Genomic DNA, 57671 nt, shown 5'->3' with positions numbered 1-57671 from the left:
ATGGGCTGCGTTTAGTGGTTATATGGTATTGCGTTCACATATTGTCGATACCTGTATTCGTGGAATGCTGAGAATTTTGGGAACAGTAGTTGGCGCTTTATTGGCATGTTGGATTGAACTTTATATTTCTAAAAGCCTGTGGATGAACAGTCTGGTTTTGGCTTTTTTTGCTGCATTTTCGCTATATTTTGCCATGACTACACGGTATGGCTATGCATGGCTGTTTTTTGGTCTGACTTTTGCGATGGTGATTATTGATGGGTTAATGTATCCCTTTGTCGATATGAGCCAATTTGCCAAAACGCGAAGTATTGAAGTGATAGCGGGTACTGTAGCCTGTATGCTGGTTAGTCTCTTTTTTACCTACCTGATTCGTCCAAGATTTTCCTTAACGGCCAATAAAAGTGGCTTGGTCGAAATCGCAAAGTTTGAGGGTTACAGAAAACTGACGCTCATTCATACCGTACAAGCTGCCTTGGCAATTGCAGTCGTGCCTTTTTTAATCCAGTACTTTTCGGTAGATTTACTGACTCAAACCGCGATTACGATCTTAGCGGTTCTGATGATTCCGCTACCAGATCTAAATAATAAAAAATTGATATCAATGAGAAATTTATATCGATTATTTGGCTGCTTGTTGGGTGCTGGATTGGCATTTATATTATTACCTTTGAGCGCGATAAATTATGCTTTTGCTGCATTGGCAATTGCACTTGGAATTGTTATTGGGCGGCATATTGAAAATAGTGGACAGAGTTTTGCCTATATAGGAACCCAATTTTCTCTGGTGTATATCGTCGTGATGGTGCCTGATCAACTTAGTTTACTGAGCATGGATAATGGCTGGATTCGTTTGGCGGGCATTTTGTTAGGTATTATTCTCATTGAATTAACCCGACTGGTCTTTGTGCCGTTACAACATTGGTTGCTACAGGAACGGTTGAATTCTGAGTAAATGTTTAACGTCAAACGTCTTGGCGAAAACAGATTTAAAAAACCAATATTTGAAATTATAGCGTTTGAAAAAAAGCTCAACTTAAAATGTTATATTTTATAGAAATGGCTTTAATCCAATTTAGAGTTTATAGAGGAATAGGCGAAAGCTAAAATAGCAGCTAAAAAAATAACCCTTTGTAGCAAACAAAGGGTTATTTCGATATTTGGCGGAAGCGGTGAGATTCGAACTCACGGAGGACTCACACCCTCGTCGGTTTTCAAGACCGGTGCATTAAACCGCTCTGCCACGCTTCCAATGGCGGCTATCATATAAATAAAAGCGTGTTTTGGCAAATTATTTCATCAAAAAAAAGAGTGAAAGCTCAAAATTAAAGCAATATCCTAATGACGATGTTTTTTTATTGTGATTCTATAGGATTTGGTTTTTTAAACTTTCCAAACCAGATCCTTGCTTAGAGTGATAGAGCTGGGTCGATGCTTAACTGAGTGGTTATTTATTTTATATCTCTAACCAGAAAACTAGAGCTTATTTCTACCTTTTCAATTGTATATTTACATAATTATCGATATATTTCTGAAAACATATTGAAAAAAGGCAATCATCATGTCGACTCATCACACAAAAAAAATAATAATTTCAATGCTATTCAGTTGTATCGTAGGCTTTGCTATCCAAGCTCATGCAGCCAATGATGTCACTGTATATGCCGCTGCAAGTTTAACCAATGCAATTACAGATTTAGAAAAAGCGTTTGAAAAGCAAACTAAAATTGAAGTTAAAACGTCTTATGCTGGTTCTTCAACTTTAGCTAAACAAATCGAAGCCAGCGCACCTGCTGATGTATTTATCTCGGCAGATGAACAATGGATGAATTATCTGCAAAATAAAAAACTGATTGTGTCTAATCAGCGTATTAATTTATTGGGCAATAAACTGGTTTTAATTGCACCTAAAAATTCGACAATCAACACTATTAAGATGGATAAAAATGTCGATCCAAGTACAGTTTTTCAAGGGAAATGGTGTACAGGAGATACCAAAAGCGTTCCAGTCGGCAAATATGGAAAACAGGCACTTACTTCACTGGGGTGGTGGCAAAAACTTCAGCCCAAATTGGTTGAAACAGAGGACGTCAGAGCTGCTTTAAATTTTGTTGCGCGTGGTGAATGTCAATTAGGTATTGTCTATGCAACTGATGCTGCCATTAGTAAAGATGTTAAAATTGTGGGAGTATTTCCTGAAAATACCCACGCACCGATTATTTATCCACTAGGTCTCATCAAAAATAACCCATCCGCCGTAAAATTTTATCAATTTTTGCAGACAAAACAGGCCAATACCGTTTTTAAACAATACGGTTTTACTGTGTTATTACCAGCTAAATAATGTTTTTTTCTCTTTCGGCAGAGGAGCTTGAGGTTCTCAAGTTATCTTGTCAGGTGGCTGCTTTTAGTTTATTGGTGAATTTAATTCCAGCTTTGTTTGTGGGCTGGTTATTGGCACGAAAAGAATTTTGGGGAAAATCTCTATTTGAGACTTTGGTTTTTTTGCCATTGGTTTTACCGCCTGTTGTTCCTGGATATTTGCTACTACAAGTTTTTGGTAACAATGGCATGTTGGGGCAGTATCTGAATGCTTGGGGTTTAAGTTTAGCTTTTAATTGGAAAGGCGCTGCTTTGGCCGCCGCGGTGATGGGTTTTCCCTTATTTGTACAGTCGATTCGGCTTGCGATTGAACTGGTTGATCAACGTCTGGAAATGGCGGCTAAAACATTAGGTGCATCAGGATTGGGCACATTTTTTAGCATCACATTGCCATTAGCCAGTAGTGGAATTTTAGTGGGTGCAATTTTATGTTTTTGTCGTAGTTTGGGGGAGTTTGGTGCGACGATTACCTTTGTCGGCAATATTGCAGGTGAAACCCGAACTTTGCCTTTGGCGATGTATAGTTTGATGCAACAACCTGATACTGAACATCAAGTTTGGCGTTTGATTATTCTTTCTTTAAGCGTTGCTTTTTTTACGTTGTGGTTTGCGCAATGGTTTCATCGTTATCAAAAAAACAAGCGAGGCTAGAACAACGATGTTGAATTGTCATATCCAGTTGCAACTTGGAAAGTTTAGCCTAGATCAGACTTTTCAGTCGGATCAGCGTGTGGTTGGTTTATTTGGCGCATCGGGTTCAGGTAAAACCAGTATTTTACATGCGATTGCAGGACTGAATACACCTCAAGCAGGTTGGATTAGAGTGCAGGAGCATACATGGTTTGATGCTTCACAAAAGATTAATTTAAGTACTCAACAACGCCGTGTGGGATTGGTATTTCAGGATGCACAGTTATTTCCGCATATGAATGTCAAAAAGAATCTATGTTTTGGATTGAGGCGAATTGCACCTGAAAAAAGATATTTTAAAGAAGATTATATTGTTGACTTATTAAAGCTTGATCATCTATTAAATCGTATGCCTTCTAAATTATCTGGTGGAGAAAAGCAGCGTGTCGCATTGGGGCGAGCCTTGCTGTATTCGCCGCAACTTTTATTATTAGATGAGCCTTTATCCGCTTTGGATGCAGCACATAAAGCTGAAATTATTCCTTTTTTTCAAAAAATTAAACAAGAAATTCAGATTCCAATGCTGTATGTCAGTCATGATATTAATGAGATTCAGCAATTAACAGACAGTATTTGGTATCTGTAAATACTAGACTTCTTTCTTAAGTTCCTTTTATTTCTTCGTATGGAAAAAAATAAACAGGGTTTAAACGATGATGAAAGAAGTCAATTGTTCTAAATGAACTTTTATCTTTTTTCCATAAAGAAAGGCAAAATGTTTATTTTTGCCTTTCTTGGAAGATTTAGAGAATTGATTAATCAACGATTTCAATCGCAATCGCAGTTGCTTCGCCTCCACCAATACACAGCGCTGCAATACCTTTGCGCTTGCCCAGTCGTTTTAGCGCATGAATCAAAGTTACGATAATGCGTGAACCTGATGAACCCAATGGATGACCCAAGGCACAAGCACCGCCATTGATATTCACTTTTTCAGGATCGAGTTTAAATGCATCAATCGCCGCCATGGTTACCATAGCGAAAGCTTCATTGATTTCCCATAAATCGACCTCTTCGGCAGACCAACCGACTTTCTTGAGTAGTTTTTCAATCGCACCTACGGGAGCAATAGTGAATTCTTCAGGTAATTGAGAATTGGTCGTATAAGCTTTGATTTCAGCCAAAACCTTTAGACCGCGCTGCTTGGCTTCCTGCTCAGATGTAATCAGCAGGGCCGATGCACCATCGCTAATGGAGCTTGAGTTTGCAGCAGTAATGGTGCCATCCTTGGCGAAAGCAGGGCGCAATGTTGGAATTTTATCGATTTTCGCATTGCCTGGATTTTCATCGGTATCAACCACAACGTCACCTTTGCGAGTAGTGACCGTAACAGGCACAATCTCAGCTTCAAAATAGCCTTCCTGTATTGCTTTTTGTGCGCGAGTCAAAGAGCGAATTGCAAATTCATCCATTTGTTCTCGTGTATAGCTTTTTTGATCTGCCATGTCCTGAGCAAACGAACCCATTGCACGTCCTGTATACGCATCTTCCAAACCATCCATAAACATATGATCGATGACTTGACCATGCCCCATGCGATAACCTGTACGGGCTTTCGGCAATAAATAAGGGGCATTGCTCATGGATTCCATACCACCCACCACAGCAATTTTAATACTGTCTGCTTTAATGGCATCGCTTGCCTGCATGGCAGCTTTCATACCAGAACCACAGACTTTATTGATCGTGGTTGCACCGACATGATCAGGTAAGCCTGCTTTACGCATTGCTTGACGTGCAGGACCTTGTTTAACGCCCGCAGGAAGTACGCAGCCCATAATGACTTCGTCAATTTCATCGACGGGAATATTCGTCTGTTTGAGAGCAGCTTGAATGGCAACAGCCCCCAGATCAGGTGCGCTTAAACCAGAAAGACTGCCTTGAAAGCTGCCCATGGGTGTACGTGTAGCAGCGACGATCACAATTTTTGTCATGAAATGATTCCTTGAAGTATCAGTTCAGCTTATAAGCTTGAACTTCATTATGATTGTTTAAAATACGGGTGGGGTATAAGTCAAAGTTTGTCCTAATATCCACAGTAAAAAAAGCACTAAAGGTAAATGTACAACCAATTGTGTCACGGTAAAACCAATCACATCCTTAGGTTTGAGTTTTAAAATACCGAGCATCGGTAACATAAAAAATGGATTGATTAAGTTGGGTAATGCTTCTGCTGCATTATAAATTTGTACCGACCAACCCAGATGATATTTCAAATCGTTGGCTGCTTGCATCACATAAGGTGCTTCGATAATCCATTTGCCACCGCCAGATGGTACAAAAAAGCCTAAAATGGCAGAATAAATTCCCATGACCACAGCAAAGGTATCATGTGAAGCAATTGAAACAAAAAAGTGTGCAATATAATGCGAAAGTGATAAATCCTCAGCATTAACAGCCTGAGTCATCATGTAGGCAATACTGCCATAAAGTGGAAATTGAATAAGAACGCCTGAAACAGCAGGAACCGCTTTACTCACTGCATTCAGAAAATTGCGTGGTGTGCCGTGTAAGGCCAGACCAAGCATCAGAAAAATAAAGTTATAAGTATTGAGACTAGAAATCGCAATAATTGGATTGTTTTTAGAAAACTCCAGAATCATCCAGATTAAGCCCAATGCCACCACTAAAATGGTCAGGATGGGTGAATTTTCTAACCAATCTCCCGGACGTTTCGATTTCGTTTGTTCAAGTTCCTGTTTTTCTTCTTCGTCAAAGTTCAGATTAAAATCTTGCATGGTTTTGACATTCTGACCTTTGGGTGCAGACAGGTAGGCAATGACAATCGAAACAATGATCAATATGGCAGTCATCACAATCGATTGCCACAAAAATATAGTTTCCGTAAACGGAATGACACCGGTCAGATTATAAATAGACTCAGGCAAACTGGCTTTATTGGCCTGTAATTGAGCCGCAGAGGAACTAATCCCCAGTGCCCATGTTGCTCCCATACCAATAATCGCTGCGGCGGCAGCAGCTCGATAATCCATGTTGAGTTCTTTACGTTTGGCGAGGGCGATCACCAAAAGTGCAGTTAAGATGGTACTAATGGCCCAATTGACCAAAGAAATGAGCAAACTGACAGTGGCAACTAGCACAATGGCACTGCGTCCCGAATGTGGGATTCTGGCCATCTTCTGGATCAGTTTTTTCATGGGACGTGATACAGACACCACATAACCAACAATAATCAGCATGGTCATTTGTAAGGTAAATGGAATTAAGCTCCAAAAGCCATTACCAAAAGAACTGGCGACTTCTTTGACTGGTGCGCCAATGAACAGTGCAGCAGTAGCCACAATAATCACGCCAAGTAATGCAAAAATATATGAGTCAGGAAACCATTTTTCTGACCAGTTACTAATACTAATCGCAAACCGTTCTAAAATTGCAGGTTGTTTATTCATGATCAAATTCCATCTGATATTAAAGGTGATCATTCATCCAAAAGTGATCACCGCTTTTTTCTAATTCACTTTCTATATGCCAGTATTTCCTTTAAAAGAATATTTAGCTTGCTAGGGCCGTAATGAGTTTGACACCTGAGGCAGCCTGAATTTGCTCAACTGTTACACCATCTGCAAGTTCAATTAGTTCGATACCCTCAGCAGTAATATCCATCACGCCTAAGTCGGTAATGACACGATGTACTACAGCCTGACCTGTCAGCGGCAAACTGCATTCAGATACAATTTTCGGCGTACCATCTTTGGCACAATGTTCCATGAGTACCACGACACGTTGTACACCCACGACCAAATCCATTGCGCCGCCCATGCCTTTGATCTTTTTACCCGGAATCATCCAGTTGGCAAGATCACCTTTTTCAGAGACTTCCATTGCGCCCAAAATCGCAATGTTGACATGTCCACCACGGATCATGGCAAAAGATTCACTACTGGAAAAAAATGCAGCGCCCGCACGTGCGGTGACCGTTTGTTTACCTGCATTGATTAAATCTGCATCCATCGTTTGTTCGGTTGGAAATTCTCCAATGCCCAATAAACCATTTTCGGACTGAAGCCAGACATCAACATTTTCTGGGATATAATTAGCGACCAGTGTCGGTAAGCCAATACCAAGATTGACATAAAAACCATCTTGTAATTCTTTGGCGGCACGTTGTGCCATTTGTTCACGTGTCCATGCCATGATTATGCTTCCTGTGCTTTTAGGGTTTTTTGCTCAATTCGTTTTTCTGGGTGTGCATTAAGTACAATACGTTGTACAAAAATACCTGCCAGATGGATTTCATCAGGATCTAACTCACCAATTTCCACCACTTGTTCAACTTCCGCAATGGTAATTTTCCCTGCCATTGCACATTCGGGATTGAAGTTACGTGCCGTTTTATGGAAAATCAAATTACCTGCTTTGTCCGCTTTATAAGCTTTGACCAATGCAATATCAGCGGTTAAAGAAGGCTCTAAAATATAAGGTTTACCATCAAAATCGCGCTGTTCTTTGCCTTCAGCGATGAGTGTTCCAACGCCAGTTTGAGTATAAAATGCTGGGATGCCTGCGCCGCCTGCGCGAAGTTTTTCTGCCAAAGTTCCTTGCGGCGTCAGTTCAACCTCAAGCTCACCATTAAGATATTGGCGTTCAAATTCTTTATTTTCACCGACATAAGATGAAATCATTTTTTTGATTTGTTTGGTTTGAAGTAAAATTCCCAAACCAAAATCATCTACACCGGCATTATTGGAAATACAGGTTAAACCAGTGACTTGGGTTTGTTTTAATGCATTGATCAATGCTTCTGGAATACCACATAAACCAAAACCACCCACAGCAAGAGTCTGATTATTCTTAACAATATCCTGTAGTGCGAGTTCCGCACTTGCATACACTTTATTCATTGTGTTTACTCAACGTCCCTATGTTTTCTTATTATTAACATCTGTAATTTATTTAATGAAGTTGAAAATTTTAAAGGATTAATGAGAAAAATTAATGAATGTGTTTGATGTGCGAAAATCGTTTTTTGATCGTTGATTTTCTATGGATATTAAAATTGAAGGATTTTTTCATAAGGATAACTTGAAAGTGTCTGAATGAATTCGCTGGAAATATTTGAAAGTTCAGTGTCTTTTTTATAAATAATACCGACCGCTTGGTGTACCTGACTATTTTCAATTTCCAGTAACACATTATGCTCTTTATCGATCGAATGTTGGAAATGACGTGGAATTGCACTCACGCCAATGCCTAAAGCTACAAAACTGGAAAAAGTACTAATCTGGTGACACTCTACTTTTAAATCAAGCACCAGACCTAAACGTGAGGCGTTTTGTTCAAGTAGGTAACGCACGATTGAAGGGTGTTGTAAGGTAATAAATGGATTGCCATATAACTCTTGCCATGTGATTGTTTTTTTACTCGCCAATGGGTGCGTTTTGGGGATTAGAGCTAGAAAATCTTCATCAAATAAAGCTTTAAATTCCAACTGTTCATTCAAAATTGGCTGAAAGCAAATTCCAAGTTCAAAAATTCCGTCCAATACATTTTCAATAATTTTTTCATTGGGAATATCATGAATTGAAAAACTTAAATTTGGGTGGGCATTGGAAAAAGTCTGAATCACTTCGGGTAAAATTGCATGGGTAACAAAGGGCATTGAAGCAATATTTAAAGTACCTCGATTAAGTTTAAATCTTTGTTTTACATCATTTTCCATATCTTCCCAGTTTGCCAGTAACTTTCTGGCATAAGGAATCAAAGATTTTCCTTCCTGAGTGAGTTCGACACGGCGAGTATTACGCTTAAATAACTTTCCACCCAATTCTTCTTCTAATGATTTGATACTCAAACTCAAGGCGGACTGACTTAAATGAAGCTCAGTCGATGCATTGGCATAATTCAGAGTGCGAGCCAGTGCCAAAAAAGCTTTGAGTTGTTTGAGCGTCATTTATAGATTCCATCCTAATCAAAAGTTTTTGATTTTAAAGAAAAATTATATCTAACTCTACGACTGATGTACTTGTTTTTTTGTAAAATTAAATCAGACGTAGTTTTATATTAAAAAATTTTTTTTTAAATGTGACTGAAATGATCCAAATCAAAATCTTAAAATCAGATTTTTTTCATTAAAAAGACTCCTTTCATAATTTTTAAATCCTCTTTATTTTTCTCCTATAGGAAGAAATAAAAGGGACTTATGAAAGAAGACTAATAATTAATGAGTTTTATTAAATAATTCATTTGTTTTTTAAATAAATAGATAAGTCGTTTTACTTAAATAAAAATCTTATATTTCAATGTTTAAATTTTTATTTAACAGTCTTTTAAATAATATTCTTGTATTTTATAAAAATATTGATATTTTAAAATAAATATAAAATCTTATTTTTTGGGTCTATTTAGTGGCTCATTTTTGACAAATTGTATTTATTTATTATTAGGCAAACTGTTATCAAATATTAGGCACAATATTTGAGTTAAACCTAATCTATATTCTTCATAATGGAGTAGGAAAGAATATGTGGGATTTATTTGTTATTCTGCTGTCTTTAGGCTTACTGATGTACACCGCTTATCGCGGGTTTTCAGTCATCCTGATGGCACCGTTATGTGCATTATTGGCGGTTTTTTTAATCAATCCAAGTAATGTCTTGCCTTTTTACTCAGGCGTTTTCATGCCGAAAATGGTCAACTTTATCAAGGATTATTTTCTGGTATTTTTACTCGGTGCAATTTTTGGCAAAGTGGTTGAAATGTCAGGGATCGCTGAGTCGATTGCAAAAACTATTGTAAATCTCATCGGTGCAAAAAAAGCAATCTTGACCGTGGTGATCCTCGGCGCAATTTTGACCTACAGCGGTGTCAGTTTATTCGTGGCGGTATTTGCGATTTATCCATTTGCCAATCAATTATTTCAGCAAGCTAACATTCCTAAACGTCTAATTCCCGGCACGATTGCACTTGGTGCATTTACCTTTACCATGGACGCGCTACCGGGGACGCCACAAATTCAAAACGTGATACCGACAACATTCTTTGGAACCAATATTTATGCTGCTCCATTTTTAGGGATTATTGGTGCGATTTTTGTATTGAGTACAGGTTTGTTATACCTAGAATGGCGTCGACGGGTGGCTGCTCAAGCAGGGGAAGGCTATGCAGGTTTTGTCTCAGATAATTCTGCAAATAGTGTTGAATCTGATGTAAATCCTGTACAGGAAAATGCGCGTGATAATGGTTCGGTTATTCGTCAGATTTTAGCCTTCGTTCCTTTGGTGTTAGTTGCAGTGATGAATAAATATTTATCGACAGCAATTAAAACATGGTACCCAAACGGTTTTGATTTTAATGCAATTGGTCTGGCAAATTATACGGTTGATGTTGCAAAAACGGGTGCGATCTGGGCGGTCGGTTTGGCACTGATTGTCGGTATTATCGCGGCTATTTTATTTGATTATGGTCGTGTGGCGAGCCAATTTAAAGAAGGTGTAAATGCCAGTATTGGCGGTTCGCTTTTGGCTGTCATGAACACCGCGTCCGAATATGGTTTCGGTGCGATTATTGCGGCTTTACCCGGTTTTGCTTTAGTGAGTCATGCATTGGGAACGGCATTTACCAATCCTTTGGTGAATGGTGCGGTGACGACAACTGTATTGGCAGGGATTACAGGTTCAGCATCAGGCGGGATGAGTATCGCTTTGAGTGCCATGGCAGAGCAGTACAATGCTGCTATTTTGGCTGCGGGTCTTCCGCCCGAAGTGATGCATCGTATTGTGGCGATGGCATCGGGTGGCATGGACACACTTCCACACAATGGCGCAGTTATTACCTTACTCGCTGTAACAGGTTTAACACATAAGCAATCTTATAAAGATATTTTTGCAGTTACGATCATTAAAACAGTTGCAGTATTTGTGGCGATAGCTGCATTTACATGGTTCGGAATTGTGTAATTGATTGATCAAAATAAGCTATGAACTTGTTTTGGTTTAAAAAAATCAAGGCATTTTATAAATGAGGCAGGAGAAAGAAAGTGACAAAACAACTCGATGGTAAGGTGGCTTTTATTACAGGTTCTGCGAGCGGTATTGGTCTGGAAATAGCGAAAAAATTTGCATTGGAAGGTGCAAAAGTGGTTATTTCAGATATGAATGCGCAAAAATGTGAAGAAGCTGCACAACAGCTCAAAAGCGAAGGTTTTACTGCTATCTCGGCGCCTTGTGATGTGACCAATGAACAAGCCTATCAAGCTGCAATTGAACTAACGCAAAAAACATTCGGAACACTGGATATTTTAATTAATAATGCAGGGTTTCAACATGTGGCAGCAATTGAGGAATTCCCAACTGAAGTTTATCAAAAACTGATTGCGGTGATGCTAACAGGTTCATTTATCGGCATTAAACATGCTTTTCCAATTATGAAAGCACAAAAATCAGGTCGTATTATCAATATGGCATCGATCAATGGCTTAATCGGTTTTGCAGGTAAAGCAGGCTATAACAGCGCTAAGCATGGTGTGATTGGTTTAACTAAAGTTGCTGCTCTGGAATGCGCACGTGATGGTATTACAGTAAATGCTTTGTGTCCTGGCTATGTAGATACTCCATTGGTTCGTGGGCAAATTTCCGATTTGGCTAAAACGCGAAATGTGAGTGAAACCAGTGCGTTGGAAGATGTGATTTTGGCGATGGTGCCGCAAAAACGCCTTCTTAGTGTTGAGGAAATTGCCGATTATGCGATTTTCTTGTGCAGTGAAAAGGCAGGTGGAGTGACAGGACAAGCTGTAGTGATGGATGGCGGATATACTGCTCAGTAGTTTGTTCTGATAAAAAAGACCACGATGTGTGGTCTTTTTTATCACTCGTGTTTTGCATTTTAAATTTTCTCGGGTTCAGGTCGCCGCCAAACCCAGATAAAAACAAGCAGCATGAATAGAATACATACAAGGTTAAACCAGAAATGAGGTACATGAAGTATCAAGATGCTGCTAGCAAGTGTCATACTAACAGCCATCATATATTTTGATTTTCTGGAAACCTGACGCTTATCTTGCCAGTTACGAATCATGGGACCAAATAATTTATGCTGGTAAAACCATCGATGTAATCTGGAAGAGCCTTTTCCTGCAAAAAAAGCCGCGAGTAATACAAACTCAACCGTAGGTAAACCCGGAACAAACAAACCAATCACACCAATACTCAGGCTCAAGCAAGACAGACCTATAAATACAATCCTTAAAAAGCTGGATTTAGATAAGCTTTCATGATGTATATTTTTAGATGTAGTGAGCTCGATCTGATCATGATTTAGGTGATCAGAGGTTGAGGGCAACTTGGACGGATGGGTTGGTACTGACATTTTACTGATCTGTATTTGCTGTGGTTAATAGCGATGCAAAGCGGGCAAAACCATCCATTGCACCTTGTATGGCCTGATCTTGTTCAGTTTGACTTAAACCTGCATCATCGAGTGCCTGAACAAAGCGTTTCCAGACTTTTGCTCTGCCTTCAGGATAAGCAGCCAGATTTCGTGCACCAAATTCTTCGGAAAGTTCCAGCTTGGTTTTGGCTTCCTTAAATAAAAACGCAGCTCCGAGCGTTGAACCTTCAGAAACGTAAATCCAGCCTAGCGCTTCAAGTGCATTGGCATCCTGACTCGCGATATTAAGATCTGTAGGTGAAACGCCTAAATCTTGTAAATCTTTAAATGCAGCATCTGAACGACCACGAACATCCAGATCAGGAATAAAATCAATAATTTCTGGATATTTAAATAAATACTCAACATCACGCTGAAAATAATATTGAGCCAGTGTAAATTTTGCATAATGCATCAGACTTGCAAAAACATCTGCCTGAGCCATTAAGTGATGCATACGTTCATGTTCTGCTGCTGTTTCAGTTTTTAAGCGAAGTGATAGTGCCGAACTTATATGATGTTGAATGTCTGTTTTGTCAACGGATTGGTTCATATCGTTACCTAAATAAAGATGTATATTTGCGGAGTAAATAAAGGTCTATATACGCTATGACGAAGGAGGATAGAAAAAGACGCAATAAGGAATGCAGCTTTTTTATAGAAAATATCGTTCAGAAATAGTTTACAATAATCACATTAATAAATGATAATAATTCTTGTTTATATTATTCATTCAATATTTTGCTATGGATCAATCTTTCTCCCCAACTGCACAGAAACAATTCATTCATGAAATGTATCTGGATCATCATGATTGGCTTCAAAAGTGGCTTAGCTATCGCATTCGTTATCCTTTTAATGCAGCCGATCTGGTGCAAGATACTTTTGTTAAGTTATTACAAACTCGACAAAAACTACTCGGAATTCAGGAACCAAGAGCTTATTTAGTCAATGTTGCCAAAAATGTACTGATTGATAAGCATCGACGTTATGTATTAGAGCAAAGTTATCTGGAAACTCTAGCAGGAGAGTTACAACTTCAAGAGATTGAATTATCAAATAATCAACTTGAAGAAGTGGTACAAATTTTAGATTTTTTAACAATCGCTTTAAATGAAAGCCCAGTATTGGCAAGAAAAGCTTTTCTGATGTATTACTTTGAAGGTTACAATCAAAGTGAAATCGCTGAACGGATTGGTAAATCTTTAAGGACGACGCAAACTTATCTCGCAGATTGTCTAAGTCTATGTCTTGAAGCACGAGAACAGTTGCTTGAGTCGGAACATGACTGACCCCAAAAAATTACAAAAAGAATTATCTTTATGGATTATTCGTTTAAACACAGATGATCCGATTGAACGCTCTCAAGCTCAACTCGAATTTGAGCATTGGCAACGACAGCATCCCGAATATCATGATCAATTCGATAAAATCAGTCGCTTTTCTGACGAATTAAAACAACTTCAGGAAACACACCGTATTCATAGCCAGACCTTGCAAAAGTCGCTAAAACACACTCAACAAAGTCAACAACAGCTAAAAAAGGCTTTTGGTCGTGGGATATTGGGCATTGGTTTTATTGGGCTATTTAGTATTTTGACCTACCATTATTTTCCTTATGCTTATTACACCGCAGATTATAAAACTTCGACGGGAAATATGCAGTCATTTGTACTTAAAGATGGTTCAAAAATTACGCTAGGAGCTAAATCTGCCATCAAATTGCATTTTAATTCACAGATACGTCAGGTTGAACTGGTTCAGGGTGAGATTTATGTTGATGTCGCAAAAGACAAACATCGACCATTCATCGTGCAATCGAAGCAAGCCGATTACAAGGCATTAGGAACACGATTTATTGTGCATCAAAATCGTGAAAACAGCAGTATTAGCATGTTGCATTCAAGTGTTGAAGCGAGTGCGAAGCAGATCAATCAACGACAGCGTGTACATGCTGGTGAAAAGGTACAAGCTGACGCGCATGGCTTTGGACCGATTCAACCGATTGCAATTCGATCTACTGAATTTGCATGGCAACACAACCAGATTTTAGCCGATAATCTGGCTTTACCTGATTTACTAGAACGTCTAAATCGACAGCATAAAGTTTATTTTATTTATCGTGCATCTGTACTTGAGTCATTCAAAGTCAATGGGGTGATTGATGCTCAGCAGGATGTCGAACAAACCTTAAGCTTAATCAAAGCTCAATATCCACAATTAAATATTCAAAAAATAGGAAGTCATGTTTTTATTATTCAGCTTGAAAGTTAGAAAATAACGACAAATTGCGTGTTTTTGGATGGTGGTGCGTCATATAGGGAAGAACAGCAATTATTTGCTAATTGGCTTAGTTAATGATTATCATTTATATGGGGCTATCGTTTTAATGCACATTTTACCTTCCCAATATTCTCTACAAAAAATAGCGTTGGCCGTTTCTCTGGCAATTTCTGTCAGTTGCGTTTCAGCCCCTATATACGCTGCAAGTAGCAATTCTTCTGCTTTCTTTCAAGTGGAGCGTGGTTCTCTGACTCAGGCGCTCAATAGTGTGGCATTGCAAGCCAATGTTTCATTACTGATGGATGCAAAGAAGACCAATCGTTACCAAGTAAATGCGATAAAAGGCAATTACACCGTTGAGCAAGCATTTGCCAGATTGATTGAAAATACGCCTTTTCAGATGATGAAATCATCGGCAGGTTACTTATTGGTGGATAAGAAACCAGAAAATGAACAGTCTGATGAAAAAAATGGGGGGACTTCAAGTACCATAAAAAAAGGACAACTGAATTCATCTTCAATTTTCAATCAGGATAATCATCAATTATATCAAATGCCAACCCTTTCTACGCAGGCAGAAAATTCAGATACAGTTCAGTTTGGGCAAAGCGTTCTAAATCAGACCGCGATTGATCGTTATCAGGCCAATAATGTTGCACAACTATTAGACACCATGCCTGGGGTATCTTCGGCTGGCTCTCCTAGACCCGGCGGACAAACGATTAATATTCTGGGTATGGGAGGAGTTGAAGATGTTCCCATTACACTGGATGATTCGGTCAAATCTTTTGATAAATATCGACAAGGGTCAGTCTTTATTGAACCTGAAATTTTAAAACGGGTCACGGTCGATAAAGGTCCGCATAATGTTGAAGTTGGTAATGGCGGTTTTGGCGGAAAGGTGACACTGGAAACCAGAGATGCGCAAGATCTATTAAAACAGAATAAAAATGTCGGAGCATTTCTAAAGTATTCGCGATTTAGTAATAACCAGCAAAATACTTATACGGGTGCAGTATATGGAAAAACTGAAAATAATCTGCTAGATGGGCTGTTTTACTATACCAAACGCGATAGCGATAATGTAGAGCGTCCAGATGGAACCTCTTTTTTATATTCAGCTCAGGAACAGGACACATATTTAGCAAAACTGAATATTCGTCCAGATGAAAGCCAAAAGATTTCTTTCAATGCCATGCAAAGTAGCCATACAGGCTGGGAACCTTTTGCTGCAATGCGTGATCAGGATGCTGTTCCGAGTGCCGCAGATATTGCAAAGTATGGCTATGACGAAGCGTGGAAACGCCGTTTAGTTTATCGTGATCAAAAAGATACGAGCTATTCCGCTGGTTATGAGTTCAATCCTGCTGCGAATCCTTATATTAATTTCAAAGCAAATTTTTCTTATTCAAAAACCAAACAACATGATAAACGTTTGGAAGGGGTTTCTTTTTCAGCGGCCAATCTTGGCGATGAAAGCTGGGTGAACTATACCAATACAGCACTAAAACTTTTAAATATCAGTGATATTGATACGGCGTATGGTACACATAAGCTAAAAATCGGGGCACAATATCAAAAGATGAAGCAAAACTCTTTGATGCTGGTTCGCTCTTATCTGAATAATCCTCAATATAATTACGGACTCTATCAACCGAATTATATGCCCGCAGGTGATCAGCAAATGTATAGCGCATTTGTTGAAGACCAATATCAAATTGGGGCAGTCACGATTACGCCGTCTTTACGTTATGACAATATTATCAATCAGGGTTATGGCAATCTGGCGCCACGTTATAGCACGGTTGAAGCAGGTCATGATTATTCAGAAAAAAGTTATACAGGCTGGTCACCCCGTTTAGCCTTGGCATGGAAACAGGCAGATTACCTCACGTGGTTTGCTAATATCAGCAAAACATGGCGTGCGCCTCGTGTTGATGAGCAATATTATAATGATGGCCCAAGTTCTACGGTATCTGCGACCAGTCTGTATTTACGTCCCGAAAAAATGTTGGCGATAAGGCTTGGTAATGAAATGAATTTTGATCAGCTTTTGACAGATGATGATCATTTACAGATTCGTCTTAGCTATTATCATAACCGCGGTTCAGACGAAATTTTCCGTAATCGTTCGGTTTTCTGTCAGGCACAAGCCGAGATTATTGCACAGGGTGGAAGTGCGAATGCCAGTGTTTGTAATGGCCAATATGATCATGGTTTTTACAGAAATATTACTGATTACACCATCAAAGCTTATGAAGCAGAGCTATTTTATAATCAGCCCACCTATTTTGCAGGTTTAACTTATTCTTATGTGCGTGGTCAACGTGATAATTCTCCTGTTAATCCGTGGTTTAATCAAAAAACATGGATTGAACAAATACCTCCACGCAAGGCGACAGCTACGCTAGGTGTCAATGTTCCTGAACATGATTTGACCATGGGCTGGCGTGGAATTTTTGTAGACGCGCAAACCAGAAGTATTTTAAATACGGATAAATCAATTGGTGCTTCTGGTTTTTCATTGCCTCGTACCAAAGGTTATGCTTTACACGGTATTTTTATCGATTGGCAGCCCGTCGGTGAAAAAGGCCCGCAGTTGAATTTCTCTATTGATAATCTATTTAACCGTGATTATAAAATGTATCTGGGAGAATATATGACAGGCACTGGGCGCGACTTTAAGCTGAGTATTTCTCAGCGTTTTTAATAGTAGTGAATAAGTGGTTTGAGAAAGAAAGCAATAGGTTTTCTTTCTCTTTCGCGGAGCAAGCCGAAACTTAAAGCACCATAAAATTAGCTGTACTTCGTGCCAGCATTTTATGGTTTTGCCATGCTTCACTTTCGATATTTAAAATAGATTTACCTTGCTTTACAAAGCGACATTTGGTCTGGACGACACCAACCTGACATGGGCGTAGAAAATCTACTGTCAGATTAATCGTGGTGGCAGGTTGTCGATCATTCGCCAGAAATGCAAATAAGCCCATCACATCATCCAACATTGCGCAAATCATACCCCCTTCAACTGTACCTCTAGGGTTGGTAAAAGTTTCTAATGCGACATAATCAATTTCAAGTTGCTGCGCTTGATCGTTCCATTGAATATGATGCCCGCCTAGCAAATAGTGAATAGGAGGAAGTTTGTCAGTCATATCCATTTTTTATTTTCCCTAAATTGAAGTAGGCTCCCGATGATCTAGAGCCTATCAGTGTTATTTAAATTTCCACGTATAATCAATATTGATACGGGTTTCATTCACAGGTTTGATATTGGCGTTGGCCGACATGTTATTGTCGTAGATGGCATAACGTGCGCGAAGTCCCAGATTTTTGAGCCAACCGCTTTGAATGGTATAGCCCAGATCAAAATCAGTTTCGCGCTCTTTTAAATTGGTTCCACCCAGATTGGGCGCATAAATATTTCGTCCCATGGTATAGCGTGTCATAAAGCGTAAACCCGGAACATAATCCTTAAAATCATATTCATAGCGGAAACTATAAGCTTGTTCTTTGGGATTGAGAAACTCGCCTGGCCATGTATCAATCAGTAGTCCTGTTTCTCCACCACTTAAATAAGGAAACGCAGTTTCACCATGATGCTGAAACGTTCCAAAAATAAATTTATGATTTTGATGCTTCAGTTCAAAATGCGCATGATATAAGTCATTATCGACTAAGCCTGCTTTTGCATTGCCTTCATCACGACTTCGATAATAATGTAAATAACTACTCAATCGTGTGGTTGAGTTGATCTCCCATTTGTGTAAAAAACCTGTTGTCCATTGATCATAAAGATTATTCACATCCAGATAGAATAAACCTAAACGTAAACTTGGATTGACATTGTAATACCCGCCTGCATAGTACAATCCATCAGTTTCAGCATTTTTAAAACGTCCATTCACTGCTGAAATTCTGATATTTTCAAAATTGGTCGAATCACGTTGATTGACTTTATCAATATAAGCAGCCTGTAATTCAAAATCTTTTACATCTTTAGATTCTAGTGAAATTCCACGATAAGTTTGTGGTAACAAACGGGCAGGAGAAGCGACTAAAACAGGATTCATCGGTCTAAGCGTTCCTATTTTAAGTTCAGTCTGGTTAATTTTAGCTTTAGCCGTGATACCGATTTCACCGTAACTTGATGCGGGTTCATTGGTGATGGTGTCTCGCGGTAGATTTCCAGTTCCCGCATATTTGGCACTGGCATCCAGCTTAAAACCAGCGGTGGCGAGAATATCCAGACCAAAACCCACTGTTCCTTCGGTATAGCCTGAATTTGCCTTGAAAATAAAGCCTTGTGTCCAGTCCTTCGCTGCTGGATATTTGGAAAGCTCCTGATAATCGCGGTCAAAATAAAAGTTGCGTGTAGTCAATTCTACGCTACTGTTATCGATAAAATTCCCCGCAAATACAGAACTAGAAAGCATAAGCGTGGAGTAGATCCATAATTTAGACATGGCATTTCATCCTGAAATATCATTGTTGTTTTAAGCAAGACTTGTTGGTTCTTTCTGCCTTGCTTCGTTGTTAAAATTTGAATTATTTTCCCAAGAGTTCACGTGCCACGATTTCTTTCATAATCTCGTTGGTTCCGCCGTAAATTTTTTGCACGCGGGCATCGACAAAGAAACGTGAAATTGGATATTCCTGCATGTAGCCATAACCACCAAACAGTTGTAGCAATTGGTCAATCACTTCACATTGGGTATCGGTGATAAAACATTTCAGTGCGGCGACGTGGTTGACGCTGAGTTGCTGTTGGCTATACATCTCAGCACATTGATCGACAAAGGCTTGTGCAGCTTTGGCTTTAATTTGCGCATTGGCAAGTACAAATCGGGTATTTTGCATTTGGCTTAAGGCTTGACCGAAGGCTTTGCGTTGCAATACATATTCTTTTGTGAGTTCAATTGCACCTAAAATTGACCCAAGTGCCATCATGGAAATGCTCAGACGTTCACGCGGTAATTCTTGCATTAAGTAAGCAAAGCCTTGTCCTTCATTGCCTAAACGTTGTGAAGTGGGAACTTTGACCTGATCAAAAAATAGTTCGGCGGTATCTTGTGCATGTAAACCAATTTTTTTCAGTGAGCGTCCTTTTTTTACGCCTTGTAAATGGGCATCAACTAAAAATAACGATATGCCTTTAGCGCCTGCCTGTGGAGTGGTTTTTGCCACCAATACAATTAAGTCTGCATGTAGGCCATTGGAAATAAATGTTTTTGAACCATCAACGATATAGTCGTCGTCAGTTAATATGGCTTGTGTACGAATCGCCTGTAAATCAGAACCAGCATTGGCTTCAGTCATGGCAATCGCTGTGACCACTTCACCTATCACCATTTTAGGAAGCCAATATTTTTTCTGTGCTTCAGTACCGATATTTTGAATATAGGGTGAAACCAATTCATTTTGCCCACCGATGGCAACTGCCAAAGAGGTAAATCCTGCCTGTGCAGTTTCTTGAACTAGCATCAGTGAGTAATGGATAGGTGCGCCATAGCCGCCATATTCTTCTGGAACATCGACGCATAAAAAACCATTTTCACCCAGATTATTCCAAAGCTTTCGTGGAATTAGGCCATCCTGTTCCCATTGTTCATAATAAGGAGCGACTTGTTCTTTTAGAAAACGTCGATAATTATCTCGAAATAGTTCAAATTCCGTATCGTGTTGCATATTTCACCTTTTTTAGGGCAAAACTAAGGAGGAAGCTCAAAAGTAAATTTGAACTTCTTATGTAATTTCAAAGGATTAGTGGTTTAGGACAGGAATCCGAATAATCAGGGGATTGTCCGTTTGCTTTTGATAAAGTTCTTCAATCAAATCTGCCCGACGCTTAGCGATGTTGCTTTGATTCAGATTTCCTTTATCGGTGACTTCTCCTGCATCAAGTTGTGGCGGTTCGGTCATTAAATACAGCATCGACACTCGATTAGAGCTTCCTGTTGCGTCTTTATTAAAATTTAATAAAAATTGGCGGAACCATTGCTGTACTTTGGGATGTTTTAAAATTTCTTCGGCAAGATGATCCTTAAAAGTTAAACCTGCATATTGTGCACAAGCGTCCAATTTTGGAAAAATCAGAAAACCAATTGCATTTAGGTTAGACCCTGTAATACAGACATCCTGAATCAGTAAATTGCCTTGAATCAGGACTTTATTGCGTAGGGTTCCAACATTAACAAAAGTACCAGTATTGAGCTTAAAGTCCTCTGCAATTCGTCCGTCATACATCAGGCCTTGTGTTGGATCATTGGGGCATACCAAGCACACGGCATCACCCGTATGAAAAAAGCCTTCATCGTCAAATACGATACTTTGTTGATCGGATTTTAAACGCCAATAACCCTGCATGACGTGTTTACCACGCACACAAAATTCCATTTTATCACCGTGTGGCACCAGTTTAATTTCACAACCAGGCGCAGGGTAACCAATAAAGCCTGCCATGACTTTTGGCCCTGTTGTAAAGGCACAAGAAGGCGCAGTTTCAGTCATACCGAGACCACTCATAATCCGAATTTTTTCACCGCAATGTGCTTGTGCAATTTTATCCAGACGATTCCAGCCTGCTTCGGACAATGCTGCACCTGCGAAAAATAGAATTTTGACATCTTTAAAAAAGCGATCACGTAACTCAGCATCTTTTTCCAAAGCATCCGTGAGTTCTTCCCAACCTTTCGGCACATTTAAATAGACCGTCGGGGAGATTTCTTTTAAGTTGCGAATGGTCTCATCAAACTTGCCTGCAACGGGTTTGCCATCATCGATATAAATTGTACCGCCGTTATACAGAGCGATGCCGACATTATGGCTACCCCCAAAAGTATGATGCCAAGATAACCAATCCAGTAATACAGGCGGGGTCTGCTCAAATTCTGGAAAGGTTTGTAATAACATCTGCTGATTCACACACAGCATCAAATGCGTGGTTGGTACAGCTTTAGGCAGTTTAGTCGAACCAGAGGTAAACAAAAATTTGGCAATCTGGTGTTCATCCAGTGTTTGATAAAACTCCTGAACATTGGTCACAGGGGTATCTAGCAGGGATTGAAAAGAGGTACATTGCTGTTGCCCAACAATTCCCGTATTGGTAATAATTTCGATATCGGATGTTGCACACGTTTGGATCGCTTTGCTAAACGCCTGTCCATCACTGGCATAGACCATGCCCGGAGTGAGTGCTTCAAAGATATGTTTAAGCTTACCGAAATCCTGAGAAATTAGAGAATAAGCAGGGGAAATGGCAGAGAATGGAACACCTGCCAACATTGCACCCATCGATAAGGTTAAATGTTCCAGATCATTACCCGACAGAATGAGTAATGGTCGTTCCTGACTTAAATTACGTTGATGCAATGCTTGAGCAATGTGCCAAGCGCGTTGCAAGGTATCGGCATAACTCAATTTGACCCATTGACCCTGAGCGTTACGTTTTGCAGCAAAAATATGATCAGGTTGAGTTTTGGCAAAATGAATCAGGCGATCTGTGAGCTTTTGCGGATAGGGCTTTAACTGCTCTGTAGGTTCAATATAAAGTATCTGACCTTGATATTGATACTGAACATCATGTGATCCAAGTTGAACAAACCGTTCACGATCTTGTGATTGAGTGGCATTCATTTGCATTTCTTTCACTCCGTGGAAAGCGCATCACTGCGCATGTTTTGCGTCATGCAATTTTTTTATTCATTAGATTTCTTTCATAAGCCTTTGTTATTTCTCCCTCAGGACGAAAAATAAAGAGGGTGTAAACAGATATGCAAGAAATCTATTAAAAATTGATTGTTTTCAATTTAACCGCCAAGTTAAATTAACCTTTAAATCGGATAGTGCCGTGATTGAGTTTGAACCGTGATCCATCTCAATTCGGTAAATTCAGCGATGGAAGCTTTACTACCAAAACGCCCATAACCGCTCGATTTGGTTCCACCAAATGGCATTTGTGCTTCATCATGTACAGTGGCACCATTAATATGACAAATCCCTGAATCAATCTGCTTGGCGACTTCAAAGGCTTGAGCAAAGTTTTGGCTAAATACAACAGATGACAAACCAAACTCACTGTCATTGGCCAGTGCAATACCTTCTTCAAGCGTCTCAAAGCGTTGTACTGTACAGACTGGCCCAAAAGATTCTTCGCGGTATAGCAACATTTCAGGCTGAATATTCAGTACCAGCGTAGGTTGCATGGTGGTATTTTGAACTTGAATGCCCAAAGGTAAATCTGCACCTTTGGCTTTTGCATCTTCAAGTAAATGTTGAATACGCTCGGCAGCTCGACGGCTTTCTAACACACCTAACATATTCTGCTGATCAGTTGGATTGCCAGCTTTTAGTGATTTGGTTTTTGCAATTAGTTTTTCAATAAACTGATCGGCTATACCCTGTTGCACTAACACTCGTTCAGTCGACATACAGATCTGACCCTGATTAAAAAAGGCACCAAATGCAACGGCATTGACTGCTTCATCCAGATCAGCTTCATTTAAGATGACAACAGGCGCTTTACCACCAAGTTCTAGCAACACTGGTTTTAAATATTTCGCCGCAGTTTCTGCAATGATTTTCCCAACTTTGGTGGAACCCGTAAAATTAATTCGTTTTACCGCAGGATGTTCGACTAAACGCTGAACAATCTGTGGTGCATCTTCTGGGGCATGGGTAATGACATTGACCACGCCATCACCTAATCCAGCCTCATTTAAAATCTGTCCAATTAAACGATGCGTGGCAGGGCAGGCTTCAGATGCTTTTAATACGACGGTATTACCACAGGCAAGCGGCATTGCTAAAGCACGAGTGGGTAAAATCACAGGTGCATTCCACGGTGCGATTCCAACCACCACACCGCATGGAACACGAATCCCCATCGCCAGATTACCCGGGACATCCGAGGGAATCAGACTGCCATCAATCTGTGTGGTCATGGCAGCAGCTTCACGCAGCATATTGGCGGCAAGATGCACATTAAACCCATACCAAGTCGCAGTCGACCCTGTTTCCTGCATCCCAATCTGAATAAATTGATCAGTATGTTGATCCATTAAATCTGCTGCTTTTAATAAGCGTAAACGACGTTCAGTTGGAGACAGTTTTGACCAAATCTGAAAAGCTTGCTGCGCTGATTCAATGGCACGGTCAACATCTTCAAGCGTTGCGGCAGATGCAATACTTGCCACCTGACCATCAATCGGGCTGATGCGTTCAAAGCTTGCGCCATTAGATGCGTCAAGCGATTGACCGTGGATGAGTAACTGTACATTTTGCATGGGTTGTGTCCTTACATAGCCAATAAAAATCAAAAGTTAACCAGTACGCTTATAGCTCTGTAAACCCGGTTTAATCGATTTTTCGTCCAAGAATTGTTTCAGTCCTTCTTCACGACCACCTTCTGTATCACGGTGGTTACACTGATCCAGTTTGGCATATAAATAGTCTTCGTTTTGATCCCAAGTCAGTTCACGGCAACGTTTAAAACCATTTTTGGCGGTACGCAATACTACAGGGTTTTTTTCAAGCAGGCAGTTTGCCAATTCAGTGACTTCCGCTTTAAGTTGAGCTAATGGAACGCTTTTATTAATTAATCCCATTTGCTCGGCTTCTTTGCCACTAAAGGTTTTACCCGTCATGATGTAATACAATGATGCACGGTGTCCGACAGTATCTGCCATTGCTTTACTCACAAGGTTACCCGGTGGAATACCCCAGTTAATTTCAGATAGACCAAAAGTTGCTTCATCCGCTGCAATCGCAAGATCACACGCCACTAATGGAGAGAAACCGCCACCAAAACACCAGCCATTCACCATCGCAATCGTCGGTTTTGAGTACATTCTGAGTAATTGCCATTGCCAGCGACATGAATCACGGCGAATACGTTCTTGAAAAATTTCAGGTTGTGTATCTACTTCACGGAAGTATTCTTTTAAATCCATTCCCGCAGTCCACGAATCACCTGCACCTGTTAAAACTAAAACTTTGGCATTTTGATCAAGTTCGAGTGTTTCAAGTACATCAATCATTTCACGGTTAAGGGTTGGACTCATGGCATTTTTCTTTTCGGGACGATTTAACGTGACCCATGCAATACCATTTTCAAGTTGTACATCAACGGTTTCCCAGCGTTTTTCATATGTCATGTGTATTCTCCTTGAATGACAATGGTGTTGTTCTGGATTTAATTTAATATCAGTTAAACTTACATTCAAGTCTTTTTTATGAAATATTTTGTGTTTTTTATAATTTAATGAAAAATATAAATAAAAAAATTAAATTAAAAAATATTTATAAAATACTATTGATTTTTTTGTAAGCTTAACTGATATTTTAACGGTGTTATTTAAACACTACACAATAAAAAATGTCATGGAAATATGGTCTAAATAAGGAAAGGACTATGGATAAAGTATTGAATCCGTCAGGAAGGGCGAAACTGACTTTACTACTGTGTTTTGCCATCGCAATCTTTGAAGGTTTTGATCTTCAATCAATGGGTGTAGCAGCGCCACGTATGCGTGCGGAGTTTATGTTGGATAATGCCCAAATGGCTTGGGCATTTAGTGCTGCTATTATTGGAACCTTGCCTGGTGCAATTATTGGTGGACGACTGGCCGATATTATTGGACGTAAGAAAATTTTAATTCTGAGTATTCTCATTTTTGGTGTGATGTCTTTACTCACCGCCTATGCCGAAAATTATACTTTGCTTTTACTTATCCGTTTTTTTACAGGGTTGGGTATGGGCGGCGCTTTACCGATGATGATCACTTTGGCTTCTGAAGCTGTTGCTGAAAATAGAAAAGCGACCGCAGTCAGTATTATGTATAGCGGGATCCCTTTTGGTGGATTGCTGACTTCGGTGGTTGCAATGTTGTTGGCAGGCGATAGCGAATGGCGACATATTTTCTATGTGGGCGGTATTGCGCCTATCTTGTTAATTCCGTTATTGATGAAGTATCTACCCGAGTCAAAAAGTTATTTGCAACAAAAAACACAAGCACCAACGCCTTTTTTTGAAGTGCTATTTGCCAAAGAAAGACGTATGTCGACCTTGCAAATTTGGGTCAGTTTCTTTTGTACACTCGTAGTTTTATATTTCTTGCTGAACTGGTTGCCGCTACTCATGGGCGCACAAGGACTCTCCAAACTAGAAGCTAACTATGTACAAATGGGCTATAACATTGGGGGAATTTTCGGATCAATCCTGATGGGGATGTTATTGGATCAAATGCGCATGGCAACGGTCATCAAATTTATTTATGCAGGAATCTTGATCGCACTTTGCTGTTTATCGATTTCTCCAACAGTCGCTTTACTGGCACTTTCTGCGGTGGGCTGTGGTTTGTTTATTGTAGGCGGTCAATCTGCACTTTATGGACTAGCTGCGATGTATTATCCAACCGAAATGCGAGGTACGGGTGTTGGCGCTGCGGTTGCCATTGGACGAATTGGTTCATTTGCAGGGCCATTGTTTGCAGGATTTTTATTATCATTAGGGCAAAGTGCCACAATCGTCATTGGTTCCAGTATCCCTGTGATTTTGATTGCTGCAATTTCTGCGTTGCTGCTTGTCAGAAAGCCTAAACAGGCAGTACAGTTAGCACATAGCCAAAGTACAACTTAAGTAAAATGAAAAGTATGGGGCAGGGCTTCATACTTTCTTTAAATTTTGATGATCAAACATGATGCCAAACTCAAGTTCAGTTGAAAAAAAACGAGAAGATGAACCAAGACTCAGCTATATGATTGCCCGTGTGGATCGAATCATTAGTAAATATCTCACCGAACATCTCAAAGATTTAAATATTAGTTTGCCGCAATTTACCGCTTTATCAGTTTTGGCGGCAAAGCCGAATCTTTCAAATGCCCAATTAGCAGAGCGTTCTTTTATTAAGCCGCAATCGGCCAATAAAATTTTACAAGATTTGCTGGTCAATGACTGGATCGAAAAAACACCAGATCCAACGCATGGTCGTCGTATTTTATTGACCGTCACTGGAAAAGGTCTGGAAAAATTGGCAGCGTGTAATCAAATTGTTGAAAAACTGGAACATCAGATGTTACAGGGTGTCGATATTAATTTGGCGTATTTAATTCGCAATAATCTGGAAATTATGGTGAAAAACCTAAGTACCACAATTGACGATCACCAAACGTGAACACCTCAGTTTAGTGTTCACTTTTTGCCAGTTCGACATTAATGTAGCTCATAATCATGGTTTTTAAGCCTTGTACCAATTCATCAAAAGTAATATAGGGGTTTGGCAAAATTAAATGGCGGGCAATGTTAAAGATTCCACTATTAATGCTGACATAGGCGGTGACCGCCAGATTATTGACTTTTAGATATTTTGGATTATTCATCATATATTTCATGACAATATTCATGAGTTCGCGTTCAATCTGATTGATATATTTGTCATATTTAAGCTCACTTGCATAGCGTAAACAGATCAAATAACGTTCATTGTTTTGAGTCAATAAATCTCGAAAGGTATAGAAAATAAGTTCAATGACCGATTCTAGCTCCATATCCATAATGATCGGAGTGAGATTTTGAATCATGTCCAGAATTTCCTGCACAAAAGAATGTGCCATCGCATCGTAAATTTCTTCTTTGTTTTTAAAATATTCATACAGTGAACCGACACTCACTCCTGCGATATCTGCAATATGTCGAGTCGTTGTACCACTAGTGCCATGCAAAGCAACAGAGATAAAACCCGCTTCGATAATGGTATCCACCGTGACTTTAGCGCGAGTCTGGCGCGGTTTGCGTGTACTCAACATCACATCCTTGAAATCCGAATATTTATTCAAATTATCATGTCGGGCCATATTTACCAAATTAAAAAACATAAATCCGAACAGCAAAAAATCCTGAATTTTATCCAATTTTATCAAGATAAATAAATGCATGATGTCATTTGCTTAAAAGCTCATTATTGCGATTATTTTTTGCTAATTTATAATTTTGCTCTTAATAAAAACAATATGTTATGGAAATTTAACTGGGGTATTCATTTTAATCGCTTTGATTTTTGCAGATAAGCTCAGCCATTTAGACCCGAATTGAATCCGAACATAAGATCAGATTAGGATGAAATGGTTAGTAAAGTGCGAACAATATTTCAGTTTGCATCATTGAACTTGGTAAATATTGAATGTTGTAACAAATTGAATGCTTTAAGTAGGTGTCGCCATGATCACGACCGCAGTAAAAAAATCAGTCCAAGCTTTCAAATCATCGCCTAAATTTGAACAACCTGATTATGCTTTGAAACAGACTATTCCAATTCGTCATTTAGCCATTGGATTTGAAGGTCAGGAAATTGATATGTCATTTTATATGAATAATCAGCTTGCCACGATTTTTTTCGCCACACTGTCTGTGTTTTTGACTTATGGTGAAGACTTAGTCATTGAAACAGCTCGTTTTCATCGAGATATGGTAAATGATCCTGTTCTCAAACAGCGTGTAACTTCTTTGATTGGACAAGAAGCGATCCATTCCAAATTACACAATGAGTTTAATGATGCGATTGCACACGAAGCCATTAATTATCCCGTTGCTTTATATCGTTTTTTGGGCGAAAAATTCTTTGACAATATTTTCTTAAAGTTTCCACAGCCGCTTAAGCTTTCCATGATGGCGGGAATTGAACATTTTACCGCGGTGCTTGCCGAATACATGATGAAGCATGAAAAGAATTTTTATTATTCTGATGATGCTAAAACACGTGCCATGTGGATGTGGCACATGCTGGAAGAATCAGAACATAAAGATATTGCTTATGATGTTTACCAGCTATTGAATGGCAATTATTCACTTCGCGCTGCTGGATTCTTTATCGCATTGGGGACGATTTTAGGTTTGATTCCATTTTCCACTCTTTTTGTTCCTATGCTACGCAAGCCAAAAGATATGTTGACCCGAAAGTTCTGGAAAGATGCAGGTCGCGGTGTCAGCCTGATTTTTAGTCCGAAAGATGGTGTATTTGGTAGTACGATGGGACAGATATTTGATTATTTACGTCCTGATTTTCATCCGAATGACCATGACACCTCGGCTTATCTCGAATATTACAAAGACAAACTCCTCTCCGAAGGTGGGGCGATTGCGCCTTATCTGATCAAAACATTTACACCACCAGTACGTCATTAAGTCCTACGTTATTCAACAAAGAGATGTTCAGTCAAGATGCTGACAGGAAAAAGGATATGCCATGAAATTATTTGGCTCAAAACATAAAAAGCCAAGCCAACAGTCTTATGCTGTTGTAACAGGCGCAGGCAGTGGTATTGGACGTAGCTTTGCATTAGAGCTTGCCCGCCGTGGCGGTACTGTGGTGTGTTCAGATATCAATCTGGAGGCAGCTCAAGCAACAGTGAGTCTGATTGAACAACTGGGCGCGACTGCATTTTCTGTGCAATGTGATGTGGCCAAAGCTGAACAAGTCGCACAGTTGGCTGAACAAGCTGAGGAATTACTGAAAAATCCAGTCACACTGGTCATTAATAACGCAGGCATCGGTTTGGGTGGTAAGTTTGATGAAATGACGATGGAAGATTGGCAATGGTGTATGGATGTCAATTTATGGGGCGTGATTCATGGCTGTCGCGCATTTGTGCCTAAGTTTAAGCAACTTGGATATGGTGCCATTATCAATGTAGCCTCGGCGGCTTCTTATACTGCGGCGCCAGAAATGACGGTGTATAACGTCAGTAAAGCAGGGGTTCGAGCATTATCAGAAACATTGTCTGCTGAGCTTAAAAAGTTTGATATTAAGGTGAATGTACTATGCCCAACCCTAGTACCCACCAACATTATAAAAAATGGCAAAGTCCCGCATAAAGGTATTTTAGATTATGCATTGACTCATTTGGCATTTACCACCAGCGATAAAGTCGCAAAATTGACACTGGATCGTTTGGATAAAAATCAGCTTTATACCATTCCACAGTTCGATGCCAAGCTTTTTTGGTTGATGAAACGTACAGCACCCAATCTTTATGCAAAATTTCTAGGGACTTCCTACCGATTAATGAAATAACCCACGATGAAATTTAGATAGGAATTCGGTCAAATGCCGTTTTAAAAGATCTATTTTTCAAGTACAAGGATATTGTAAATGACAGCTCAAGCAAAAAAATTAAACTCGGCTGAAAGCAAAGTATTACCCCAGCATATTTATGACACGTTTATTGTCGGTGCTGGTATTTCGGGCATTGCAGCAGCGATTCGACTCGATCAAGTTGGTTATCACGATTATAAAATCATTGAAAAAGCAGGTCGTGTAGGCGGGACATGGCGTGAAAATACCTATCCGGGTTGCGGTTGCGATGTACCATCGGCTTTATATTCTTATTCATTTGCACCAAGTAGCAAATGGAGTCATCTATTTGCGCGTCAACCTGAAATTCTCAGTTATTTAGAAGAAGTTAGCGATACATTTAATGTTCATGAAAAAATTGAATTTGAAACTGAACTTGAAAAAGCAGCTTGGGACAATGAGCGTAATATTTGGGTGCTTGATACCAACAAAGGACAGTATCTTTCTCGTACCGTCGTGTTTGCGACAGGACCAATTACCGAAGCGCAAATTCCAAAATTAGAGGGCATCGAAACCTTTACAGGCGAGATGTTTCATTCGGCGAAGTGGAATCATGGCTATGACTTAACTGATAAACGTATTGCCGTGATTGGGACAGGTGCTTCAGCGATTCAATTTGTGCCACAAATTCAACCTTTAGCAAAAGAACTCTTTGTTTTTCAGCGTACTGCACCTTGGGTCGTGCCAAAACCAGATATGCAACTGGGTGAGTTTGGTAAATCTGTCATTGAAAAATTTCCATTGATTCAATCAACATGGCGTAAAACCGTAGCACAATCACTCAATGCGATTAACTTTGGTTTACGTAATCCTTCTGTATTAAAGCCTGTCGGTGAAGTATTTAAACAAGTGCTGAAAACTCAGGTAAAAGATCCTGAATTACTCAAAAATGTGACGCCAGATTTTACCATCGGTTGTAAACGCTTGTTATTTGCCAACAATTACTATCCTGCTTTACAAGCGGCAAATACGCATTTAATTCCACAGGGTTTGGTCAAAGTAGAAGGCAATACGGTAATTGCTGCCAATGGTGAACGTCATGAAGTTGATGTCATCATCTGGGGAACAGGCTTTGAAGTCTCTCATCCTCCTATTGGTCGCCGTGTTTATAATGACAAAGGGGAATGTTTAAATGATCTTTGGAAAAGTAGTTCTCCAGAAGCTTATCTGGGAACCAATATTGAAAATGTACCGAATGCGTTTTTGGTACTCGGACCAAATGTGTTGGTGTATGATTCATTTATTGGCTTAGCCGAAGCGCAATTGGATTATATTGTTGATGGTTTGCAAAAAATCAAAAAACACAATATTGCCAAATTAAGTGTTAAACCCCAAGTCATCCATGCGCATAATGAATTGGTGCAAAAGCATTTAAAAACCACCGTATTTAATGCAGGTGGCTGTAAAAGTTATTATTTGGATGCCAATGGGCGTAACTTCGCCGCATGGCCGTGGTCGTTAAAAAAATTAAAACAGCGTTTAAAAACTTTGAACCTACGCGATTATGAAGTGACTTACCAAGCTAATCTAAGCAAAAGTAAAGTAGACGCTTAATTTTTTGGTTTATTTTCAAATGAAGCAGTCTATTGTTTTCAATCGACTGCTTTTATTTTGATTTTGCTTTCAAAGGAAGATGACATGAAACAAGGAAGGTCAAGTCGTACCGCAGAAGCCGCTGCAGCATTACGCGCCCACCATTATTTATTCGTGCATGATCCGATTTTTGCCGATGCTTATGCATTTGAAATGACCAATAAAGCGTGGAAAAGCTTATTAAGCTTGCCTTTGGTGAATAGATTCTTTAACTCACCAGCATTTAATCGAACGTTAGGTTTGTTAACAGCTCAGGTCGTGGGGCGTTCGCGTTATGCTGAAGATCAATTGCAACAGGCGATTGAAAAGGGAATTGATCAATATGTACTTGTTGGGGCAGGCTTAGATTCATTTGCCTTACGTTTGGCACAGCATTATCCAGATTTAAAAATTTTTGAGGTTGATCATCCCGATACACAGCGTTTAAAAATCCAAAAACTTAAACAACTGGGTGATATTCCTGCCAATGTCGAATTTGTCGCCATCGATTTTGAAAAGGAAGCTTTGGGAGAGGTTCTAGCTCGTAGTAACTATGCTCAAGATCGTCCTGCTTTTTATTCATGGCTAGGTACAACGCACTATTTACAGCCTGAAACCACCTTACAGACCTTAAGTAGTATTGCCAGTTTCGCAGCGAAGCAAAGTGAAATTGTTCTGGATTATTCGATTAATTTTGATTCACTTCGGGGGATTGAAAAAATAGGAACTCAAGCTGTTGCTCAATTCACAAAAATCTTACGCGAACCATTGATGGGGCAATTTAATTCATTAGAATTGCATGATCTCGTGAATCAAATGGGTTTTCAGATACTTGAAGATTTATCTGGCGATGCTCTATCAGAACGTTATTTTTATGCCCGAATAGATCACATCAGACATACCACTGCGACCCATATGTTGCATTTGATATTAGAACCAAACAAGAAATAAGCAAATATAGATTTCACAATTCATTGAGCATAAAAATTTAAAAATGGATGCTGGTAAAAAATTCGATTTATAAATGACGAGCGTAGTCACGTGCCGAGTGACGCGTTATGATAAATGCCAGCGAGTGATTGGAACAGCTTATGAAGATGATTGCAGATGAAAATCTGGCATTTACCGACTATTTTTTTTCTGAATTTGGCAAAGTTGAACATCGTGGTGGTCGACATTTGCAGCATGGAGATGTCAAAGATGCCGATGCTTTAATTATTCGATCTGTGACCAAAGTCGATCATGCTTTAATCGATCATAGCGCATTAAAATTTGTAGGCAGTGCGACTATTGGTACAGACCATATGGATATTACTGCACTGCAACAACAAGGCATTGCGTGGAGTAATGCCCCGGGATGTAATGCACAGGCGGTGGTGGAATATGTCATTACCGCGTTATTACATTTAAGACCAGAGCTTTTACAACAAGAACAGCAGTTTACCTTAGGTATTATCGGTTTGGGCAATGTCGGTCGTCGTTTGGCTTACATGGCAAAATTGTTGGATTGGCACGTTATTGGCTATGATCCTTATGTAAAGCTTGATCAAATTGAAAATGTTTCATTAGATGAATTACTACAACGTAGTAATGCCATTTCAATCCATGTTCCACTCACCAAAACAGGCGATTATCCGACTTATCATCTCATTAATGCCGATCGACTCGCATGTATTCCAGCTCAAACGATTTTGATCAATAGTGCGCGCGGGCCTGTGATTGAAGAAGCGGCTTTAATTGAAAATATTCAAAAAACGCAGCGTCAAGTGGTGCTGGATGTGTTTGAACATGAACCTGTCATTTCTGAGCGACTATTAGATTTAGTCAGCTTGGTCACACCCCATATTGCAGGTTACAGTTTGGAAGGTAAAGCGCGTGGTACAGAAATGGTGTATCAGGCTTTTTGTCAGCATTTTGGTTTTAAAGCCGAAAAAACATTTGAATCTGAGCTTCCTCTCTGTGAAGCATACTTTAAAGATTCATCATTAAAACAAGTTTTACAACGATATTTAACAGAGATTTATAATATTCAGCGCGACGATCAACATTTACGTGCTTGTGTCAAAGAAGGGCAAGTTGATCAGCAAGCTTTCGATCGATTACGAAAAGAATATCCACTGCGCCGTGAATGGGCTGCGTATGGAGGGCCTGTGGCATGAGTCAACAGTCGGATTTAAATTTAAAAACGTATCAACCGACCTGTTCGATTGAGGCACTTAAAGCACGTGCCAAACTGTATCAGACTATTCGTACATTTTTTGCAGAGCGTGATGTGTTAGAGGTCGAAACCCCGATTATTTCTCAGGCAGGGGTAACCGATGTGCATTTGGCATCCGTTCGTGCATTACGCCATATTGAAGGCAAACAGCGTATTCAATATTTACAAACCTCGCCTGAGTTTGCCATGAAACGCTTGCTGGCCAGTGGCAGTGGCCCGATTTATCAGATTTGTAAAGTATTTCGTGATGATGAACATGGACGTAAACATAATAGCGAGTTTACCATGTTGGAATGGTATCGCCCTGAATTTGATCTTAAAGACTTAATGCATGAAACGGCTGATTTATTACACAGTTGTTTGTATCATCGTTTTGATGAGATTCGCCCGATGATACTCAGTTATAAACATGCCTTTCAGGATCGTCTGGATATTAATCCATTGCAAGCCAATCTAAATCAATTAAAAGATACCGCGCGACGCGTCGGGCTGACGCTAGATTTGGGCGATGATCGACTCGCCTATATGGATTTATTATTTTCGCATTTTGTTGAGCCGAGTCTGGGCTTTGATACGCCCGTATTTTTAACTGATTTTCCTCCAGAAATGGCATCACTGGCTAAAGTGCGTATTGATGATGACGGTGAACAGGTTGCAGCACGTTTTGAGGTTTATATTGAAGGTTTAGAACTGGCCAATGCTTATGATGAATTATTGGATGCACAAACATTAAGACAGCGTTTTGAAGCAGATAATCTTGAACGTAAGCAACAAGGCTTAGCCGAAATGCCACTTGATGAACATCTTTTGGCGGCTTTACCACATATGCCTGCTTGTTCGGGTATTGCTTTGGGGATTGATCGTTTACTGATGATCGCAACAGAAAACATGCGTATTGATCAGGTGATTGCTTTTCCAGCAGAAATAGCGTAGTAAAAGTGTGATTTTAATAACGTATCTGATGATTAATATTAAGATCACAGATAAAAAATAAGCCGCTGATGCGGCTTACTTTATTTTTAGCGAAACGTTAGTCTTGCTGAATCCCAGCCACTTTCCAATCTTCACTTGAACCAGCTGGCTTAACAAAGTGCCAGATTTCAGAGAAGGGTTGCGGTAAGCTATTCAGGTCTTCACTCACTGTGCCTGTGAAACGCACACTGACTACATACTGACCATTTTCCGTTGTGCTATAGACCACCATTGCATTTAAGTTACTAAACTCAGCAACGTCCTGATCTTGATTCGCCATAATGTCGTTATACATCGAGCTATAAAGATCTGGTGTCAAATAACGACGAATTTCTTCAATATTGCTAGCAGAGTTCACCGATTGAATATGATTAAAACGCTGGCGTGCAACACGTAAGAAAGTTGCAGGTTCTGTTCCATCAGGAAGCTGACTACCACTGTTGGTATAAGCACTACCAAACGGTGCAGAAGATGGTGCTGCATTTGCATTGCCACCGACACTTTGTCCAAAAATATTGGTGTTATCACCAGAATTAGCGCGGTTTGTCGATGTGTTTTGTCCAAATGGTGCAGCATTTCCACTATTGTTTGGCGCAAACGGATTATTGCCAGCAACTTTTTGCTTATTGCTAAATCTACGGAAAATAAAGAAAGCAATCGCAGCAATCAAGATAATCCAGATCCAGCCCGGGATGCCACTTTTCTTTTCTTGCTCAGCTTTTGCCTGCTGAGCTGCTGCATCCTGTTGAGTGGCTTGTTGCTCAGGAGAAGTTGAATGACGGTCATCCGCCAGCGCATTGGCAGCAACGGCACCCACAGCAGCACCTGCCACACCCGCAGCAACCATTGAACCGACACCCGGACCAGAACGCTGTGGTGTACCAGCAGGTGCTGTTTGAGGTGCAGGAGTCACTTGGCGAGGTTGTTGGTAAGACTGGCTTGGAGCGGCTGAACGTGACATACCATGACTTTTGCCGCCACCTGCACGTTTTGCTTCAGCAAGCGGTGCAACGACCAAGGCGACCATCAAAACACCTGCCAATAAACTACGCTGTCGTACTTCCATCGAAAATTCCTATATAAATTCAATTTACAAGTGTATTTATGCAGGCTTTTTTGACGAATTTCAATAACAAAAATATGTTTTTTTATGTCAAATCATATCGCACGATTTAATTTAACTCGTCACTTAGTTGCATGGCTTCTGTTAATGCTTCGTGCAACCTTGCAACCGCAATAATTTGTACCCCATCAACGGTCTTTTGCGGAGCATTGCCACGCGGCAAAATGACATATTTAAATCCATGTTTGGCGGCCTCTTTTAAACGTTCTTGACCGTTTGGGACGGGGCGTATTTCACCCGATAATCCAACCTCTCCAAATACAGCCAATTGTTGTGGTAAGGCTTTACCACGTAAGCTAGACGCACAGGCTAAAAGGACTGCCAAATCTGAACCTGTTTCGGTAATTTTTAAGCCGCCCACCACATTGACATAAACATCTTGTCCAGAAGTTTGAACGCCACCATGACGATGCATCACTGCAAGTAACATGTTTAAACGGTTTTGTTCTAAACCTAATGCAACACGACGTGGTTGTCCATGCGCATCATCGACCAGCGCCTGTACTTCGACTAAAAGTGGGCGAGTACCTTCGCGGCTGATCATGACAATAGAACCCGGAATGGCTTCATCATAACGACTTAAGAAAATAGCCGAAGGATTGGCGACTTCACGTAAACCTTTATCGGTCATGCCAAAAACGCCCAGTTCATTGACTGCACCAAAACGGTTTTTTACCGCACGAATCATGCGGTAGCGTGAATCTGATTGCCCTTCAAAATACAAAACACAATCCACCATATGTTCAAGTACACGTGGGCCAGCCAATGCACCTTCTTTAGTGACATGACCCACGATAAATAGGGCTGTTCCGCTATGTTTGGCAAAACGTGTGAGTAAAGCAGCAGATTCACGGATTTGGGAAACACCACCGGGGGCAGATTGTAAAGTTTCTGTATATAAGGTTTGAATGGAATCTAATATGGCAACGGCAGGGCGTTCCTGAGCCAAAATTTCACATATCCGTTCTACACAGGTTTCAGCCATGACTTTGAGTTTATCGGTCGGTAAGTCGAGCCTTTGGGCGCGTAATGCAACCTGAGATAGGGATTCTTCACCTGTTACATAGAGTGCAGAGCTATTACTACTGGCCATATAAGTTGCGGTTTGTAGCAAAATGGTCGATTTACCAATGCCGGGATCGCCCCCAATCAGCACCACTGAACCTGTCACCAGCCCACCACCGAGTACCCGATCAAATTCACCAATCCCTGTTGCAACTCTTGTTTCGTGCGACACAGAGATTTGATTTAAGATGGTGACTGCGGAAGTTTGACCAGCATAACCGCCTAATTTAGGTTTAGCACGATGTGAGGAAGCGGGTTCAACACGCACTTCAAGCAAACTATTCCATTCACCGCATTCTGAGCACTGACCTGACCACTTGGGATGATCTGTACCACATTGTTCACAGCGATAAACCGTTTTAACTTTGCTCATATTCAGTGCATCTTGGAATTAATAAACCAGTGAAATGTAACAATTGGGAACTTTAAACACAAATTTTGCAGGAAAATATCGCCAAAAAATACTTTGGCACGTAAACTGCAATCTCAGGGATAAGTTCAATTACAGCTTAAAAATGGAGTAAGTATGTCTAAAAAAACATCTTATAGGCGTTATTTATTAAAAAAATAAAACAATAAGTTAAAAAAACTTTTTTGTTTTAATGGTTTTAGGCTAATTTTAAAGTACAAAATTTGAGAGTTAAAAAAAACAATGTCAAATGAAAATTTTGGTTCACATTCTGGAGAAGGTGAACTCTCACGCAGCTTATCCAACCGTCATCTCCAATTAATTGCAATTGGTGGGGCGATTGGTACAGGGTTATTCATGGGGTCAGGTAAAACCATTAGTTTGGCTGGTCCTTCTATTCTCTTTATTTATGGCCTGATTGGTATCATGGTGTTTTTCGTCATGCGCGCGCTGGGCGAATTACTGTTATCCAATCTTAAATATAAGTCTTTTATTGATTTATCGACTGATTTGATCGGCCCATGGGCGGGTTATTTTGTCGGTTGGACGTATTGGCTGTGTTGGGTCACGATTGGGATCGCAGATTTATCCGCCATTATTTATTATCTGGAATTCTTCAATGGCGGTGAATCTTTCACTGCGCTAGGAGGGTTGCTGATTAGTACCGTTGCCATTTTATTTGTACTTGGATTAAATCTGGTTACGGTAAAATTGTTCGGTGAAATGGAATTTTGGTTTGCCATGGTAAAAATCACAGCAATTATTGTGTTAATTGCTGTCGGCTTGTGGATGATTTTTACAGGTTTTACCAACTCTTCGGGTACGACCGCTAGTGTGAGTAATCTTTGGACTCATGGTGGCTTTTTTCCAAAAGGACTAGATGGCTTTTTAGCAGGTTTTCAGATTGCCATTTTTGCCTTTGTTGGGGTAGAGCTGGTCGGAACGACGGCTGCGGAGACACAGGATCCAAAACGTAACTTACCAAAAGCGATTAATTCGATTCCAATTAGGATTATTATTTTCTACGTATTGGCATTGTTTGTGGTGATGTGTGTGACTCCGTGGGATCAAATCAATCCTAAAGTCAGTCCATTTGTGAATATCTTCTCACAAGCAGGTATCGCCTCTGCTGCGATTATCATGAATCTGGTCGTACTGTCTTCTGTAATGTCATCCATGAATAGTGGCGTGTTTTCGACTAGCCGTATGTTGTTTGGTCTCTCAACAGATCAAAAAGCACCAAAACTCTTTGCCATGTTGTCTAAGTCAGCAGTTCCAGCAAAAGCGTTGATTTTCTCTTCTATTTGTATCTTCATTGGTGCGTTTGTCCAGTACATTTATAAAGTACAAACAGGCACAAATGATGAAGTCACCGCGTTTACATTAGCGACGACATTGTCGACCATTTTGTTTATCTGTGTGTGGATTATTATTATGTGGAGTTATATTAACTACCGTAAAAATAGACCTGAATTACATGAGCAATCGATCTTTAAATTACCTGGTGGTGTGTTTACTTGTTGGGTGGTGATCTTATTCTTCCTTGCAACCATCTATTTCCTTGCTTTGGATGAAACCACACTTGAATCATTAAAAGTTAGTCCAATCTGGTTTATTATTTTGGCTATAGGTTATTTCTTTGCTAAAAAGAAATAGGTCTGAATAAATCCATAGAACGCCAGTATAAACTGGCGTTTTTTTATGTTTAGACTTTAGCTGCTGAGATGATCACGCTATACTGCTCCGAATTGTAAAAGTTCGGTGTTCAGATGCTTAAAGTCATTTGCTCTATCAGTATATTACTGAGCGGTGCTGCGCTCACGGCATGCGGTCAATCAGGTGCATTACATTTACCTTCTGATCCAAATTATGACAAACGTGCCAAATATTTACTGTATTCATCTAAAGATGCTGAGCAACAAGCTCAGAAAAATGCAACTGAGGAAAAAGAAAAATCCTCAGCTTCAGAACCTACACCATCCCCTTAACGTCTCAAAGATAAGGATACATTCATGAGTTTCTCCCGCATTCAAGGGATATTGCATGCTGAGCAATGTTCACTGCTTCAGCTTGCTGAACGGTTTGGTACACCGTTATATGTTTATTCAAAAGCAGCTTTTGAAAAACATTATCTGGATATGGATCGTGCTTTTGATTTTATCGACCATCAAATCTGCTTTGCGGTGAAGTCAAACTCAAACCTTGCGGTGTTGAATGTATTAGCCAAGCTTGGGGCTGGTTTTGATATTGTGACTGGGGGTGAGCTTGCGCGCGTGTTGGCAGCAGGTGGTGATCCAGCCAAAATCGTATTTTCTGGTTTAGGCAAATCAGAAGCAGATATTGAAAAAGCCTTGCAGGTGGGGATTGCCTGTTTCAATGTTGAATCGTATGCCGAACTGGATCGCATTCAAAAAGTTGCAGCAAAACTGGGTAAAAAAGCCCCAATTTCATTACGTGTCAATCCAGATGTCGATGCCAAAACCCATCCTTATATTTCTACGGGATTAAAAGAAAATAAATTTGGTATTCCAAGTGATACAGTTTATGAAACTTATCAATACGCGACATCTTTATCCAATTTAGATGTTGTAGGAATTGATTGCCATATCGGTTCACAACTGACTGAAACCAAACCTTTTGTGGATGCGCTCGATCGTGTGATCGTAATGATTGACGATTTGAAAAAGTTGGGTATTGACCTCAAACATATTGATATCGGTGGCGGTTTAGGTGTTTGTTATAAAGATGAAACACCACCAAGCGTTGAAGAATATGCCAATGCGTTGAAACCTGCACTGCAAAAATTGGGCTTGAAAGTGTACATGGAGCCAGGGCGTAGTATTAGTGCCAATGCAGGCGTATTACTGACCAAAGTAGATCTGCTGAAACCGACCAATCATCGTAATTTTGCGATTATTGATGCTGCGATGAATGATTTGATTCGTCCATCTTTATATGAAGCGTGGATGGATATCCAATCGGTGGATAGCAATACAGACGTTGATGAAAAAGCTTGGGATGTGGTCGGTGCGATCTGTGAAACTGGCGACTTTCTAGGCAAAGATCGTAAGTTGGCACTAAAAGAAAATGATGTCTTGGCTGTACTGGGTGCAGGCGCTTATGGTTTTGTCATGAGTTCAAACTATAATAGTCGTGGTCGTGCTGCTGAAGTGATGGTGAATGCAGATCAAGCTCATTTGATTCGTGAGCGTGAAACGATTGAATCATTATGGGATAAAGAACGTTTATTACCTGAGGAGTAAAAAATCATGTTGCTTGAATTTACAAAAATGCATGGCTTGGGTAATGATTTTGTCGTGGTTGATTTAATCAGCCAACGCGCGTATCTGGATACTACTACCATTCAGCGTATGGCTGATCGTCATTTTGGGATTGGTTTTGATCAACTTCTGATAGTTGAACCGCCCGATTTTCCAAGTGCAGATTTTAAATATCGTATTTTCAACGCAGATGGCTCTGAAGTTGAACAATGTGGTAATGGCGTTCGTTGTTTTGCGCGTTTTGTGCATGATCGCCAACTGACCAATAAAACCAAAATCAAGGTGCAAACCAAAGCGGGCATCGTTGAACCTGAACTTGGACCAAATGGTTTAGTTCGAGTCAATATGGGCTTTCCAAAATTTTCTCCGAATGAAATTCCATTTGTCACGGAAGAGTTCGAAGCACTTTATCATCTTGAGCTTGCCAATGATCAAAGCCTGAAAATTGATGTGGTCAATATGGGCAATCCTCATGCTGTGACCATTGTGCCAGATGTATTAACTGCGGATGTTGCAACCATTGGACCACAAGTTGAATCGCATGTACGTTTCCCACAACGGGTTAATGCTGGGTTTATGCAAATTCTGGATGAAAAACATGTACGTCTACGTGTTTTTGAGCGTGGCGTGGGCGAAACTTTAGCGTGTGGAACAGGGGCATGTGCCGCAGCAGTCAGTGGTATGCGCCGTGGTTTACTCGCCAATGAAGTTGAAGTTGAACTGGCAGGCGGTAAGTTACAAATTGCTTGGCGTGAAGGTGAAGTGGTTTGGATGACGGGACCAACGTCTACCGTCTATGAAGGTCGTTTGGATTTACGTTATTTTCAAAGTTAATGTATCGGTTTAAAAAATAAAAGCATCCTTATTTCAAGCGGTGCTTTTTATTTTTAATTTTCTATTAAAATGAATAACTTATTATATTAAACAACTTATGTCACATTTAATTTTTCTACCTGGCGCATCGGGCATTACCGAATTTTGGTGTCCTCTCATTAAAAATTTACCCGAAGAGATGACGACACAAATCATTGCTTATCCTGCTTTTGCCAATGAACCTGCCCATCCAGACATTCATAATTTTGAACAGTTACAGCACTATGTGCTCAATAAAATTGATCGTCCATGTATCTTGGTCACTCAATCTATGGGTGGCATTTTTGCAGTCGCAGCAGCTTTACAAAAGCCTGAATTGGTACAGGGTTTGGTCTTGATTGCGACTTCAGGAGGGATTGACCTGAACCAGTTTAACGTTGCAGATTGGCGACAAAGTTATGCCAAAGAATTTTTAAATTATCCTGACTGGTTCATGACGACCAAAATAAATTATGAAGTTCAATTGGCACAGATTCAGCAGAAAATTTTACTGATCTGGGGTGACCAAGATGAGGTAAGTCCAGTTACTGTCGGGCAATATCTGAAAGATCTTTTTCAGTATGCCGAGCTCAAGATCATTCAAGGTGGAGAACATGATCTCGCGAATCGCTATGCCGAACTAGTGGCGAAAGAAATTATGTTATATTTAAATCAAATTGATACCAACACTGAATATTAAACTAGGAGCAATGATGTGAATATTAATAATCATCAACTCCTCGACATGTGGCTCAAAGAGCGTACCATTCAAAATCAGTCTGAACACACCATTCATGCTTATCAACGCGATTTAACTGATTTTTTTATGTTTTGTGAAGTCAAAAAGCTAGATTTGATCGAGATAGAAGCGTCAGATTTACGTGAATATCTGGCTTATAAAGTTGAACAATCCAACTTGACTAGTAGTAGTATTCAGCGAATGTTGTCGGCGATTCGCCAATTTATGAAATGGGCGCAGCAAAGTAATTATCTCAATATGAATCCTACTGAGGATTTTAAGCTTAAACGTAAAGCGCGTCCCTTACCGGGAATGATTGATATCGAAACGGTCAATCAAATACTGGACCAGCCTGCACCAGAAAAAATCAAGGATCAACAACTCTGGATACGTGATAAAGCCATGCTTGAATTGTTGTATTCCAGTGGCTTACGTTTGGCTGAATTGCAAAGTTTACAAATGAATGATCTTGATTTTAAACGACAGCTTTTACGTGTAACCGGTAAAGGTAATAAAACCCGGGTGATTCCATTTGGCAGCAAAGCTAAACAAAGCTTAATCGAGTGGTTAAAAATCTATACGATTTGGAAGGGTCGTGTATTGCCAGATAGCCCCATTTTTGTTTCACAACATGGCGGTGCATTGACCCCGCGACAGATCGAATCCCGTGTTAAAATTCAGGCACAACGCGCAGGCGTGAATGTCGATTTGCATCCGCATCTACTACGCCATTGTTTTGCCAGTCATATGCTCAGTGCTAGTGGTGATTTAAGATCAGTACAGGAAATGTTAGGGCATACCAATTTGAGTACGACTCAAATTTATACGCATATTGATTTTGATCATTTAGCGCAAACTTACGATAAAGCGCATCCGAGAGCGTAATAATTTTGCAATAACCCGACCTATTATGTTTTATTGTTACATTTCGACATGTTTAAGTTTTTTTATAATCGTGGACTGACATTTTTGATCTGACGAGTCAGTATTGAATAAATTTGTACTTTTGTATAAAAGCTAAGCAAAAAAAGTCGCCTATCAGTCAGACTGATGAAATAAATCAAAATAAAACATATTATAAATCAAATATTAATAAATCATAAAAACTGCTGCAATTTCATGGGGAAACAGTCAATGAAAAAAACAATGAACTGACCATTTCAGCCTTTTTAGTGTTTTTTCGCATGGTTGGTGTAATTGTGACTTGACCGAAATGCCAAACACATTGCAAGATAAAGCACCTAAAAAATTCAATATGAAGCGTTAATATAACTCTTCTCAACATTTACTTGCTGAAACAGCCGAGGATTACATGAAGGCTCTTGTTGCTGTAAAACGTGTGGTTGATGCCAACGTTAAAGTTCGCGTTAAGCCGGACAATAGTGGGGTTGACCTTACTAACGTTAAAATGTCAATTAACCCATTCTGTGAAATCGCAGTGGAAGAAGCGGTTCGCCTAAAAGAAAAAGGAACAGTATCTGAAATCGTAGTGGTTTCTGTTGGACCTAAAGAAGCGCAAGAACAAATTCGTTCTGCAATGGCGCTTGGTGCGGATCGTGGTATCTTGGTTGAAACAACTGATGAAATTGGCGCTTTAGAAGTTGCTAAAATTCTTAAAGGTGTTGTAGATCAAGAGAAACCAGAACTTATTCTTCTAGGTAAACAAGCAATTGATGACGACTCAAACCAAGTCGGTCAAATGTTGGCTGCTTTGCTTGGCGCAGGTCAAGGTACTTTTGCTTCAGAAGTAAAAGTGGACGGCGGAAAAGTTCAAGTGACTCGTGAAATTGACGGTGGTTTACAAACTGTTGAGCTTACACTTCCTGCGATTATTACCACTGACTTACGTTTGAATGAGCCACGTTATGCGGCACTTCCAAACATTATGAAAGCGCGTAAAAAGCCGCTCGATACCAAATCACCTGCTGATTATGGTGTTGCTACAGGGACTAAACTTAAAACTGTTAAAGTTGAGCCACCTGCTGAGCGTAAAGCTGGCGTACAAGTGAAGTCTGTAGACGAACTTGTTGAAAAATTAAAAAATGAAGCGAAAGTGATCTAATACAGAAGGATAAAATCATGAGTATTTTAGTAATCGCTGAACACAACAACCAAGCACTTAACGGTGCAACGTTAAACGTTGTTGCAGCAGCTCAAAAAATCGGTGGTGATATTGCTGTATTGGTTGCTGGTTCTGGTGCTCAAGCTGTAGCGGATGCTGCTGCTAAAGTGGCTGGTGTCAGCAAAGTATTACTTGCAGACAATGCATTTTATGCCAACCAATTGGCTGAAAATGTAGCAAAACTGATTGCTGATGTTGTGAAAGAAGGTGGCTATAAATACGTTTTAGCAGCTTCAACTACAACAGGTAAAAACATTTTACCACGCGTTGCGGCATTGCTTGATGTCAGCATGATCACAGATATTATTTCTGTTGAATCTGCAAACACATTTAAGCGTCCAATCTACGCAGGTAACGCGATTGCAACGGTTCAATCTGATGAAGCTGTGATCATTGGTACTGTACGTGGTACAGCATTTGATCCAGTTGCTGCTGAAGGTGGTTCTGCTGCGGTTGAAACTGTGGGTGAAGCGGCTGACGCAGGTGTTTCTTCTTTCGTAAATGAAGAAATTGTAAAACTTGATCGTCCAGAATTAACTGCTGCACGTATCGTTGTTTCTGGTGGTCGTGGTGTTGGTTCTGGTGAGAACTACCATAAAGTCCTAGACCCATTAGCGGACAAGCTTGGTGCTGCGCAAGGTGCGTCACGTGCTGCGGTTGATGCTGGTTTCGTACCAAACGACTTCCAAGTAGGTCAAACAGGTAAAATTGTTGCGCCAGATCTTTACATGGCAATCGGTATCTCTGGTGCGATTCAGCACTTGGCAGGTATGAAAGACTCTAAAGTGATCGTTGCGATCAACAAAGACGAAGAAGCACCAATCAACAGCGTTGCTGACTACTGGTTAGTGGGTGATTTGAACATTGTTGTACCAGAATTGGTATCTAAACTTTAATTCGTTATTGAGTTAAGTTGATAAAACGCTCTTGCGCGATTTATTGCGCAAGAGCGTTTTTTATTGAGAATGATAAAAAAATAATGTGGTTTTTCTGGTCCTTGACTGCTAAATATTTCACAAATTTTCTAAAACAATGTGCGCTAAGTATTTGATTTATTCTATTCCTAATGACAGTTTGGAACTGTCTGTTTTTTCAGCATAAATTTACTCAAATATTAAAGGCTAAGCTGTATTAATCCATCACAATCTCCACATGATTTATGCTATACTTTTTAGCTATGTTTTTTACTTTTAGTTCAGCTTTTTGAACTAAGTTTTGCGAGATTAATACATAAATTGTGGCTGGCTTTGCTTTGCCGCATAGAAAGGAGTATGCATGAGCGTATCGGAAATCCGACCGATTGCCATTGAAGATGAGCTTAAAAACTCATATCTCGATTATGCAATGAGTGTAATTGTTTCACGTGCATTACCTGATGTGAGAGACGGCCTGAAACCCGTACATCGTCGTGTACTCTATGCGATGCACGAACTAGGCAACGATTATAATAAAGCCTATTTAAAATCTGCGCGTATCGTAGGTGATGTGATCGGTAAATATCACCCGCATGGTGATACTGCTGTATACGATACCATTGTTCGTATGGCACAGGATTTTAGTCTGCGCTATATGTTAGTTAACGGTCAAGGGAACTTTGGTTCGGTCGATGGTGATAGTGCCGCCGCGATGCGTTATACCGAAGTCCGTATGATGAAATTGACTCATGAGTTACTGGCCGATCTTGAAAAAGATACGGTAGACTGGGTTGATAACTATGATGGTACTCATCGTATTCCAGATGTCTTGCCGACACGTGTTCCTAATTTATTGATTAATGGGTCTGCTGGTATTGCTGTGGGTATGGCAACCAACATGGCACCCCACAATTTGACCGAAGTGATTCATGCGTGTCTTGCGTATGCTGACAATCCAAATATTTCGATTGAAGGATTGATGGAACATATCTCTGGTCCAGATTTCCCGACTGGCGGTATTATTTATGGTAAGTCAGGTATCGTCGATGCTTACCGCACAGGTAAAGGTCGTTTGCATATTCGTGGTAAATACCACTTTGAAGAAGATGAGAAAACAGGTCGTACGACCATTGTTTTCACCGAAATTCCATATCAGGTCAACAAAGCACGTGTGATTGAACGTATTGCTGAGTTGGTCAAAGAGAAAAAGCTCGAAGGAATTTCTGAGTTACGTGATGAGTCTGATAAAGATGGTATGCGTATCGCGATTGACTTAAAGCGTGGCGAAAACGCTGAAGTCATTGTGAACAACCTGTTCTTAAATACCCAACTTGAAAACTCATTCAGTATCAATATGGTATGTCTAGATAATGGACAGCCAAAATTGATGAATTTAAAAGATATTATTGCGGCATTTATTCGACATCGTCAGGAAGTGGTTACTCGCCGTACTATGTTCGAATTGCGTAAAGCACGTGAACGTGGTCATATCTTAGAAGGGCTCACTGTTGCTCTTGCCAATATTGATGAAATTATCGAAACCATTAAAACTTCTGCCAATCCTGCTGAAGCTCGTGAGCGCTTGCAAGCTGGTGAATGGGCTGGTGGAGGTGTCACTGCGTTACTTGAAAAAGCAGGTGCTATTTCTGTACGTCCTGATGAAATCGAAGGTGAAGATCCAAATCGTCCATTTGGTTTATCAGGTGATGTTTATCGTTTATCTCCAACCCAAGTTGCTGCGATTTTAGAACTTCGTTTACATCGTTTAACAGGTCTTGAACAAGACAAGCTACATGCTGAATATACTGAGATTTTAGGTCAAATTGCTGAATTGACAGCTATTTTGAATGACTTTAATTTATTGATGGGCGTCATTCGTGAAGAGTTAGCTCAAATTCTTCAACAATATGGCGATGCGCGTCGCACTGAAATTATTGAATCACGTGTTGATTTCTGCCGTGAAGATTTAATTCCAGAAGAACAAGTGGTATTGACTGTTTCTCAAACAGGTTATGCCAAAACCCAGCCATTATCTGATTATCAAGCGCAACGTCGTGGTGGTCGTGGTAAATCTGCAACCTCGATGAAAGATGACGATATTATTCAGCATCTTGTCGTGGCTTCCAACCATGCAACGGTCTTGTGCTTTACCAATGTGGGTAAAGTATATCGTTTGAAAGTGTTTGAAGTTCCTCAGGCTTCGCGTGGTGCAAAAGGTCGTCCAATGGTCAATTTATTGCCACTGGATGCCAATGAAACCATCACTGCGATTTTACCTTTGACTGAATTCCTTGAAAATCACTACGTCTTTATGGCAACAGCTTCGGGTACAGTCAAACGTGTTGAACTTGAGCAATTTGCCAATATTCGTGCGAATGGTTTACGTGCGATTGAACTGAACGAAGAAGATACCTTGATTGGTGTCGCGATTACTGATGGCAAGCAACAAATTATGTTGTTCTCCAACGAAGGCAAGGCGATTCGTTTTGCTGAAACCGATGTCCGTGCCATGGGGCGTACCGCCAAAGGTGTGCGTGGTATGCGTGTGGCGTTAGCTGCAACACTGGATAGCGAAGACGCAGACGTTGAGAATGATGACTCTGATGAGAGTGATGATTCAGATTCAAATGTGGTGAGCCGTATTGTCTCGTTGGTGGTTGTTCCAGAAACGGGTGAAGTGTTGTGTGCCAGTGCCAATGGTTATGGTAAGCGTACGCCAGTGAATGACTTCCCGACCAAGAAACGTGGCGGTAAGGGGGTGATTGCGATCAAGACTTCCGAACGTAATGGTGAGTTAGTTGGTGCAGTCTCAATTGATGAAAGCAAAGAACTGATGCTGATTTCAGATGGCGGTACTTTGGTACGTACTCGTGCGGCTGAAGTGGCAATGACAGGTCGTAATGCACAAGGTGTTCGCCTGATTCGTTTAAGCGATGATGAAACACTGGTGGGTGTGGTGTCGATTGAAGCGGTGGAAGAAGATGATGAAACTCTTGAAGTGATTGAAGGGGAAGCATCTGAATCTCAAGCTGAAGATATTGCTTCTCAAAATGATGAGATGAGTGAAGAATAATTCACCGAGCATCGTAAGATAAAAAAACCTGAGTTTTCGGACTCAGGTTTTTTTTATTTCTCAGCTTTTTTGAAAATGAATCATGGCAGGTCTGTTTACAGATTGCTCCTCTGTTTTAAATCTAGCAAAATAGGACAACAATCGGCTTGTGCCGATTTACACTCATCGATCCAACTGCTGAGACGCTGCTTTAAGCCTTGTAATTCCTGAATACGAAGATCAATTTTCTCAAGACGCTGTTCAATCACATGGCGAACTTGTTCGCGATCATTCAGTTGTAATTGGAGAAGTTCTTTAATCTCACTGAGCTGTAATCCTGCATCTTTGGCTTTTTGTATAAAACTTAAAGTTTCTATATCTTGATCATTATAATAACGATAGTGGCTGATGGTGTCTGGGGTACGCATGAGACCAATACGTTGATAATAACGAATCGTTTCAACATTTAAATTGGCCTGTTTAGCCAGTTTGCCAATGGTTAGCATGGCTAATTCCTCTTATTTGCCTCAATAAAAAGCTTGACTCCGTACCTAGGTACAGCATTTATCTTAGCACAATCATATAAGAATACGAGAACACCACCATGACTGAGCCAAAGCAAACTTCATGTTGTTCCAAAGCTACGGTTTCACCGAAAAAAATCGTGTCTATTGATCCTATTTGTGGAATGACAGTAGCCGAAGACAGTCAATATCATATTGATCTGGATGGAACTCGTTATTTATTTTGTTCCGCCAGTTGTAAGCAAAAATTCGAACAACATCCTGAAAAATATCTAGTTAAAGAAGCTGAATCTACGCTATCCAGTCATTGCTCTAATCCAACTGTAAAAATGCAACAGTCAGAGAAAAAATCAGAGAAAAGTTGTTGTGGAAATGAAAAAACCACAAGTCATGAGACAGGATCAGGGTGTGGATGTTCCCATCCAGCACCGCCTAAAGCTGTTTCAAGTGGTTGTGGTCACGATTCAAAACCGTTGGATCAAAAAAATGACGTGACCCAAGCGACTGCTATCTCATCATGTTGTGGAGTAAAGTCTATTGAAGCGGCTGTATCTACTGAAAAGACTCAACCTCAAGCCGAAAGTTGCTGTGGTATTGGGCAGCATCAGCAGACTGAGCATGAAAATTCTCAAACTGAAATAGACCCAGTGTGCGGCATGAAAGTCAGTACCAGTAGCCCTTTGCATACACATTATCAGGGTAAAGAATATTATTTCTGTAATCCTTCCTGCTTAGATAAATTTAAAAATGATCCTGAAACGTATTTGATTCCATTGGATGAGCGCGCTGTACCTGAAGGTGCAATGGATATTGATTATACCTGCCCCATGGATCCTGAAATTGTACAAAAAGGCCCTGGAACCTGTCCGATTTGTGGGATGGCTCTGGAACCGATGCAACCGACATTGGATGAAGGACCAAATCCAGAATTGGTGGATTTTAGTAAACGTTTCTGGACGACTTTGCCTCTCACTTTATTGGTGGTGGTTTTGGCCATGGGTTCACATATCCATGCATTTATTTCACCGCAGATCCAACCGTGGATTGAACTGGTTTTGAGTATTCCTGTGGTGTTATGGGCGGGTTATCCATTTTTGCAAAGATGTTGGGTTTCTTATAAAACCCGTCACTTGAATATGTGGAGCCTGATTGGAGTTGGTGTACTTGCGGCGTTTATTTATAGCGTGATTGCGACCATTTTCCCATCACTGATTCCAATGGAAGCAAAAACAGGGCATGGCGTTGCGGTATATTATGAAGCGGCTTGTATGATTGTGTCTTTGAGCTTGCTTGGACAAATCATGGAGCTAAAAGCCCGAGCGCAAACAGCCGATTCCTTAAGAGCCTTATTACGTTTACAGCCACATACAGCCAAACGGGTTCGGGATGATGTGGTTGAGGAAGTCGACATCAGCCAGATTAAAGAAAATGATATTTTACAGATTTCTTCTGGTGAGCAGATTCCACTGGATGGCATCGTGATTGACGGGAAAACCTATGTCGATGAATCCATGATGACGGGTGAACCTGTACCTGTAAAAAAACAGGTGGAAGATAAAGTCATCGGGGGAACAGTCAATCAGCAAGGCAGTATTCGTATTCAAACCACTGCGGTGGGAACCAATACCACATTATCAAAAATGATTCAGGCTGTCGCAGAAGCACAGCGTTCAAAAGCGCCACTTCAACGCATTGCTGATATTGCAGCCAAATACTTTGTGATGGCAGTCCTCTCGATCAGCGTGATTACATTTTTAGCATGGATGCTGTTTGGACATGCACAGTTTGATTTAGCCTTAATGTGTGCTGTCGCTGTTTTAATTATTGCTTGCCCATGTGCATTGGGGTTAGCAACGCCAATGTCGGTGATGGCAACCACAGGTCGTGCTGCCCAAAAAGGGGTACTCTTTAAAGATGCTGAAGCAATCGAAGCTTTAAGCAAAGTCAATGTTTTGATTATCGATAAAACAGGCACACTGACAGAAGGAAAACCGAGCCTTAAACAAATCCAGTTATTGGATGATTCTCTAGAGCAAAAAACCGTAGAGCGTTATATTGCCTCAATTGAACAATATTCAACGCATCCGATTGCGCAAACTTTAACAAAACTTGTGAAAAGTGATGAATTGTTAAAAGTCGATGATTTTGAAGATGTCACTGGTTTTGGGGTAAAAGGTCAATTTGAAGGGCAAACCTATTATGTGGGTAGTCAGAAATTGGTTGATCAACTTGGATTAAAGCTGGACTCAAGTGTCAGTGCTGAACTAGATCAACTGCGTGAACAAGGTGATGTGATTAGTTTTCTGCTGAATGACAAAGCCGTTATTGCTTATATTGTGATTCATGATGCGATTAAAGAAAATGCGAAAGCTGTCATTGATCAACTCCATCAAGATGGGATTGAAGTGATTATGGCAACAGGTGATCACCATAAAAATGCCCAAATGGTTGCGCAGCAATTAGGGATTGAACATGCCTATGGTGATTTAGATCCTAAACAAAAATTGGAGATCGTGAAACGCTATCAATCAGAAGGCAAGGTCGTGGCGATGGCAGGAGATGGCATCAATGATGCACCTGCTTTGGCACAAGCCGATGTGGGGATTGCCATGGGCACAGGCACCGATATTGCCAAACAAACTGCGCAGATTACTTTGGTCAAAGGCGACATACAAGGTGTTGCCCAAGCAGTACATCTGGCTAAACAAGGCGTGAAAAATATGAAACAGAATTTGGCGTTTTCGTTTCTCTATAATGGTTTGGGTGTACCTATTGCGGCAGGAATTTTTTATCCACTGACAGGTTGGCTACTCACTCCGATGTTTGCAGCGATTGCCATGTCCTTGAGTTCGCTTTCTGTGGTATTAAATGCTTTAAGATTACGCAAACTTTAACAATATAAATCTATAAAAAACAGGAGCCTAAATTTGGCTCCTGTTTGATTTACGGAGTTTAATTTCTACTTGTGTTTATTTAAAAAGATCAGATATTGCTGCGCCAAAATTTGATCAGCCTCCATAATGGGCATATGTCCTACATCTTTTAAAATCAAAGGTGACTCAGCATTTTTCAATAACTCTTTGAGTTCTTGGGCGGCTTCAACATTGATAATTTTATCTTTGTCTCCCCAGACAATATAAGTTGGTACATCGATAGATTTCGCCGCGATTGCAAAAGTCTCAGGCGTATATACTTTGGACATGGCAACGAGCTGATCGACCATGCGTTGAGTACTTTTAGACTGAGAAATCATGAGTTTTTCTTGTTCAGTCTTTAACTCAGTGGGAATAAAGGGCGGTGTTGCCGTGGCAAGCTGAAACAGTTTGTCAAAATCGCCTGCTTTTTTTACGACTAATTCATTCAATAACGTTGGATTTTTTAAATAAGGCGTATTCGCCGTTTTAAAGACACCAGCGCTATCGACCAAGAGTAAAGATTTTGTTTCAGTTGGATATTGTGCTGTATAGAGGAGGGCAATTGCGCCACCCATGCTATGTCCTGCGATATTGATATCTTTTTCGAAATGTCCAGCTTCAGCAAACCGTCTTAACTTTTCAGTTAAGTTAGGAATAGACAGGTCAAAATCATCGGCAACTTTCGTATCGCCATGTGCAGGCAAATCAGGAATGATGACATGATAGTTAGGCGTTAAATAACGTGCTACACGATTCCAGTTATCCCGACTACCCGCTAACCCATGAATTAAAATAATAGTCGGTTTGGAGGACTGACCTCCTTCGCTATATACCCATTCAATATCACCTACTTTTAATTTTTTAGTTTGTAAACCTGCCCAAGCGCGTTCTTGTTGTAACACGTTCTGAATATTGATATTTGAGGCAGCTATCGCGGTGTTGGAATGAGTGATGATTGCGGTAGTTCCTAAGCTTAAACTTAGGGCTAAACATAGATTTGAGAATGTCCGTTTCATTTTAATTTGCTCTAATTTTATTCATCCTTTATTTGAGTCTATCTAAAAGCCCTGAACAAAACATTTGCAGTAAATACGGCAACCAATAAATAAAAGCCAATTCAGACCAAAATTGATAAATGATGTAGAAAAAATTTAAATTGATGAAACTGCCCATCGGAAATGTCAGATGAGTCAATTTTATTTTTGAAGCACTCACCTAATGTTTAAATGATGAATAGGGAGTTTGATGATGGATCATTTAAAACAAAAACAGTATTTGATAAGCGTTGAATTTAATCATGCAATTGATCATTTATGGATGAAATTATCTTTATTGATTATATGCTTATTTCTATTGATTCCACATGGTCATGCTGAAAAACTAGACTTGTCTCTTTCTGAGCATTCCACTCAAAAAGTTAAAAAATTACTCAATGATCCAAAGACGTGGCAACAAATTCCAAAGCAAGTCATCTTATGTGTTTACTCACCAAATGGCGAAAACAGCGAAGCTTTTCAGCAGGCAACCAGCTATATCAGCGAATTTCCTCGGATCACTCGGGTTGCCAAAGACTTTGGTGTGAATGTGAATGTTACGCGACCTTCCAATTTACAAATCAAAATTGATATTGATTATCCTAAGTTAAAGAAAAAAGCTTCAACTATGGTTAAACTCAATGTTTATACCGATGAACGTATTTTGACAGAAGATTTTAGAAGTAAAAAATGTGATGGTGCAGGGATTAGTAATTTAAGAGCCAAACAGTTTAATCCGTTTGTCGGAAGTATTGATGCTTTGGGTGCAGTACAGACTTATAAACAACTTGCTTCAGTGATTCAGATTTTAGCAAAACCCGAATTTGATTCAAAAATGGTAAATAAAGATTATGAGGTGGTCGGTATTGTTCCAGTAGGAGCTGCTTATATTATGGTCAATGATCGAAATATTAATACCCTAGCAAAAGCTGCAGGACGTAAAGTCGCGGTATTTCAATTTGATCCCACCCAAAAGAAATTGGTTCAAAATGTAGGTGCACAACCTGTTTCAGTCGATCTTACAAGTGTTGGGGGAAAGTTTAATAATCGTGAGGTTGAAATCATTGCTGGGCCAGCATTGTTATTTAAGCCGATGGAATTGAATAAAGGCATGACGGATAAAAATGGCAAAGTTGTTGGAGCAATTATTCGTTTTCCTTTGATTCAGGTTACAGGTACATTGATTATGCATCGTAATAAATTTCCAGCAGGCATGGGGTCGATTGCGAGAGAAGCCATCGCCAAACAGCTTACGCCTGCATTTGAATTTGTCGATAAAATTGAAAACGAAATTCCAGCCAAATACTGGATGGATGTTCCAGAAGGAGATAAAGCAGGTTACGTCAAAATTATGCGCGAAGCACGAATCCAGATGACTAAAGAAGGGTATTATGACAAAAGCATGATGCACTTGTTGAAACAGGTGCGTTGTGGGCAAAATCCAAGTAATTATGAATGTGCTTTAAATGATGAATAAACATGATTCAAATACTTGTTAGTTTTCTATTATACCGAAGGTAAATACATGCTTTAAATCAAATAAAGGATATATTTACCTCGGTTTTCTCGTGATGTTGTACAGTAGATACTTAGAAATGGTAAGCCAAACTGAATAAAGTCACCAATGGATCAACATCAATATCGGCACGCATAGGCGCATCTCCCATAGCAGGTAAAGAACCTTTCGCTTGGGTATCAAACCAGACTTTTTTCATATCAATCACAGCACTCCATCGTGGATTGATCGGAATATCAAGGCCTATTTGAGCCACTGGTCCAATGGCATTTTTAATTTTTAAGTCTTTGACAAAGGCATCTTTGCTGTTAAACACAATCATCCAAGATGCACCAATTCCAATATAAGGACGAATGCTTGCATCTGGAAGTGGGCTAAGACGCACTGTAGCAACGGCTGGACCATAGGTCGTTTTACCTAAAACACCACACTTTCTAAAGTCCCTTTTCCTCTAATCGTAGTGGCGGGTGGAATATTATAGGAATCTGTAAAAAAACCTGTAATTTTGAGAAATATTTAATAGGTTGGGAATGTACACATTTAAATGTTTAATTTATCCAAAATAAATCTAAACAATGCCCATTATAAAAGGGCATTGTAGGTCAAATTTTTTAGAACTTTAAAATAAAAAAAGCCTTTTTAAATGGCAGTATATCCACCGTCAATATTGTAATAACTTCCATTAATAAAAGTGGCTTCATCTGAACTTAAAAACAAAACTAATTTAGCCACTTCTTCGGCATTGCCTAATCTTCCAATCGGATGTAAAGAAACTAGGCCCTGTTTTTGTTCGGCAGGAAGCTCGTCTAATAATGGAGTATCGATGTAGCCTGGACCAACAGCATTGACCCGAATATTCTGGGAGGCGTATTCAACACCAAAATTACGTGTCAGACCTAGAACGCCATGTTTTGACGCTGCATATCCCACATGGCCTGCTACCGCTGTAATACTGTGAATCGAAGCAATATTGACAATTGCACCGCCGCCATTTTTCAACATTTGTTGGGTGGCATACTTACTGATCCTAGCCAAAATAATGGACAATGATTCCCTCTAAAGATAACGTAACATTAACTTTGGAGATGTAAAAATGGCTAAACGCTTTAGTCCAGAATTTAAACAACAAGCAATTGATTATGCACTTTCAAACTCGCACGAATCTGTGGCTGCTATCGCCCAGAAATTAGGTGTGGGTTATTCAACATTAGATAAATGGATTCGTGAGACCAACCCCACTGGTTCCAGCAAAAGACAGCTCTCGCCAGAACAACAGCGTATTCTCGATTTAGAAAAAGAAGTCAAACAACTCAGGGAAGCTAATGATATTTTAAAAAAGGCGCATGTGTACTTCCTGACAGATCATGCCAAGAAAAGTACACGGTAATCCAAGGCCTAGCTGTGACTGAAATTACGGTTTCTTCTGCCTGTAAATGCCTAGGTGTCAGCACTTCGGGCTACTATGCTTGGCGAAAGAGACAGATTTACGTCAATCAGAAGTACACTGATTTAAAAGCTGTATATTGGCAACACCATGCTCGCTTAGGAGCACCTTCATTGGTGCACGACATGCATGATTTAGGTTACTGCATGAGTGAACGTACAGTTGGAAGGATGCTGAAAAAGCTCAGTTTACGCAGCAAGATTGGACGTAAATATAAGCATACGACTGATTCAAATCATCATTTGCCGACGGCACCGAATTTATTAGATCGCCAGTTTACAGTCACTCTGCCAAATAAAGTTTGGACAACAGACATCACCTATATCCGAACCAAAGAAGGTTGGCTGTATTTATGTGTGATGCTAGATTTATTTAGTCGTCGTATTATAGGTTGGCAAACCAGCCATCGGATAGATCGTCAATTGGTATGTGATGCATTTAATTATGCAATGGCACGTCAGGGGTATCCAACAGGTGTCATGGTGCATTCGGACCAAGGCTCACAGTACTGTAGTCGTGATTTTAGAGCACTATTATTGGCGAATAACTGTATTCAAAGCATGTCACGTAGGGGGAATTGTTGGGATAATGCGGTGACTGAAAGCTTCTTTCATACATTGAAAGGTCATGTGATACATGGCAGTGTATTTGCCACTCGAAAAGAAGCCAATGCTGTCTTGTTTGAATATATTGAAGTTTACTACAATCGAATCAGACGACATTCTGCAAACGGCTGGTTAAGTCCTGAAACCTTTGAACATAAATATTTTAAGAATTTAGAGGGATATGTTGTCCACGATACTGTCTAGGATCAAAACCTTGCCAATCTGCTTTTAGATATTCAATCACCTCTGTTTTGTATAAACCGTTTACCGTTTACCGTTTACCGTTTACCGTTTCAGCTAAAGCATTATAGTATGAGTCCCTGTCCACTCATAATGTTCTCTCCTATGCAAAAAGAATAGACGATATTTGTCTAGGAGAGTGGTGGCAGTCCAATAATAGATTGAGTCGTTTGATAAAGGTCTTCTATCCTTGTAAAGTATATAAGCTTCAGCAACTGTTGGAATTAACCTAGATAGTTCCTGATTAGAAAGATAATCAACGCGAACCTGCTTTTTTTGTTGAACTGGATCTACTCCTTCATCCATTAAAATAAGTAGACGCTTAGCTTCAGCTCTGGCTTGCTCAAGTGTATAAACGCCGTGCTTTCCTATCACTTTGCGCTTTGATTTGGCATCTTCTTTTCTGCAAAATAGCTTTTTGTCTTACCGACGCACAAACCAAATCCTATTGTCGCAGTATCTCGATAGAAAACTTGTTTATCCTGACAAAGTGGGATTGAATCTATTGCTGATTTTTTAAATTTAATATGATTGGCCATTTCAGTTATAGCAGTGATAAGCAATTTCTAACGATACAACACAATAATTATGAAGTCTATTAAGGGTCTATTTTTGAAGAGAATATGGGTGGTTTTGAGATGAGGTCTTTATCTAAATTATTGTTATATAAAATTAAAAATGCCTCCGAAGATGCCGCTGCAATGTCTTTACCCTTGAACCCTTAAGTTCAAGGTGGAAGCGACGCGTACTTGCTGGGTTTCCTGCACAGGACAGGCATACGCTCTAAATACGCAGAACGCTATCCTAAAAAGATAGTATCGGCTCAGGGGAATCAGACGCGCTGGCGAACATCCCAGAGACAGTTTAAGTATAACCGATCTTTGGTCGATGACAATCCATTGCAGCAATCGTTATGTAAAGTTAGTTTTCAAATGGTGAAGCTTTGCTCGATACCACTGTATTGTTTATACAATTTGTTCGACATCGTTTAATATTGTTTCAAGTAAACGCTCACAGTGCGCATATTCCTGAAGTGATTTGTTCATACTCAGCACATCCTGCATCAGTTGTAATGCCACCATAATCACTAATTTATTGTGTTCAACACGCGGTGCATTGCGACGCATTTCATTAAATTTCTCATTGAGCATTTGCCCTGCGCGTTCAAGTTCTTCTTTTTCAGAGGCCGTTGTAGCTAAACGAAAAG

Annotated in this window: 49 protein-coding genes, 1 tRNA gene, 1 other RNA gene and 2 pseudogenes (2 of these 53 only partly in view); 29 read left to right on the top strand and 24 right to left on the bottom strand. The window is 40.0% G+C overall.

Annotated features, from left to right (window positions below):
• Positions 1 to 955, top strand: the 3' portion of a protein-coding gene (locus I6L31_RS05580) for an FUSC family protein (RefSeq protein WP_005005145.1). 161 nt of this gene lie to the left of the window's left edge; the window shows 955 of its 1116 coding nt (coding positions 162–1116); its start codon lies off the left edge, out of view; its stop codon occupies positions 953 to 955.
• 206 nt (positions 956 to 1161) lie between these two features.
• Here the strand turns inward: I6L31_RS05580 and I6L31_RS05575 are convergent.
• A tRNA-Ser gene (locus I6L31_RS05575) sits at positions 1162 to 1251 on the bottom strand.
• A gap of 346 nt (positions 1252 to 1597) precedes the next feature.
• On the opposite strand from I6L31_RS05575, the gene modA reads away from it, so the two are divergent.
• From modA to modC, 3 genes are read left to right on the top strand one after another with little or no spacing between them, the layout of a single operon-like run.
• Complete coding sequence (modA, locus tag I6L31_RS05570) at positions 1598 to 2344, top strand: molybdate ABC transporter substrate-binding protein (RefSeq protein WP_228128626.1); 747 nt, start codon at positions 1598 to 1600, stop codon at positions 2342 to 2344.
• Positions 2344 to 3033, top strand: a complete 690-nt coding sequence (gene modB / locus I6L31_RS05565) for a molybdate ABC transporter permease subunit (RefSeq protein WP_005005141.1) — start codon at positions 2344 to 2346, stop codon at positions 3031 to 3033. The genes modA and modB overlap by 1 nt, the downstream gene beginning before the upstream one ends.
• A 7-nt stretch (positions 3034 to 3040) precedes the next feature.
• Positions 3041 to 3658 carry a molybdenum ABC transporter ATP-binding protein gene (gene modC / locus I6L31_RS05560; protein WP_005005137.1) on the top strand — a complete coding sequence of 206 codons (618 nt, stop codon included), beginning with the start codon at positions 3041 to 3043 and terminating at the stop codon, positions 3656 to 3658.
• Between the two features lie 169 nt (positions 3659 to 3827).
• On the opposite strand, the gene I6L31_RS05555 is transcribed toward modC, so the two are convergent.
• From I6L31_RS05555 to I6L31_RS05535, 5 genes are all read right to left on the bottom strand, one after another.
• Positions 3828 to 5006, bottom strand: a complete 1179-nt coding sequence (locus tag I6L31_RS05555; RefSeq protein WP_005005136.1) for a thiolase family protein — start codon at positions 5004 to 5006, stop codon at positions 3828 to 3830.
• A 57-nt stretch (positions 5007 to 5063) separates the two neighbouring features.
• Positions 5064 to 6482, bottom strand: coding sequence for a short-chain fatty acid transporter (locus I6L31_RS05550; protein WP_005005134.1), 1419 nt, complete (start codon positions 6480 to 6482; stop codon positions 5064 to 5066).
• Between the two features lie 103 nt (positions 6483 to 6585).
• Positions 6586 to 7227, bottom strand: a complete 642-nt coding sequence (locus I6L31_RS05545; protein WP_005005129.1) for a 3-oxoacid CoA-transferase subunit B — start codon at positions 7225 to 7227, stop codon at positions 6586 to 6588.
• Between the two features lie 2 nt (positions 7228 to 7229).
• Positions 7230 to 7934 (bottom strand): CoA transferase subunit A, encoded by a 705-nt coding sequence (locus I6L31_RS05540; RefSeq protein ID WP_004987215.1) that lies wholly within the window; start codon positions 7932 to 7934, stop codon positions 7230 to 7232.
• Between the two features lie 149 nt (positions 7935 to 8083).
• Positions 8084 to 8983 carry a LysR family transcriptional regulator gene (locus I6L31_RS05535; protein WP_005005127.1) on the bottom strand — a complete coding sequence of 300 codons (900 nt, stop codon included), beginning with the start codon at positions 8981 to 8983 and terminating at the stop codon, positions 8084 to 8086.
• A 571-nt stretch (positions 8984 to 9554) separates the two neighbouring features.
• Between I6L31_RS05535 and I6L31_RS05530 the strand changes: the two genes are divergently transcribed.
• Together I6L31_RS05530 and I6L31_RS05525 are read left to right on the top strand one after the other, a co-directional pair.
• Complete coding sequence (locus I6L31_RS05530) at positions 9555 to 10988, top strand: GntP family permease (RefSeq protein WP_005005124.1); 1434 nt, start codon at positions 9555 to 9557, stop codon at positions 10986 to 10988.
• A gap of 80 nt (positions 10989 to 11068) precedes the next feature.
• Positions 11069 to 11854 carry a 3-hydroxybutyrate dehydrogenase gene (locus I6L31_RS05525; RefSeq protein WP_005005123.1) on the top strand — a complete coding sequence of 262 codons (786 nt, stop codon included), beginning with the start codon at positions 11069 to 11071 and terminating at the stop codon, positions 11852 to 11854.
• A 59-nt stretch (positions 11855 to 11913) separates the two neighbouring features.
• Here the strand turns inward: I6L31_RS05525 and I6L31_RS05520 are convergent, their stop codons facing one another.
• Positions 11914 to 12396, bottom strand: a complete 483-nt coding sequence (locus I6L31_RS05520; RefSeq protein WP_005005121.1) for a YbaN family protein — start codon at positions 12394 to 12396, stop codon at positions 11914 to 11916.
• A gap of 1 nt (position 12397) precedes the next feature.
• Positions 12398 to 13009, bottom strand: coding sequence for a biliverdin-producing heme oxygenase (locus I6L31_RS05515; protein ID WP_005005119.1), 612 nt, complete (start codon positions 13007 to 13009; stop codon positions 12398 to 12400).
• Between the two features lie 193 nt (positions 13010 to 13202).
• Here I6L31_RS05515 and I6L31_RS05510 point away from each other — a divergent pair, with 193 nt between their 5' ends.
• From I6L31_RS05510 to I6L31_RS05500, 3 genes are read left to right on the top strand one after another with little or no spacing between them, the layout of a single operon-like run.
• The gene (locus I6L31_RS05510) at positions 13203 to 13748 is read left to right on the top strand and encodes a sigma-70 family RNA polymerase sigma factor (RefSeq protein ID WP_005005117.1); all 546 of its coding nucleotides are present in this window, start codon (positions 13203 to 13205) and stop codon (positions 13746 to 13748) included.
• Positions 13741 to 14730 (top strand): FecR family protein, encoded by a 990-nt coding sequence (locus I6L31_RS05505; RefSeq protein WP_005005116.1) that lies wholly within the window; start codon positions 13741 to 13743, stop codon positions 14728 to 14730. Before I6L31_RS05510 ends, I6L31_RS05505 begins: the two co-directional genes overlap by 8 nt.
• Before the next feature lie 28 nt (positions 14731 to 14758).
• Positions 14759 to 17449, top strand: coding sequence for a TonB-dependent receptor (locus tag I6L31_RS05500; protein WP_005005110.1), 2691 nt, complete (start codon positions 14759 to 14761; stop codon positions 17447 to 17449).
• Positions 17450 to 17519: 70 nt separating this feature from the next.
• On the opposite strand, the gene I6L31_RS05495 is transcribed toward I6L31_RS05500, so the two are convergent.
• The 6 genes from I6L31_RS05495 to I6L31_RS05470 all read right to left on the bottom strand — a co-directional run bounded on the left by I6L31_RS05495 (position 17520) and on the right by I6L31_RS05470 (position 24899).
• Entirely contained in the window at positions 17520 to 17900 is a 381-nt protein-coding gene (locus I6L31_RS05495; RefSeq protein WP_005005109.1) for a PaaI family thioesterase, read from the bottom strand.
• A gap of 54 nt (positions 17901 to 17954) precedes the next feature.
• Positions 17955 to 19205, bottom strand: coding sequence for an OprD family porin (locus tag I6L31_RS05490; RefSeq protein WP_005005108.1), 1251 nt, complete (start codon positions 19203 to 19205; stop codon positions 17955 to 17957).
• Positions 19206 to 19287: 82 nt separating this feature from the next.
• A complete protein-coding gene (locus I6L31_RS05485) occupies positions 19288 to 20427 on the bottom strand; it encodes an acyl-CoA dehydrogenase family protein (RefSeq protein ID WP_005005107.1) in 1140 nt (379 codons plus the stop codon).
• Between the two features lie 75 nt (positions 20428 to 20502).
• A complete protein-coding gene (locus I6L31_RS05480; protein WP_171064978.1) occupies positions 20503 to 22389 on the bottom strand; it encodes a feruloyl-CoA synthase in 1887 nt (628 codons plus the stop codon).
• A 182-nt stretch (positions 22390 to 22571) separates the two neighbouring features.
• On the bottom strand, positions 22572 to 24023 hold the full coding sequence (locus I6L31_RS05475; protein WP_005005105.1) for an aldehyde dehydrogenase: 1452 nt from the start codon (positions 24021 to 24023) through the stop codon (positions 22572 to 22574).
• 36 nt (positions 24024 to 24059) lie between these two features.
• Positions 24060 to 24899: a p-hydroxycinnamoyl CoA hydratase/lyase gene (locus I6L31_RS05470; RefSeq protein WP_171065000.1), complete on the bottom strand. Its 840-nt coding sequence runs from the start codon at positions 24897 to 24899 to the stop codon at positions 24060 to 24062.
• 251 nt (positions 24900 to 25150) lie between these two features.
• On the opposite strand from I6L31_RS05470, the gene mhpT reads away from it, so the two are divergent.
• The gene (gene mhpT, locus I6L31_RS05465) at positions 25151 to 26377 is read left to right on the top strand and encodes a 3-(3-hydroxy-phenyl)propionate transporter MhpT (protein ID WP_004987178.1); all 1227 of its coding nucleotides are present in this window, start codon (positions 25151 to 25153) and stop codon (positions 26375 to 26377) included.
• A gap of 61 nt (positions 26378 to 26438) precedes the next feature.
• Positions 26439 to 26912 (top strand): MarR family winged helix-turn-helix transcriptional regulator, encoded by a 474-nt coding sequence (locus I6L31_RS05460; protein ID WP_035272348.1) that lies wholly within the window; start codon positions 26439 to 26441, stop codon positions 26910 to 26912.
• 10 nt (positions 26913 to 26922) lie between these two features.
• On the opposite strand, the gene I6L31_RS05455 is transcribed toward I6L31_RS05460, so the two are convergent.
• Positions 26923 to 27540 carry a TetR/AcrR family transcriptional regulator gene (locus tag I6L31_RS05455; protein ID WP_035272346.1) on the bottom strand — a complete coding sequence of 206 codons (618 nt, stop codon included), beginning with the start codon at positions 27538 to 27540 and terminating at the stop codon, positions 26923 to 26925.
• Positions 27541 to 27955: 415 nt separating this feature from the next.
• Here I6L31_RS05455 and I6L31_RS05450 point away from each other — a divergent pair, with 415 nt between their 5' ends.
• From I6L31_RS05450 to epmA, 6 genes are all read left to right on the top strand, one after another.
• A complete protein-coding gene (locus I6L31_RS05450; RefSeq protein ID WP_005005096.1) occupies positions 27956 to 28918 on the top strand; it encodes a metal-dependent hydrolase in 963 nt (320 codons plus the stop codon).
• A gap of 61 nt (positions 28919 to 28979) precedes the next feature.
• On the top strand, positions 28980 to 29807 hold the full coding sequence (locus I6L31_RS05445; RefSeq protein ID WP_005005093.1) for an SDR family NAD(P)-dependent oxidoreductase: 828 nt from the start codon (positions 28980 to 28982) through the stop codon (positions 29805 to 29807).
• Between the two features lie 78 nt (positions 29808 to 29885).
• Complete coding sequence (locus I6L31_RS05440) at positions 29886 to 31421, top strand: flavin-containing monooxygenase (RefSeq protein WP_005005089.1); 1536 nt, start codon at positions 29886 to 29888, stop codon at positions 31419 to 31421.
• An 84-nt stretch (positions 31422 to 31505) separates the two neighbouring features.
• Complete coding sequence (locus I6L31_RS05435; protein ID WP_005005086.1) at positions 31506 to 32390, top strand: class I SAM-dependent methyltransferase; 885 nt, start codon at positions 31506 to 31508, stop codon at positions 32388 to 32390.
• A 140-nt stretch (positions 32391 to 32530) separates the two neighbouring features.
• Positions 32531 to 33598: a 4-phosphoerythronate dehydrogenase gene (locus tag I6L31_RS05430; protein ID WP_005005085.1), complete on the top strand. Its 1068-nt coding sequence runs from the start codon at positions 32531 to 32533 to the stop codon at positions 33596 to 33598.
• On the top strand, positions 33595 to 34590 hold the full coding sequence (gene epmA / locus I6L31_RS05425; RefSeq protein WP_005005082.1) for an EF-P lysine aminoacylase EpmA: 996 nt from the start codon (positions 33595 to 33597) through the stop codon (positions 34588 to 34590). Before I6L31_RS05430 ends, epmA begins: the two co-directional genes overlap by 4 nt.
• Before the next feature lie 97 nt (positions 34591 to 34687).
• On the opposite strand, the gene I6L31_RS05420 is transcribed toward epmA, so the two are convergent.
• Both I6L31_RS05420 and radA read right to left on the bottom strand, forming a co-directional pair.
• Positions 34688 to 35695: a Tim44 domain-containing protein gene (locus tag I6L31_RS05420; protein ID WP_005005079.1), complete on the bottom strand. Its 1008-nt coding sequence runs from the start codon at positions 35693 to 35695 to the stop codon at positions 34688 to 34690.
• Positions 35696 to 35801: 106 nt separating this feature from the next.
• Positions 35802 to 37190: a DNA repair protein RadA gene (gene radA / locus I6L31_RS05415; protein ID WP_004987144.1), complete on the bottom strand. Its 1389-nt coding sequence runs from the start codon at positions 37188 to 37190 to the stop codon at positions 35802 to 35804.
• 279 nt (positions 37191 to 37469) lie between these two features.
• On the opposite strand from radA, the gene I6L31_RS05410 reads away from it, so the two are divergent.
• The 9 genes from I6L31_RS05410 to gyrA all read left to right on the top strand — a co-directional run bounded on the left by I6L31_RS05410 (position 37470) and on the right by gyrA (position 48207).
• The gene (locus I6L31_RS05410) at positions 37470 to 38882 is read left to right on the top strand and encodes an amino acid permease (protein ID WP_004987143.1); all 1413 of its coding nucleotides are present in this window, start codon (positions 37470 to 37472) and stop codon (positions 38880 to 38882) included.
• Between the two features lie 113 nt (positions 38883 to 38995).
• Positions 38996 to 39214: an LPS translocon maturation chaperone LptM gene (lptM, locus tag I6L31_RS05405; protein WP_004987140.1), complete on the top strand. Its 219-nt coding sequence runs from the start codon at positions 38996 to 38998 to the stop codon at positions 39212 to 39214.
• Positions 39215 to 39238: 24 nt separating this feature from the next.
• The gene (lysA, locus tag I6L31_RS05400; protein ID WP_005005076.1) at positions 39239 to 40489 is read left to right on the top strand and encodes a diaminopimelate decarboxylase; all 1251 of its coding nucleotides are present in this window, start codon (positions 39239 to 39241) and stop codon (positions 40487 to 40489) included.
• A 6-nt stretch (positions 40490 to 40495) separates the two neighbouring features.
• A complete protein-coding gene (gene dapF / locus I6L31_RS05395; protein ID WP_005005073.1) occupies positions 40496 to 41341 on the top strand; it encodes a diaminopimelate epimerase in 846 nt (281 codons plus the stop codon).
• A gap of 97 nt (positions 41342 to 41438) precedes the next feature.
• Positions 41439 to 42059, top strand: a complete 621-nt coding sequence (locus tag I6L31_RS05390) for an alpha/beta fold hydrolase (RefSeq protein ID WP_005005070.1) — start codon at positions 41439 to 41441, stop codon at positions 42057 to 42059.
• Between the two features lie 45 nt (positions 42060 to 42104).
• Positions 42105 to 42983, top strand: a complete 879-nt coding sequence (xerA, locus tag I6L31_RS05385; RefSeq protein ID WP_051070643.1) for a site-specific tyrosine recombinase/integron integrase — start codon at positions 42105 to 42107, stop codon at positions 42981 to 42983.
• Positions 42984 to 43410: 427 nt separating this feature from the next.
• The gene (locus I6L31_RS05380; protein WP_004987127.1) at positions 43411 to 44160 is read left to right on the top strand and encodes an electron transfer flavoprotein subunit beta/FixA family protein; all 750 of its coding nucleotides are present in this window, start codon (positions 43411 to 43413) and stop codon (positions 44158 to 44160) included.
• 17 nt (positions 44161 to 44177) lie between these two features.
• Positions 44178 to 45116 carry an FAD-binding protein gene (locus tag I6L31_RS05375; protein ID WP_005005065.1) on the top strand — a complete coding sequence of 313 codons (939 nt, stop codon included), beginning with the start codon at positions 44178 to 44180 and terminating at the stop codon, positions 45114 to 45116.
• Between the two features lie 379 nt (positions 45117 to 45495).
• Complete coding sequence (gyrA, locus tag I6L31_RS05370; protein ID WP_005005062.1) at positions 45496 to 48207, top strand: DNA gyrase subunit A; 2712 nt, start codon at positions 45496 to 45498, stop codon at positions 48205 to 48207.
• 95 nt (positions 48208 to 48302) lie between these two features.
• Here gyrA and I6L31_RS05365 read toward each other — a convergent pair whose 3' ends face one another.
• The gene (locus I6L31_RS05365; RefSeq protein WP_005005060.1) at positions 48303 to 48692 is read right to left on the bottom strand and encodes a MerR family transcriptional regulator; all 390 of its coding nucleotides are present in this window, start codon (positions 48690 to 48692) and stop codon (positions 48303 to 48305) included.
• Between the two features lie 98 nt (positions 48693 to 48790).
• Between I6L31_RS05365 and I6L31_RS05360 the strand changes: the two genes are divergently transcribed.
• Positions 48791 to 51604, top strand: coding sequence for a heavy metal translocating P-type ATPase (locus I6L31_RS05360; protein ID WP_005005058.1), 2814 nt, complete (start codon positions 48791 to 48793; stop codon positions 51602 to 51604).
• Between the two features lie 65 nt (positions 51605 to 51669).
• Here I6L31_RS05360 and I6L31_RS05355 read toward each other — a convergent pair whose 3' ends face one another.
• Entirely contained in the window at positions 51670 to 52641 is a 972-nt protein-coding gene (locus tag I6L31_RS05355) for an alpha/beta fold hydrolase (protein ID WP_005005056.1), read from the bottom strand.
• Between the two features lie 301 nt (positions 52642 to 52942).
• Here I6L31_RS05355 and I6L31_RS05350 point away from each other — a divergent pair, with 301 nt between their 5' ends.
• Complete coding sequence (locus tag I6L31_RS05350) at positions 52943 to 54136, top strand: putative solute-binding protein (protein ID WP_228128625.1); 1194 nt, start codon at positions 52943 to 52945, stop codon at positions 54134 to 54136.
• 112 nt (positions 54137 to 54248) lie between these two features.
• Here I6L31_RS05350 and I6L31_RS05345 read toward each other — a convergent pair.
• Both I6L31_RS05345 and I6L31_RS05340 read right to left on the bottom strand, forming a co-directional pair.
• Positions 54249 to 54590: pseudogene (locus tag I6L31_RS05345) on the bottom strand (OmpW/AlkL family protein); the annotation flags it as partial.
• Between the two features lie 224 nt (positions 54591 to 54814).
• Positions 54815 to 55222, bottom strand: coding sequence for an SDR family NAD(P)-dependent oxidoreductase (locus tag I6L31_RS05340; protein ID WP_004987111.1), 408 nt, complete (start codon positions 55220 to 55222; stop codon positions 54815 to 54817).
• A 46-nt stretch (positions 55223 to 55268) separates the two neighbouring features.
• On the opposite strand from I6L31_RS05340, the gene I6L31_RS05335 reads away from it, so the two are divergent.
• A protein-coding gene (locus I6L31_RS05335) for an IS3 family transposase (protein ID WP_104794772.1) occupies positions 55269 to 56428 on the top strand; the annotation gives its coding sequence in 2 pieces (ribosomal slippage) (positions 55269 to 55515 and positions 55515 to 56428; 1161 coding nt in all).
• A 195-nt stretch (positions 56429 to 56623) separates the two neighbouring features.
• Here I6L31_RS05335 and I6L31_RS05330 read toward each other — a convergent pair.
• The 3 genes and pseudogenes from I6L31_RS05330 to I6L31_RS05320 all read right to left on the bottom strand — a co-directional run.
• Positions 56624 to 57003, bottom strand: a pseudogene (locus tag I6L31_RS05330) (Arm DNA-binding domain-containing protein); the annotation flags it as partial.
• A gap of 138 nt (positions 57004 to 57141) precedes the next feature.
• Positions 57142 to 57327, bottom strand: a non-coding RNA gene (gene ssrS, locus I6L31_RS05325) — 6S RNA.
• Positions 57328 to 57429: 102 nt separating this feature from the next.
• Positions 57430 to 57671 carry the 3' portion of a cell division protein ZapA gene (locus tag I6L31_RS05320; RefSeq protein ID WP_004987106.1) on the bottom strand. The gene runs 43 nt beyond the window's last position, so the window shows 242 of its 285 coding nt (coding positions 44–285); its start codon lies off the right edge, out of view; its stop codon occupies positions 57430 to 57432.

It is taken from the genome of Acinetobacter septicus, from assembly GCF_019355975.1.
GTDB classification, from domain to species: Bacteria; Pseudomonadota; Gammaproteobacteria; order Pseudomonadales; family Moraxellaceae; genus Acinetobacter; species Acinetobacter ursingii.
The sequence above is the reverse complement of the archived record's forward strand: the minus strand, read 5'-3'. Positions and strand labels throughout refer to the sequence as shown.

Coding starts and splice junctions, on each gene's coding strand:
- modB (WP_005005141.1), top strand. CDS start 2,344: ATGTTTTTTTCTCTTTCGGCAGAGGAGCTTGAGGTTCTCAAGTTATCT.
- I6L31_RS05360 (WP_005005058.1), top strand. CDS start 48,791: ATGACTGAGCCAAAGCAAACTTCATGTTGTTCCAAAGCTACGGTTTCA.
- I6L31_RS05380 (WP_004987127.1), top strand. CDS start 43,411: ATGAAGGCTCTTGTTGCTGTAAAACGTGTGGTTGATGCCAACGTTAAA.
- I6L31_RS05515 (WP_005005119.1), bottom strand. CDS start 13,009: ATGAACCAATCCGTTGACAAAACAGACATTCAACATCATATAAGTTCG.
- lysA (WP_005005076.1), top strand. CDS start 39,239: ATGAGTTTCTCCCGCATTCAAGGGATATTGCATGCTGAGCAATGTTCA.
- I6L31_RS05450 (WP_005005096.1), top strand. CDS start 27,956: ATGATCACGACCGCAGTAAAAAAATCAGTCCAAGCTTTCAAATCATCG.
- I6L31_RS05365 (WP_005005060.1), bottom strand. CDS start 48,692: ATGCTAACCATTGGCAAACTGGCTAAACAGGCCAATTTAAATGTTGAA.
- I6L31_RS05545 (WP_005005129.1), bottom strand. CDS start 7,227: ATGGCATGGACACGTGAACAAATGGCACAACGTGCCGCCAAAGAATTA.
- I6L31_RS05410 (WP_004987143.1), top strand. CDS start 37,470: ATGTCAAATGAAAATTTTGGTTCACATTCTGGAGAAGGTGAACTCTCA.
- I6L31_RS05500 (WP_005005110.1), top strand. CDS start 14,759: ATGGTGGTGCGTCATATAGGGAAGAACAGCAATTATTTGCTAATTGGC.
- I6L31_RS05445 (WP_005005093.1), top strand. CDS start 28,980: ATGAAATTATTTGGCTCAAAACATAAAAAGCCAAGCCAACAGTCTTAT.
- I6L31_RS05490 (WP_005005108.1), bottom strand. CDS start 19,205: ATGTCTAAATTATGGATCTACTCCACGCTTATGCTTTCTAGTTCTGTA.
- I6L31_RS05495 (WP_005005109.1), bottom strand. CDS start 17,900: ATGGATATGACTGACAAACTTCCTCCTATTCACTATTTGCTAGGCGGG.
- epmA (WP_005005082.1), top strand. CDS start 33,595: ATGAGTCAACAGTCGGATTTAAATTTAAAAACGTATCAACCGACCTGT.
- I6L31_RS05435 (WP_005005086.1), top strand. CDS start 31,506: ATGAAACAAGGAAGGTCAAGTCGTACCGCAGAAGCCGCTGCAGCATTA.
- dapF (WP_005005073.1), top strand. CDS start 40,496: ATGTTGCTTGAATTTACAAAAATGCATGGCTTGGGTAATGATTTTGTC.
- I6L31_RS05460 (WP_035272348.1), top strand. CDS start 26,439: ATGCCAAACTCAAGTTCAGTTGAAAAAAAACGAGAAGATGAACCAAGA.
- I6L31_RS05510 (WP_005005117.1), top strand. CDS start 13,203: ATGGATCAATCTTTCTCCCCAACTGCACAGAAACAATTCATTCATGAA.
- I6L31_RS05375 (WP_005005065.1), top strand. CDS start 44,178: ATGAGTATTTTAGTAATCGCTGAACACAACAACCAAGCACTTAACGGT.
- I6L31_RS05475 (WP_005005105.1), bottom strand. CDS start 24,023: ATGCAAAATGTACAGTTACTCATCCACGGTCAATCGCTTGACGCATCT.
- I6L31_RS05550 (WP_005005134.1), bottom strand. CDS start 6,482: ATGAATAAACAACCTGCAATTTTAGAACGGTTTGCGATTAGTATTAGT.
- lptM (WP_004987140.1), top strand. CDS start 38,996: ATGCTTAAAGTCATTTGCTCTATCAGTATATTACTGAGCGGTGCTGCG.
- mhpT (WP_004987178.1), top strand. CDS start 25,151: ATGGATAAAGTATTGAATCCGTCAGGAAGGGCGAAACTGACTTTACTA.
- I6L31_RS05390 (WP_005005070.1), top strand. CDS start 41,439: ATGTCACATTTAATTTTTCTACCTGGCGCATCGGGCATTACCGAATTT.
- xerA (WP_051070643.1), top strand. CDS start 42,105: ATGTGGCTCAAAGAGCGTACCATTCAAAATCAGTCTGAACACACCATT.
- I6L31_RS05505 (WP_005005116.1), top strand. CDS start 13,741: ATGACTGACCCCAAAAAATTACAAAAAGAATTATCTTTATGGATTATT.
- I6L31_RS05350 (WP_228128625.1), top strand. CDS start 52,943: ATGAAATTATCTTTATTGATTATATGCTTATTTCTATTGATTCCACAT.
- I6L31_RS05430 (WP_005005085.1), top strand. CDS start 32,531: ATGAAGATGATTGCAGATGAAAATCTGGCATTTACCGACTATTTTTTT.
- I6L31_RS05535 (WP_005005127.1), bottom strand. CDS start 8,983: ATGACGCTCAAACAACTCAAAGCTTTTTTGGCACTGGCTCGCACTCTG.
- I6L31_RS05420 (WP_005005079.1), bottom strand. CDS start 35,695: ATGGAAGTACGACAGCGTAGTTTATTGGCAGGTGTTTTGATGGTCGCC.
- I6L31_RS05440 (WP_005005089.1), top strand. CDS start 29,886: ATGACAGCTCAAGCAAAAAAATTAAACTCGGCTGAAAGCAAAGTATTA.
- I6L31_RS05485 (WP_005005107.1), bottom strand. CDS start 20,427: ATGCAACACGATACGGAATTTGAACTATTTCGAGATAATTATCGACGT.
- I6L31_RS05530 (WP_005005124.1), top strand. CDS start 9,555: ATGTGGGATTTATTTGTTATTCTGCTGTCTTTAGGCTTACTGATGTAC.
- I6L31_RS05555 (WP_005005136.1), bottom strand. CDS start 5,006: ATGACAAAAATTGTGATCGTCGCTGCTACACGTACACCCATGGGCAGC.
- gyrA (WP_005005062.1), top strand. CDS start 45,496: ATGAGCGTATCGGAAATCCGACCGATTGCCATTGAAGATGAGCTTAAA.
- modC (WP_005005137.1), top strand. CDS start 3,041: ATGTTGAATTGTCATATCCAGTTGCAACTTGGAAAGTTTAGCCTAGAT.
- I6L31_RS05355 (WP_005005056.1), bottom strand. CDS start 52,641: ATGAAACGGACATTCTCAAATCTATGTTTAGCCCTAAGTTTAAGCTTA.
- I6L31_RS05540 (WP_004987215.1), bottom strand. CDS start 7,934: ATGAATAAAGTGTATGCAAGTGCGGAACTCGCACTACAGGATATTGTT.
- I6L31_RS05520 (WP_005005121.1), bottom strand. CDS start 12,396: ATGTCAGTACCAACCCATCCGTCCAAGTTGCCCTCAACCTCTGATCAC.
- radA (WP_004987144.1), bottom strand. CDS start 37,190: ATGAGCAAAGTTAAAACGGTTTATCGCTGTGAACAATGTGGTACAGAT.
- modA (WP_228128626.1), top strand. CDS start 1,598: ATGCTATTCAGTTGTATCGTAGGCTTTGCTATCCAAGCTCATGCAGCC.